Source organism: Streptomyces sp. NPDC036984 (genome assembly GCF_055607665.1).
Map to the genome: position 1 here is coordinate 1 of NZ_JBVJRL010000011.1, position 46624 is coordinate 46624.

The following is a 46624-nucleotide window of genomic DNA, read 5'->3' on the forward strand; positions in this document are numbered from 1 at the left end:
TTGGCACGCTGTTGAGTTCTCAAGGAACGGTCGCTTCCTTTGTACTCACCCTCTCGGGCTTTCCTCCGGGCGCTTCCCTTCGGTCTTGCGTTTCCCAGTCTATCAGATCTTTTCTCGATCCGATTTCCTCGGTGCCTTCCTGGTTCCCGCTCTCGCGTTTCCCTTTCCGGCGGTTCCGACTCTATCAGATCCTTTCGGCGTCTGACTCCCAGTCAGGGGGGCTTGTCTTCCCGGCCGTTGGGCCGTTCCGACGTCTCAAACCTTAGCGGATCCGTCCGGCGATTCCCAATCGGGCCGCCGAGTCCCTATTCGAATTGAATTCGGGCACACCGAAATCAACCCGTTGGGGAGATCGTGCTGTGGAGTGAGGGTGCCGCTCGGGGCGGCTGAGGTGCTGTCGAAGAACCGTTACGTCTCTCCGGCAACCCGAAGAACTCTACGGATCCGCCAGGGCGGTGTCAACACCCTCTGTCAAGATCTTTTATGTCGGCTGCCGCGCGCGGCTTCAGTCCAGGTCACTGAGCCGGCCGCCGGCGTCCGGCTGGGCGTGCTCCACCCTGCGCAGGAGCCGGGTCAGCACCTCGCCGAGCGCCGCGCGCTCCGCGGGGGTGAGGTCCTGAAGCAGGTCCTCTTCGAAGACCGTGGCCAGGCGCATGGCCTCCAGCCATTTCTCGCGGCCCTCCGGGGTCAGCTCCACGATGACACGGACCCGGTTGGACTCGTCCCGCTCCCGGGTGACCAGTCCCTCGGCGACCATGCGGTCGATCCGGTGGGTCATGGCGGCCGGGGTGAGGCCGAGCCGCTTGGCCAGGTCGCTGGGGCCCATCCGGTAGGGGGCGCCGGAGAGGACCAGCGCCTTGAGGACCTCCCACTCGGCGTTGCTGATGCCGAGGGCGGCGGTCTGGCGGCCGTAGGCGACGTTCATCCGGCGGTTGAGCCGGGACAGCGCCGAGACGATCTTCTCGACCTGCGGATCGAGGTCGCGGAACTCGCGCTGGTACGCGGCGATCTGTTCTTCGAGTGTCGGCTCTGTGATGCCGGGGGTCTCGGCCATGGGCGCAGTATCGCACGCGGGCCCTTTGCCTTGAAGTCCTTCACTGTGTACTCTTTAGCTTCGAACTTTAGCTTTGAAGTCTTCAGATCTAACTAGTGAGAGAGGTGAACGTGACCAGGGCGATGGGCGCAGCGATGCGCCGGATCCACGTGGGCAACGCACTCAGCGCGTTCGGGCTCGGCTTCACCGTCCCCTACCTGTACGTCTATGTGGCGCAGGTGCGGGGCCTGGGAGCCATGACGGCGGGACTCGTGCTCGCCGTCTTCGCCGTGGCCGCGCTGATCGTGCTGCCGTTCGCCGGAAGGGCGATCGTGCGGCGCGGCCCGCTGCCGGTCCTGGTAGCCGCCCTGGTGACCGCCGCTCTGGGCGCGCTGAGCCTCGGCCTGGCGGGCGGTGCCGCGAGCGTGCTGCTGTCCGCGGCGGCGCTCGGTGCCGGGCAGGCCGTGATGCAGCCGGCGCTGGCGACGATGATCGTGGACTGCTCCACGGCGGACACGCGCTCGCGTGCGTTCGCGATGCAGTTCTTCCTCCAGAACCTGGGCCTCGGTGTCGGTGGCCTCATAGGCGGCCACCTCGTCGACACCACGCGCGTGTCCTCGTTCACGCTGCTGTTCGCGATCGAGGCGGCGATGTTCCTGCTGCTGGTCGGCGTGATGGCGACCGTGCGGATGCCGCACTCGCCGCGGCTGGAGGACGCGCCCGCACAGTCGGCGAAGGGCAGCTGGCGGCAGCTGCTCGGGAACCGGGCGATGGTGCAGCTGTGCGTGCTGGGCTTCGTGCTCTTCTTCGCCTGCTACGGGCAGTTCGAGTCGGGGCTGAGCGCGTACGGCGTGGAGGCCGCCGGCATATCCACCTCCGCGCTGGGCACCGCCCTGGCCGCGAACACGCTGATGATCGTGGTCGCCCAGTTCGCCGTGCTGAAGTTCGTGGAGCGGCGCAGGCGCTCGCGGGTGATCGCCGCGGTGGGCCTCATCTGGGCCGTGGCCTGGCTGGCCGCCGGGTACGCGGGGCTGGGGCACGGCAGCCAGGAGATGGCCACGGCCGCGTTCGTGTCGACGTACGCGCTGTTCGGGCTGGGTGAGGCGATGCTGTCGCCGACGGTGGCGCCGCTGGTCGCCGATCTGGCGCCGGAGGGCATGGCCGGGCAGTACAACTCGGCGTTCGCGCTGGTCAAGCAGCTGGCGCTGGCGGTCGGTCCGGCGGTGGGCGGTCCCCTCGGTGCGTCGCTCCACGGGCCGTACGTGGTGACCTTCCTGCTGTTCTCGCTGGGGATCACCTACCTGGCGCTGCGGCTGGGCCGGCAGCTCACCGCCGTACAGGACCGGCCGTGGCTGGCGCGGGGGAGCCGGGTGGTCTCGCGGGGTGGTGCGCCCGCGGAGTCGATGGCCGCGTAACCGCTCCGCCGGGAGCACCGCGACAGGCCGCCGTACGTCTGTCGCGGCGGCGTGGCTGGGCGCGTGGTCCCCCGCGCACCCTCGAGCACTGCATGCGGGGCGCGTCCGTCAGCGGACCGCGCTGACCAGAGCCGCGGTGAAGGGCACGGTCGCCGTGCCGTCGGGGGCGAGGTGGTCGGCGAGCTGGTCGCGGACCAGCCGGGCCGCCCGGGTGAGGGCCTCCTCGCCGCCGGCTTCCCTGATCAGGCCGCCCCACAGGGCGGACAGATGGGCGTGGGCGTACTCGTCCAGCGGGGGCAGGGCGATGCCGAAGGTGACGTCGCGGCGGACGGTGTCGCGGTAGCCGGCCGTGCCGAGGGCGGCGGTGAGTTGCTCGGCGGGGAGCGAGAAGACGCGCGCGAAGTGCCGGGCCGCCTCGGGGCCGCCGTACTCCTCGACGGCCCGCTGCTGGGCGAGGAAGTAGGGCTGGCGGTCGACGGGGGCCCAGACGGTCGCCGCGAAGCGGCCTTCGGGGCGGGTGACGCGCGCCGCCTCGGCGAGGCCGGTGCCGAGGTCGAGGAACTGGGCGCCCTGCTGGCAGACGACCGCGTCGAAGGTGGCGTCGGGGTAGGGCAGCCGGTCGGCGGGGGCCACCGTGAACTCGATGTCCGGGTAGAGCCGGGGGTGGCGGTCCCGGGCCACCCGGATCATGTCCGCGTCGATGTCGCAGCCGAAGACCCGGCCGGCGGGGCCGACCAGGGCGGCGGCCGCGTGGGCGGTGAAGCCCGTGCCGCAGGCGAGGTCCAGGACGGTGACGCCGGGGCGCAGGTCCACGGCGTCCAGCAGCGCGCCGACGAAGGGCGCCATGATCGGGGCGGAGCAGGCGTCGTAGCCCTCGGCTCCCTCGGGTGCCTCGGGCCGTGGGGCGGGTGTGTCTGCCATGGTCTGCTTCTAGCACCGGGCGCGGGCGTGGCCAACGTGCCGCGCTGCCGGGGCGGCGCCGGGTCAGTACCACCGGTCAGTACTTCCCCTTCGGCAGGACGAACTCGCACCAGACCGCCTTGCCGCCGCCGGGGGTGCGGCGGCAGCCCCAGCTTGAGGCGATGGTCGCCACGATCGCGATGCCCCGGCCCGACTCGTCGCCGGGCTCGGCGCGGCGGCGCCTCGGCAGGTGGTCGTCGCCGTCGGTGACCTCGACGATGAGACGGCGGTCGGTGCGGCGGAGTCTGAGCCGCATGGGCGGGGTGCCGTGCTGGAGGCTGTTGGCCACCAGTTCGCTGGTGGCGAGGACTCCGAGGTCGTGCAGTTCGGCGGGAAAGCGCCAGCTGGTGAGGACGCCGGAGGCGAAGGCACGCGCGCGCGGGGCCGCCTCGACGCCGCCGAGGAGTTCCAGGGCCGCGTTGCGGAAGAGGTCGCCGTCGGGGCCCGTACGGGCCGGGTGCTGGAGGACGAGGACGGCCACGTCGTCGTCGTGGTCGGCGGTGACGCCGGCCGAGCGGACCAGGCGGTCGCAGACGACCTGCGGGCTGCCGGTCGCGCCGGCGAGCGCGGCCGCGAGCGCGGCGATGCCCTCGTCCAGGTCCGCGTCGCGGCGCTCGACCAGACCGTCGGTGTACAGGACGGCCGTGGCGCCGGGGCCGAGGGCGATGGAGCCGGAGGCGTGCATCCAGCCGCCGGTGCCGAGCGGCGGGCCGGTGGGCTCGTCGGCGCGGGAGACCGTGCCGTTCTCGTCGCGGACGAGGATCGGCAGGTGGCCCGCCGAGGCGTACACCAGGCGGCCCTCGTTCGGGTCGTGTACGGCGTAGACGCAGGTGGCGATCTGGTTGGCGTCGATCTCGCCGGCGAGGCCGTCGAGGAGCTGGAGCACCTCGTGCGGGGGCAGGTCGAGGCGGGCGTAGGCGCGGACGGCCGTGCGGAGCTGGCCCATGACGGCCGCGGCCCGCACCCCGCGGCCCATGACGTCGCCGATGACCAGGGCCGTGCGGCCGCCGCCGAGGGTGATCACGTCGTACCAGTCGCCGCCGACCGCGGCCTCGGTGCCGCCGGGCTGGTAGGTGGCGGCGATGCGCAGGTCGTCGGGCTGTTCCAGCTCCTGCGGGAGCAGGGAGCGCTGGAGGGTGACGGCCGTTTCGCGCTGGCGGCGCTCACTGGCGCGCAGGCGCTCGGCGGCCTCGGCGTGGTCGGTGACGTCCGTGGCGAATACGAGAACCGCACCGCCGCCCTCGCGGTCGCCGTCCTCGGCGACGGGGGTGCAGGTGAAGGTGTACGAGCGGCCGTCGACGGCCTTGCGGGACTTCAGGATGCGTGGCTTGCCGCTGCGCAGCACCTGGTCGAGCAGCGGGAGCAGGCCCAGTTCGGCGAGTTCGGGCAGCACCTCGCGGGCGGGGGCGCCGGTGGGGCGGGCGCCGAAGGCCGCCGTGTAGGCGTCGTTGACGTAGGCGATGCGGTGGTCGGGGCCGTGGACGAGGGCGACGAGGGCCGGGACGCGGTCCAGGACGTCACGCACGGGCAGTTCGTCGACGACGGGCACGGTGGGTGTCTCGTCGGCGGGCGGTTCGGCGCGGGCCGCGGGCACGGAGCCTTCCCCCCGCCGGTCCGGGGAGACCGGGGTCTCGGTCCGCGCGGCGGCGCGGCGCTGTGTTCCGGGGAGCCGGGCGCTCCAGCGCGTGAAGTTCACTGTGGGGAAAGCCTCGTGGGTGCGGTGGGCGGGCGGGTGGCCCGTCCGAGGACGTGGGGCAGTCTGGCAGGGAGCGGGCCGCAGCGACATCCGTCAGACGCCTCGGCGGTCCGTGGAGTTCCTGGGTCCGGTCAGGACGACCCCTTCGGGTCGTCGGAGGGGCTGTGAGGAGGCTTTCCACCGGCCGCCAGTTCGAACTCCGCTCGAGGATGTTCGAGCGAACCGAGCGAGACGATCTCCCGTTTGAAGAGTCCGGCGAGGGTCCATTCGGCGAGCACCCGGGCTTTGCGGTTGAAGGTGGGCACCCTGCTGAGGTGGTACACGCGGTGCATGAACCAGGCAGGGTAGCCCTTCAGCTTGCGTCCGTAGACCTGGGCGACGCCTTTGTGCAGTCCGAGGGAGGCGACCGAGCCGACGTAACGGTGCGCGTACGTCTCGAGGGGCTCGCCGCGCAGGGCGTGGACGATGTTGTCGCCGAGGACCTTGGCCTGGCGGAGCGCGTGCTGGGCGTTGGGGGCGGTCTCGGTGCCGGGTTCGGCGGCCGTGACGTCGGGCACGGCGGCTGCGTCGCCCGCCGCCCAGGCGTGCTCCGTGCCGTCGACGGTCAGCTCGGCGGTGCACTTCAGGCGGCCGCGGTCGTTGCGGGGCAGGTCGGTGGCTGCGAGCAGCGGGTGCGGTTTGACGCCGGCGGTCCACACGACCGTACGGGTCGGGAAACGCTGGCCGTCGCTGAGGACGGCCACGCGGTCGGCGCAGGAGTCCAGGCGGGTGTTCAGCAGCACCTGGATGTTGCGGCGGCGCAGCTGGGTGACGGTGTAGCGGCCCATCTCCGGGCCGACCTCCGGAAGGATGCGGTCGCTGGCCTCCACGAGGATCCACTTCATGTCCTCGGGGCGGAGGTTGTGGTAGTACCGCGCGGTGTACCGGGCCATGTCCTCCAGTTCGCCGAGGGCCTCGACGCCCGCGTAGCCGCCGCCGACGAAGACGAAGGTGAGGGCGGCGTCGCGGATCGCGGGGTCGCGGGTGGAGGAGGCGATGTCCATCTGTTCGATGACGTGGTTGCGCAGGCCGATGGCCTCCTCGACGGTCTTGAAGCCGATGCCGTACTCAGCGAGGCCGGGGATGGGCAGCGTGCGGGAGACCGAGCCGGGGGCGAGGACGAGTTCGTCGTAGCCGAGGAGTTCGGTGGGCTTGCCCTCGGCGGTGGCGAGCGTGGTGACGGCGGCGGTGCGGGTCGCGTGGTCGATGGACGTCACCTCGCCGATGACGACGTGGCACCGGTCGAGGACGCGGCGCAGCGGTACGACGACATGGCGCGGGGAGATCGAGCCCGCGGCGGCCTCGGGAAGGAACGGCTGGTATGTCATGTACGGGTCGGGAGTGACGACAGTGATGTCGATCTCACCCCGCTTGAGTTCGCCCTTCAGCTTCCGCTGGAGACGCAGGGCCGTGTACATCCCGACGTAGCCGCCGCCGACAACCAGAATGCGCGCACGTTCCTTCACCATCCCATGACGCACCCGGCGCAGGTGTTTGTCCACAGCCCCGGCAATTTGTGTGACCGGCGACCGGGTGTGCGCGAGGCCGGCGGCGCTGTTCGTGCAGGACGAAAGGGGGCAGGTCAGCAGGGACGGACGACAGGGTGCGAAGGACGGCAATCGGGACGTACACGCCCCGTACTCCGATCGGGGGGCGCACTGTGCGGAACCTGCCCCTTCTGAATTGACTGGCTCTCAACTATGTTCGTGTGTCGACGGGGTGTGGGGAATGTGGTCGAACGGGTCCGCGACGGGCGGTTCCGCTCAGGACCGATGCCACTTCGCGCACTTCGCGTTCAGAGGCGGGGAGAGTCTCCGGGGGGAGACGTCATTACCGGGGGAACACATGCATGTTCAGGACACGCATTGGGCATCCGCAGCGGCCATCGCGGCCGGTGGCGGGGCGATGAGCGCGGCGACGGGCAACGGACGCGCGGACGGGGCGCGTGCGACTCCGCTGCGGGTGGACGCACAGCGCAATCTGGAGCACGTGCTGCGTGCGGCGCGTGAGGTCTTCGGCGAGCTGGGGTACGGCGCGCCGATGGAGGACGTGGCGCGGCGCGCCCGGGTCGGGGTCGGCACCGTGTACCGGCGCTTTCCCAGCAAGGACGTGCTGGTCCGGCGGATCGCGGAGGAGGAGACCGCGCGGCTGACCGAGCAGGCTCGGGCCGCGCTCGGTCAGGAGGACGAGCCGTGGTCGGCGCTGTCGCGGTTCCTGCGGACGTCCGTGGCGTCGGGGGCGGGGCGGTTGCTGCCGCCGCAGATCATGCGGGTCGGCTCCGCCGGTTCCGCCGACGAGGGCTCCGCCGGTTCCGCCGAGGAGGCTCGGGTGCCTCAGCAGCGGGTGCAGCCGGGCGGTGCCGAGCTGCGGCTGGTGGCGGAGGCGGCCTCGGTGGCCGATGACGCCGGGGCCGGGGCGCTGCTCGATGTGGTCGGGCAGTTGGTCGAGCGGGCTCGGGCCGCCGGTGAGCTGCGGGCGGATGTGTCCGTGGCCGACGTGCTGTTGGTGATCGCCACGGCGGCGCCGTCGTTGCCGGATGCGGCGCAGCAGGCGGCCGCGTCGGCGCGGTTGCTGGACATTCTGCTGGAGGGGCTGCGGTCTCGGCCGGCGTAGTTCGTCCGTGTGTCCCCGCCTTGGCTTCGCCTTCGGCGGGATCGGATTCCCACCCGCACCAACCGGGCGGCCGTCGCGGTCGGGTGCGGGTGGCCCTTGTGGGGCGCGTCCGCCGTTGGCGGGTGCGGGTGGCCCCCAAAGACCCGCCCGCGCCGTAAGGGCGCCCGGTGTCGGTGCGTCGGGCGCGGGGAGTCGGCCGCCAGGTGCCCCGGGTGGGCCCGGTTCGGTGGGGAGGTCGGTCCCTGGAAGGCGGCACCGGCCGACTCAGAGCCGCCCGTATCCACGCGGACGTCGGCCGCGAGGAGCGCGGTCCCGCGTTGCTCACGTGGTCCCCTCTCGGTGTGGGCGTCGGCTGGGTTGTTCGACGGTGTTCGGGGGCGGGGCGGGTAAGTGCGCTCGGATGAGTGGATGGGGGCGCGTGGGCGCCCTTGGGTCGAAGGCGTTGTGGCAGTCTGACCGGTGACGGGTTGGGCTGGGCCGGTGCCGGGGGCTTTCCGCGATGGGCGTTGACGGGTGGGACGAGTCGCGCGGTGACGAGAGGAACGCGGAGGCTCGCGGGCTGACCTCCCCCCGCGTACCCCACCAGGGCGGGCGCCCGGCTTCCTCCGGCAGGAGCGGTGACGAGAGCGTGCCGGCGCAGCGCGAGGGAAGTGTGCTGCCGCCGCCCCGGGAGATGCCGCCCGCCGACGGCGAGCTGATCGAGCGGATGCGCGGCGGCGACGACTCCGCCTACGAGGAGCTGTACCGGCGCCATGCCGACGCCGTACGGCGGTACGCGCGCACCTGCTGCCGGGACGGGCACACGGCCGACGACCTCACCGCCGAGGTGTTCGCCCGCATGCTGCAGGCGGTGCGCGGCGGGTCCGGGCCGGAGCACGCCGTGCGGGCCTATCTGCTGACCTCCGTACGACGCGTCGCCGCGCACTGGACCAGGTCCGCCCGCCGCGAGCAGCTCGTCGACGACTTCGCCCTCTTCGCCCAGCAGGCCGCACGGGCCACCGAGGTGTCCGGCGACGACCCCCTCGGCCTGGGCGCCGACGTGCGCGCCCTGCACGAGGCCGAGCAGTCCATGGCCATGCGGGCCTTCCGGTCACTGCCCGAGCGCTGGCAGGCCGTGCTGTGGCACACCGAGGTGGAGGACGAGTCCCCCAGCGAGGTGGCCGTGCTGTTCGGGCTGGACGCCAACGGCACCCGGGTGCTCGCCAGCCGCGCCCGCGAAGGGCTGAAGCAGGCCTACCTCCAGGCGCACGTCAGCGCCACCCTCGCGCACGACGAGGAGTGCGCCCGCTACGCCGACCAGCTGGGCACGTACGCCCGCCGCAAGCTGCGCATCCGCGCCGAGCGGGGCCTGCGCAAGCACCTGGAGGAGTGCGCCAAGTGCCGGCTGGCGGCGGCGCAGATCGAAGAGGTCGCGAGCGGCATCCCCGGTGTCGTCCCGGTCGCGGTCATCGGCTGGTTCGGGGCCGCTGGGTACGCCAAGGCGCTCGGCATCGTGGCCGGCAGCGCCGGGGCCGCCGGTGCCGCCGCCGCGGCCACCGGGTCGTCCGGCGGGGCGGGCGGCGCGGGCGGGGCCGCGGCCTCCGAGGGGCTCGGGGCGCCGGTGAAGGCCGGCATCGCGGCCGGTGTGGTCGCGGTGGCCACCACCGTGGTCGCGCTGGCGCTGGTGAACGACGGCCGTCCGGCGAAGGAGGTCGCCGAGCCGTCGCCGTCCGCGCCGACCGTGCGGCCCGAGCCGCCGTCGCCCTCACCGTCGAAGCCCAGCCTCCAGCCGAAGCCGTCGCCGAAGCCCGTGGTCCTCGCCCCCACGCCCACGCCGACCGCCGCACCGATCCCCACGCCCACGCCGACCCCGACACCCACACCCACACCCACCCCGAAGCCGAAGCCGAAGCCCACGCCCACCTCGAAGCCGAAGCCCACGCCCACGCCGACCCCGACGCCCACTCCGCCGCCGACGCCCACTCCGCCGCCGACGCCCACTCCGCCGCCGGCGCCCGCCGTCTACGAGCTGAGCGAGCTCCGCTTCGACGTCGACGGCGACGGCACCCGGCCCGAGATCGCACTCGGCGAGAGCAGCTGGGTGTGGCAGCGGTACGGCATGTCGATCGGCGGCAAGCAGTACGCGCGGGGGGCCACCGTCCACGGCGGGTCCTCCGTCACCATCGCCCTCAACCGCCAGTGCACCACGTACGACGCACTGGCCGGCGTGGACGACATGACTCTCGGCCTCGGCAAGGTCTCCTTCTCCGTCTACGCCGACGGGGTCCGGCTGTGGCGGTCCGGCATGGTCAAGGGCCGCGACCAGGCGATCCCCGTCCATGTGGACCTCACCGGCCGCACGACCGTACGGCTCGTGGCGGAACCGCACAGCAACGCCGTGGACCGGGTGGCGCTGGCGGACTGGGCGGAATCCCGGTTCACCTGCCGTTAGACCGGTCCTGGCGTTCCGTGGCGGCCGCCGCCGCGGCGCCCAGCTCCCGCAGGACGTCCGCCACGCCGAGGGACGCGCCCCGGGCGCACTCGGCGGCGTAGCGCTCGGCCGTGAGGGCCGCGCGGGCGCCGGCGTGCACGCGGGCGGCCTCGCTGCGCTCCGGCTCGGGCCGGCGGCGGCCGTCGCGCCAGTGGTCCGCGGCGGCGAACAACCGGAGCGCGCGCGGCAGGTCGCCGAGCCGGGCCAGCAGAGCGGCCGCCACGTCCACCAGCCCCGCCGTGATCGCCTCGGCACAGTGGTGGGCCACGGCCTCACGCAGGGCGTCCGCCATGATCGGCACCCCGTGCGCCGGGCCCGCCTCGGCGGCCGCGAGCAGCGCCTCGACCGTCCGCTGGGCCGCCGCGAGCTGCGGGGGCGGGGTACTGTCCCCCATCACCGCGCGGGTCGCCCCGTACAGCTCGCGGGCGCGGACCGGCTGTCCGCCCCACAGGGCGATGTGGGCGCGCAGCAGCAGCACGAAGGCCCGTGACTCGTGCACCGCGTACCGGTCGGCGGCCGTCTCCGCCTCGTCCAGGGCGGCCAGCGCGGCCTCCCGGTCGCCGCAGCGGTAGGAGATCTCGGCGAGCCTCGCCATCAGGAACGGCGACTCGGCGTACGCGCCCACCTCGTAGGCGAGCCGCAGCGCTTCCTCGTACTCGCCGCGCGCCTCTTCGAACCGGCCCCGGGCCAGGGCCGCCTCACCGGCGGCGCTGCACACCTGCGCCCGCATCCAGCGGTCGCCGACGCGCCGGCTGAGGATCCGCAGTTCGGCCAGGTCCTCGTCCACGCCGCGCAGGTTGCCCGGTGAGTCGACGCTCACGTGGGTGCGGTACATCAGGGCGACGGCGACCTCCCAGTCACCGCCGTACCTGCGGGCGTTGGTGACCGCCGCCGTCAAATGCGGGCGGACGTCCACCGGACCGCCCAGGTAGTAGGCGGTCAGCGGCCAGACGATGCCCGGGATGCGGGCGGCCGCGGGGCCGCCGCACTCGAAGGCCGCCCGCACGCGCGCGATGTACTCCGGGGCCCGCTCGTCGGCCGCGAGCTCCGGCGTGCCGGTCTCGGAGGTCAGGAACAGGTCGAACATGCGCAGGTCCAGCCGCAGCTCGCGCAGCGGATGGCCGGCCTCGCCGTCGGGCGCGGCGAGGAAGGCGCCCACCGGGTCGGCGGACTCCACCAGCGCCGCCAGATCGCCGGCCGGGGCGCCCGCGGGCAGGGTGTCCAGGGCGGCACCGAGGCGGAGCACCAGCTGCACCCAGGCCACCGCCTCCTGGCGGTGGTTGCGCAGCCACCAGAACCAGCCGAGCGCCAGCACGAGGGCGCCCGCCTGCGCTTCGTCGCCCGCGCGCACCGCGCGGTCCAGGGCCGCGCGGATGTTGTCCAGCTCGCTCTCCAGGCGGGAGATCCAGGGGAGCTGGGCCGCCGACCGCAGCTGCGGGTCGGCCTCCTCCACCAGCGCGCGCACCCACGCGCGGTGGCGTCGCTCGGCCGCCGCGCGCAGGGCGGGGACCTCGGCGGCGCGCTCGGTGGCGTACTCGTGGATGGTCTCCAGCATGCGGTAGCGCATGCCGGTCGCGGAGCCGGTGCCGTCCGGGTCGTGCGGGGCGGCGACCACCAGGGACTTGTCGACGAGCGCGCCGATCAGGTCCGCCGCCGGGCCGGTGCACACGGCCTCGGCCGCGGCGAGGTCCCAGCCGCCGGCGAACACCGACACCTCACGCAGCACCGTCCGCTCCCGCTCGTCCAGCAGCTCCCAGGACCAGTCGACGACCGCGCGCAGGGTCTGCTGGCGGGGCAAAACCGTGCGGCTGCCGGAGGTGAGAAGGCGGAAGCGGTCGTCCAGCCGGTCGGCGATCTGCCGCGGGGTCAGCAGCCTGAGCCGGGCCGCGGCCAGCTCGATGGCGAGCGGCAGCCCGTCCAGGCGGCGGCAGATCTCCGCCACGGCCGCGGTGTCGCCGAGCACGGCGTCGGCGTCGGGACGGACGGTCTTGGCGCGTTCGGCGAAGAGGCGGTGCGCCTGCTCCGGGACGAGGGGCTCGACCGGGCGCACCGACTCACCGGGGACGCCCAGGGGTTCACGGCTGGTCGCGAGGATCGTGAGCTTCGGGCAGCGGGTGAGGAGGGTCTCGGCGAGGGCGGCTGCCGCGCCGATGACGTGCTCGCAGTTGTCAAGGATCAGGAGCTGGCTGCGTGGGGCGCAGTGCTCGATCAGCAGGGCCGTGGGGTCGGCCTGCGGGCTCGCCAGGTCGGTGGTCAGGAGCAGGGTCTCGCGCAGACCGAGCGCGCTGACCACGGCGCCGGGCACCGCCTCCGGATGGTCCAGCGGGGCCAGCTCGACCAGCCAGGCCGAGGGGAACGCCGTGGCGGCCTCCTCGGCGAGGCGGGTCTTTCCCGAGCCGCCCGGTCCGGTGAGCGTGACCAGGCGGGTCCTGTGCAAGTCCGAACGAATGCCCTCGAGTTCTGGTTCCCGCCCGACGAAGGACGTCAGACGGGGACGGAGGTTCCCGGTCCGCTCGCGGGGCTGGGCAGGGGGCTGCGGCGGCGCCGGGGACACGGCCTGCGCCGGGGACACGGGGTTCTCCTGTGTCAGCAACGACGTGTGCAGGGCCTTGAGTTCCGGGCCGGGGTCGGTGCCGAGGGTGTCGGCGAGGGTCCGGCGGGCGGACTCGTAGGCGGCGAGGGCGTCGGCCGGGCGGCCCGTGTCGCGCAGGGCGCGGATGAGGAGGACGTGCAGGGGCTCGTCGTACGGGTGGGCTGCGGTCAGTTCCGTCAGCTCAGGTACGGCCTCCTGGGCGCGGCCCAGGGCGAGCGCCGCGGCGGCGCGGGCGCGGGCCGCCGTCAGCCGCAGGGCCTCCGGGCGGGCGGCGGCGGTGCGGTCGGGGAGGTCGGCGAGGGGCGGGCCGTACCAGAGGGCGAGAGCCTCGGTGAGGGTGCGGTGGGCGGTGGCCGGGTCGCCTGCGGTGAGGGCTGCGGTGCCGCTGTGGGTAAGCCGTTCGAAGACGTGGAGGTCCACGTCCTCCTCGGTCGCGTCGAGGCGGTAGCCGCCCGGGGTGGAGGCGATGGCGTGCCGGCCGAGGGTTCGGCGGAGCCGGCCGACGAGGGCCTGGAGGGCGGCGAGGGCGTCCTGGGGCGGGTCGCCCGCCCAGATCTCGTCGATGAGGGTGCCGGGGGTGGTGGTGCGGCCGGGGCGGAGAGCGAGGGCGGCGAGGAGGGTACGGAGGCGTGGGCCGCCGATGGGTACGGGGGTGCCCTGGTCGTCTGCTGCTTGGGTTACGCCCAGGATTCTGTACCGCACGTGGTCATTGTGGCGGGGGGTCGAGGGGTGGGTCACGGCGGTTTTGGCTCCGGGGCCCTGGTGACCGGGCGTGTGGGTACGGGTGAACTGCCCGCGGGTAGGCGGCGGCAGCTCTCCGGTGGCGCGGCGAACCGCGCGCCCAGCCCGCCACGGCCCGCGGACGAAACGACAGCCACGCCCACGCCCCCGGCCCCGGTACCGCTGAACCGAACGACGGCCCCGGTACCGCTGAACCGGGTCCCGGCCGGCCGCCGCTGAACCGCTGAACGGCCGGAGGCTCACGCCCCCGGCGTGAGCGCGCTTCTTCTCGGCTGGATCCCGGACGGCACCGCCCGCGAGCGGGTGGGGGTGCCCGTCCAGCAGGTGCCTCGGCGGGAGAGGAGGCGGCGGAGCCAGAGTTCGAGGGAGATGAGGTCGGCCAGGCCGTCCAGGGGGAGGGGCTCGCCGGCGGAGGCGGCGCGGACGGCCTTGCGGATGACTCGGGCCTCGACCAGGCCGGCGTCGGCCAGGAGGGGGGTGGCGAAGAGGTCCAGGAGCGGGTCGGCCGCCACCCGCAGGCCCGCGCGCGCGGCCGCCGCCGACGAGGCGTGGGAGGGAGCGCCCCAACCGGGCGGGAGGTCGGTGACACCGGCGCCCTCCAGGACCGTACGGAGGGTGGCGGCCCGGGCGCCGGGCTGGACGCGCAGCGCTTCGGGGAGGTCACGGCAGGCGCGGACGACCTGGTTGTCGAGGAAGGGGGCGTGCAGGCGCTGGGAGCGGATCTCCGCGGCCTGTTCCAGGACGCGGAGGTCGGCGGCGTACCGGGCGAGTGCCGCACGCGCGCGATAGTCGCCGGGTCGCTGCGCGCCGGTTCCGGAGCGGTCGGCCTCCGCTTGGAGCAGAACCGATACTTCAGCCAGCGCCTCACCCGTCAGCCACCGGGCGGCCGGCCCCGGTCCGGCCCAGGTCAGGGCGGCGAGGGACGCCCCGACCGCCCCCTTGGGCTCGTCGAAGCGGCGCCGCATCAGCCGCTCGGCCAGCGCCTCCAGGCCCGACCGGTAGGGCGTGCGGGCGAGGCGCCGGGCCGCGCCGTACACGCGCGCGGGGACCATCACCGAGCCGTCGGCGCGGGCGAGCGCGGCGACCGGCCGGACCAGGTGGCGCCGCCGGCGGTCCATCAGGAGGTCGGCGAGCCGGGCGGGGTGGGCGTCCAGGACCTGGCGGGCGCCGTGGCCGGTGAAGTGGTCGGCGCTGCCTGCGGCGAGCCGCGCGCGGTGCCGCGCCGCCAGGACCAGGGAGGGTCCCGGCTCATCGGTCAGCGGGCCGTCGAGGTCGGCGTACGGCAGGGTCTCCTCGCCGCCGGTGACCACCACGTGGTGCAGGCGGGGGCCCGCGGCCAGGACACCGGCGCGTTCCAGTTCGGCCTCGCGGCCGGCCACGGCCAGGTCGTTGAAGGTGACCGCGAGGAGGCGTTCGCCGGCGCCGGTGCCGTGGCCGAGGAGGGTGCCGGGTCTGCCGGGCAGTCCGGCGGCCAGCAGCGCGAGGGTGCCGGAGGCGGGGCCGCCGGACAGGTCGGCGCCGATGCCGGGGACCGGCATGCCGCGCGCGGCCCGCCGCTCGGCCGGGCCCATGCCGGGCACCGGTCCGGGGTCCAGGTCGGGCACGTGCCGGGGCGCCGCCAGCCGGGTGCGGACCGCCTCCACGAGGGCGTCCCGTACGGCGTCCACCGCGCGGTCGGGGTCGGCCGGGGCCGCGGCCACGGCGAGGGAGGCGACCTGTTCGTACCCCACGATCTCGCGTGCTCCGGCGCGCAGCACCAGGGCATGCCCGGGCGGAATGCGCCGTACGCCGTCGTACGGGGTGGTGTCCCGCAGCGCTGCCGGTACGTCCGGGGCGGCGAGCAGTGCGGCGAGGTGGGTGAAGTCGAGGTTGGCCTCGACCAGGTCGGCGAGGGGCAGTGCGGCGGTGGCGTAGGCCGTGCCGCCGGCCCAGGGGGTGTGGAACACCGGCCGGGCGCCCGCGAGATCACCGCAGACGGTGATGCGGCGGCCGGCCTGGACGACGGCCGTGTAGCTGCCGGGCCAGGTGGTCAGATGGCGCAGTGCGCCCCCGCGCGCGGTGACCAGGCCGCGCCGCAGTTCTTCGTCGCTGGCGCCGCAGATGCCGAGGACGGCGATGCGGTGCTGGGCGTCGGCGCGCACCACGCGCACCTCGTCCGGTCGCCAGTCGCCGACGGCCCACAGCGGATCCGGGTCGCCCCACAGGAGTTGGGAACCGACCGGCTGCAGGGTTTCGCCGTCGTATCCGATGGCGCCCGCGGAACCGATCCCGGCGGCGCCCGCGGCGGTGCTGCTCCAACCCACCAACCACCGCATCGAAGCCTCCACAGGCTGTGGACAACCAGTGCACCTAGGAACCGGTCCCCCATGCTGCCATGAAGAACGCGCCGCAGAGGGGCGGTGGCACCGCCTTAGATCGAGTGAAGTTCCCGGGACACGACACGGAAGTTGACGGGCGGCCGGTGACCGCGTGACGGTCCCGCCCAGGTGGGACAACCTAGGAGTACGGCGCGAATGCGCCCCCAATGCGCTCCCCCAAGACGCCGTTCGCGCCCTCAAGTTGCGTGGTCGGAGCGGAAATCCCGCACAGCGAAGGGGGACTGTTTTCGGCCAAATAAACTGACGAGCGCCGAACATGAGCACGCTCCGTACAGGACTGCGAAGCACATGGCGGCGCGCGCACGCGCACAGTCCGGGAGGCGGGCATCGCCTCCCGGACCGGTCCGCCACCCGCGGGGATGAAGGTGGCGGTGTCCCCCAGCCCACTGGATCCAGTACAGCGGGCCGACCCACGCAGTAGCCATGGAACCGCTCCCCCGATGGCCGGAGAAGAGCGCACGGACGGGCGCACGGCCACACGGGCGGGGGCACGCGGCGACAGACCGTGCACGGTGCGTACAGGGCCGTACTCCCGCACGGACCACAATCCCGCCAACCGGAACAATGCCCCTTAACGCTTGGGATGCGGCGAACTACGCTGGGTTTACGAATGCCGCATGGTTATGCCAGCGCGGCAGCCGTCTGTGTCGAGGGGTGGCGCATGTCCAGGGAGCAACGCGGGCCGAACGAAAAGCTCGGCGCCGTTCTCGCCCTCGCGGGAATCAGCAACGCGGGACTCGCCCGCCGCGTCAACGACCTTGGCGCCCAACGCGGGTTGACGCTTCGCTACGACAAGACGTCCGTGGCGCGCTGGGTGTCGAAGGGCATGGTGCCGCAGGGTGCGGCGCCGCACCTCATCGCCGCCGCCATCGGCCAGAAGCTGGGCCGTCCGGTGCCGCTCCACGAGATCGGCCTGGCGGACGCGGACCCCGCGCCCGAAGTGGGCCTCGCCTTCCCCAGAGACGTCGGGCAGGCGGTGAAGTCGGCGACCGAGCTGTACCGTCTGGACCTCGCCGGCCGCCGGGCCGGGACCGGTGGCATCTGGCAGTCCCTGGCCGGGTCGTTCGCAGTGAGCGCATACGCAACGCCCGCATCACGGTGGCTGATAACCCCCGCCGACAGCTCGGTCGCGCGGGAGGCGGGCTCCGTCGAGGGGTCCGGTGCACCGATCAAAGTCGGCCACAGCGATGTGCAGAAGCTGCGGGAGGCCGCCGAGGACGCCAGGCGGTGGGACTCCAAGTACGGGGGCGGGGACTGGCGTTCCTCGATGGTGCCGGAGTGCCTGCGGGTGGAGGCGGCACCGCTGCTGCTCGGCTCCTACTCCGACGAGGTCGGCCGCGCCCTGTTCGGGGCCTCCGCGGAACTGACCCGGCTCGCCGGATGGATGGCCTTCGACACCGGGCAGCAGGAAGCCGCGCAGCGGTACTACATCCAGGCGCTGCGGCTCGCCCGCGCGGCGGCGGACGTCCCGCTGGGGGGCTACGTCCTCGCCTCCATGTCGCTTCAGGCGACGTACCGGGGTTTCGGCGACGAGGGCGTCGACCTGGCGCAGGCCGCGCTGGAGCGGAACCGGGGACTGGCGACCGCGCGGACGATGAGTTTCTTCCGGCTGGTCGAGGCGCGGGCGCACGCGCGCGCGGGAGACGCCCAGGCGGCCGGCACGGCGCTGAAGGCGGCCGAGGGCTGGCTGGAGCGGTCCCGCGAGGGGGACAACGACCCCTCCTGGCTGGGTTTCTACTCGTACGACCGGTTCGCCGCCGACGCGGCCGAGTGCTACCGGGACCTGAAGGCACCACGGCAGGTCCGGCGGTTCACCGAGCAGGCCCTGTCGAAGCCGACGGAGGAGTTCGTGCGGTCGCACGGGCTGCGGCTGGTGGTCTCGGCCGTCGCCGAGCTGGAGTCCGGAAACCTCGATGCCGCATGTGAGCAGGGGGTGCGGGCCGTGGAGGTGGCCGGGCGGATCTCGTCCGCTCGTACCACCGAGTATGTGAAGGATCTTCTGCACCGGCTGGAGCCGTACGGGGACGAGCCGCGGGTGGTGGAGCTGCGGGAGCGGGCCCGGCCGCTGCTGATGGCTCCGGCGTAGCGGGCGCTTCAGCGTCTGCCGGGCTGCTGCGATCACGCGACTGCGGGTGGTCAGTGGCTTGTCGCGCGGTTCCCCGCGCCGCTGAGCGGTGCTGCCGTTCCCCGTGTTTGAAGGCACTGTCAGTGGCGCAGTGCACTATCGGAGGCGGAGGTGGTGCAGGTGCGGGCCGGGGCGTACGACTGTGATGTGCTCGTGGTCGGTGGGGGAATCGTCGGGCTCTCGACGGCGTATGCGATCACCCGGGCGGCGCCGGGCACGCGTGTGACCTTGCTGGAGAAGGAGCCCGGGCCGGCCCGGCACCAGACGGGGCGCAACAGCGGGGTCATCCACAGCGGGATCTACTACCGCCCGGGCTCGCTCAAGGCGCGGTACGCGGTGCGGGGCGCCGCCGAGATGGTGAAGTTCTGCGCCGAGTACGGCATCGCGCACGCCGTCACCGGCAAGCTGATCGTCGCCACCGAGCGGGAGGAGCTGCCCCGGCTGCACACGCTCGTGCAGCGCGGCCGGGAGAACGGCATCCCGGTGCGGGAACTGGGCCCCGCCCAGATCGCGGGCTACGAGCCGGAGGTGCGCGGCCTGGCCGCCATACACGTCGGTACGACCGGGGTGTGCGACTTCGTGGGCGTCGCCCGGGAACTGGCGCGGGCCTCCGGGGCGGAGATCCGGTACGGCGCCCGGGTCGTCCGGGTGGACCGGCGCGCGGACCGGGGCGTGGCCGTGCTCACCGCGGCCGGAGACGTGGTCCGCGGGCGGGTGCTGGTGAACTGCGCGGGGCTGTACTGCGACGAGGTGGCCCGGCTGACCGGCGACGAGCCCGAGGTGCGGATCGTGCCGTTCCGCGGGGAGTACTACGAGCTGGCGCGGCCGGAGCTGGTGCGCGGGCTGGTGTATCCGGTGCCGGACCCGGCGTTCCCGTTCCTCGGGGTGCATCTGACCCGGGGCATCGACGGGGGCGTCCACATCGGCCCCAACGCGGTGCCGGCGCTGGCCCGGGAGGGGTACGGCTGGGGGGTCGTACGGCCCCGGGAGCTGGCCGGGACGCTGGCGTGGCCGGGGTCGTGGGCGATCGCCCGGCGGCACTGGCGGTACGGGGCGGGTGAGCTGCACCGCTCGGTGTCCAAGGGGGCGTTCCTGGAGGCCGTGCGCAGGCTGCTGCCCGGTGTGGAGGCCGGGGATCTGGTGCCGGCCCCTGCCGGGGTGCGGGCGCAGGCGGTGTTGCGGGACGGGACGCTGGTGGACGACTTTCTGATCCGGGAGGGGGCGCGGGCGGTGCACGTGCTCAACGCGCCCTCGCCTGCCGCGACTGCCTCGTTGCCGATCGGGCGGGAGGTCGGGCGCCGGGTGCTTGCCCTGCTCGGCTCGCTGTAGTCGCCGTACCAGGGGGCTCCGCCCCCTGGACCCCCGCTTCGCCCATCCGCCCACCCGCCCGCACCCGAAGGGCAGCGCTCCGTCCGCCTGTCAGTGACCGTCCGCCTGTCGGTGAGCGCCGTAAAATCTGTCTTACTGTGTCTGACTTTCTCAATGCCCCCGAAGCCCCCTCCCCGGCCCCCCACACCCCCGGAGCCTCCATCCGGCACACCCGGGCCAAGGGGGAGCCGCGGTTCCCGGACGGGCCCAAGGCCGATCCGGCCGGCTCGCACTTCGAGCGGCGGATCCGGAGTTTCCAGCCGCGGCGGAGCCGGGTGACGGCCGGGCAGGCCGACGCGCTCCAGCGGCTGTGGCCCAAGTGGGGGCTGGACATCGACGGGCAGCGGGTGATCGATCTCGGCGAGCTGTTCGGGAACGACCGTCCCGTGGTCCTGGAGATCGGGTTCGGGATGGGCGAGGCCACCGCGCAGATGGCCGCGGGCGACCCGGACACCAACATCCTGGCCGTCGACGTGCACACCCCCGGCCAGGGGAACCTGCTGGGCCTGGCCGACCGGAACGGCCTGTCCAACATCCGCGTGGGCAACGGGGACGCGATCATCCTGCTGCGGGAGATGCTCCGCCCGGACTCCCTGGACGGGCTGCGCGTCTACTTCCCCGACCCGTGGCCCAAGAAGCGGCACCACAAGCGGCGGCTCATCCAGCCCGAGTTCCTCTCGCTCGCCGCCACCCGGCTGAAGCCCGGCGCGATCGTGCACTGCGCGACCGACTGGGAGCCGTACGCCGAGCAGATGCTGGAGGTGCTCACCGCGCACCCCGACTTCGAGAACACCCGGGCAGAGGGCGGCTTCGCGGCACGCCCGGAGTTCCGGCCGCTGACCCGTTTCGAGGGACAGGGACTGGACAAGGGTCATGTGGTGCACGATCTGCTGTTCCGGCGCGTCCCGCACCGGACCGCTGAGCAGGACCGATAAACCGCTCCAGCCCCTCGTCCCGCCACCGTTAGGGTCGATGCCGTGGCCACCAGTCCTCCGTTCCCGACGTATCCGCCGAGCCCAGAGGGCGGTGTGCTCCGCCACCCGCACTGGTGGCAGCGCAGATGGGTGCGGTACGGGGCACTGAGCACGCTGCTGGTGCTGTCCGGCCTGGTCATCCTCGCGCTCGTCCGGCGGCAGACCGGCACGGAGGGCTTCCTCGTCGGGCTCGGTCTTGCCGTGCTGCCCGTGCCCTGGCTGATAGCCGCCTTCCGGTGGCTGGACCGGGTGGAGCCGGGCCCCTGGCGGAACCTGGTCTTCTCCTTCGCCTGGGGAGCGTGTGCGGCGGCGCTGATAGCCATCGTGGCCAACAGCTTCGCGACCCGGTGGATAGCCACCTCGGTCGCGGACCCGGTCAGCGCCGACACCCTCGGTGCCACCGTGATAGCGCCGATCGTGGAGGAGTCCGCCAAGGCCGCCGCCGTACTGCTGGTCTTCCTCTTCCGCCGACGCGACTTCACCGGGATCGTGGACGGGGTGGTGATAGCCGGGGTCACCGCCACCGGGTTCGCCTTCACCGAGAACATCCTCTACCTCGGCACGGCCTTCGGGACCGACCAGCTCACCGGCGACCGCGGCATCGCCTCCGTCACCGCCGCCACCTTCTTCGTGCGCATCGTGATGTCCCCGTTCGCGCACCCCCTGTTCACCGTCCTCACCGGCATCGGCTTCGGGATCGCCGCGCTGTCCGCCGAGCGGCAGCACGCGCGGCGCGTCCTGCTCCCCCTGTGCGGACTGCTGCTCGCGATGAGCATGCACGCCTTCTGGAACGGCTCCTCCACCTTCGGCGAGTACGGCTTCTTCGCCGTCTACGGCGCCTTCATGGTGCCCGCCTTCGGGGTGCTGACCTGGCTCGCGATCTGGATCCGGCAGCGGGAGCTGGGGACCGTGCGGGCGGAGCTGCCGGCGTATGTGCCGGCCGGCTGGCTGGGGCCGGCCGAGCCGTTCGCGCTGGGCTCGATGCGGGCCCGGCGGATGGCCAGGGACTACGCCCGGCACCACCACGGGCGCCCGGCGGCACGGGCCGTGGCGCAGTACGAGCGGGACGCCACGTCGCTCGCGTTCCTGCGGCACCGGGGGCGCACCGGCAAGGCCGGGGCCGACTTCGTCGTCCGGGAGCGGGAGCTGCTGGAAGAGCTGTGGAGACGCAGGTACGTGGCGCGGCCGGCGCTGGACTACGCGGCGCGAGCGGCCGCGCCGGCTCGGCCGGTGTACGCGGGACCGGTGCCGATGCCGTACTGGCCGGCGTACGGCGGTCCGGCGGTGCCGTACCCCGGGTACAACCCGTATCGGTCGTAGCCCCGCGGGGTCACGGTGGGTTCGGCACCGCCGGAACGCGCCGTCGCGGCCGATCACCCTCGCGGCGGAACGGGAAGGCCGAGGAGGGGGGCCGTCCTCCAGGGGGCTCGGCCACGACGGTGGGTTCGGCACCGCCGGAACGCGCCGCGGCGTCTCGGTGGTCTCCACAGCCTTGGCCTCGTCGGCCTCCTCGACCGCGTGGCCGATCGCCGTCGCCGCGGAACGTGACGGCCGAGAAGGGTGGCCGCGAAGGGTCGCCGCCCGCCAGGGGTGCTCAGGCCGATGCTTCGGTCAGCCTGGCGAGTTCCTCCTCCGTCAGGCGCAGCTCCGCCACCCCGAGCAGCGCCGGAAGCTGGTCCGCCGTGCGGGCCGAGGCGATCGGGGCCGTGATCGTCGGCTGGGCGGCCAGCCAGGCCAGCGCGACCGTGGCGACCGGGGCCCCGTGGGCGGCGGCGATCTCGTCCAGGGCCGCCAGGACCCGCCGGCCGCGTGCGGAGTCGGCGTGCGCCGCGGCACTGCCGGCGCGGGCGCTGTCGACGGTCGTGCCGGGGCGGTACTTGCCGGTCAGGAAGCCCGAGGCGAGGGAGAAGTACGGGACGGCGGACAGGCCCTCGCGGGCGACGAGGTCCTGGAGCGGGCCCTCGTAGGTGTCGCGGGAGACCAGGTTGTAGTGCGGCTGGAGGGCGACGTAGCGGGCGAGGCCCTCGCGGTCGGAGAAGTCCAGGGAGGCCTGCAGGCGCTCGGGGGTGATGTTGGAGGCGGCGATGTGCCGGACCTTGCCGGCCTTCACCAGCTCGTCCAGCGTGCCGATGATCTCCTCGACCGGCACCTCGGGCTTGTCGAAGTGGGTGTAGTAGAGGTCGATGTAGTCGGTGCCCAGGCGGCGCAGGGAGGCGTCGGCGGCGGCCTTGATGGTGGCGGCGGACAGCCCCTGGTACTCGGGGTGCTGGCTGACCTTCGTGGCGATGACGACGTCGGCGCGGTTGCCGCGCGCCTCGAGCCACTTGCCGATGATCGTCTCGGACTCGCCGCCCTTGTTGCCCTCGACCCAGGCGGAGTAGGCGTCGGCGGTGTCGATGAAGTTGCCGCCGGCCGCCGTGTAGGCGTCCAGGACGGCGAAGGAGGTGTCCTCGTCGGCGGTCCAGCCGAAGACGTTGCCGCCGAGGGAGAGCGGGAAGACCTCGAGGTCGGAGGAGCCGAGTTTACGTAGTGACGTCATACGTCATGTCAACGCCGGTGGCGGGTCGTCGCATCCCGCCACCGGCGCCAAGTTCGGGCAGAGGGCCGCTCAGGGGTTGAGGCCCTTGTCGCGCAGCCACGCCATCGGGTCGATGCCGGTGGCCTGGCCGCCGGGGTGGACCTCCAGGTGCAGGTGCGGGCCGGTGACGTTGCCGGTGGCGCCGACGCGGCCGATGACGTCGCCGGTGCTGACCTTCTGGCCGACCGAGACGCTGATCGAGGACTGGTGGCAGAACCACAGCTCGGTGCCGTCGTCCAGGGTGAGGACCGTGCGGTAGCCGTAGGCGCCGGCCCAGCCCGCCTGGGTGATCGTGCCGCTGTGGACGGCCTTGATGAGGGTGCCGGTGGGGGCGGCGAAGTCGAGGCCGGTGTGGTAGCCGGAGGACCACATCGAGCCGGCCTGGCCGAACGTCGAGGTGATCGTGTACGAGGAGGTCGGCAGCGCGTACTGCTTGGCCAGCTCGGCCAGCCGCTTCTCCTCGGCCGCCTTCTCCGCGGCGGCCTCCGCCTTCTCGGCGTCGGCCTCGGCCTTCTCCTTGGCCGCGGCGGCCTTGGCGGCGGCTTCCTTCTCGGCCTTGGCGGCGGCCTCGGCGCTCTGCTTCTCGACGGCGGCGAGCGCGGCGGCGGTGGCCTTGCTCTCGGCCTGGCCCTGCTGCTGCTCGGCCTGGGCCATGATCCGGTTGCGCAGGGCCTCGCCCGCGTCGGTGCCGTCCTCGGCGTCGGCCGAGGTCACGCCGACGCCGCTGAGCGCGGTGGCGGTGGTCTCGGACGTCTGGGAGTCGGCGGAGCCGTCGTCGAAGAGGGAGCCGACGGAGGGCATGTCGGGCAGGGAGATGGAGACCGGCGGCTTGCCGGTGTGGGCGCTGGCCATGCCGCCCGCGCCGACCGCGGCCATCACGCCGACGCCGAGGACGGTGGAGCTGCGCGCGAAGCCGCCGCGCTGCTTGGCGACGCGGTGCCGGCCACGGACCGGGGCGACGGATTCCTCGGTGGGGTTCCACTCCTCCCAGGGGCCCTCTTCGGCGCGGTAGGCGCCGTAGCCGAAGGTCTCGGTGGGGGCTTCCGCGGGTATGAACGGGGCTTCTGGGGCAGGGCGGTTGGACGCCACGCGGGCGTGCTCCTTTCCTTCCTCCGCCTACCGGGTTAGCTGACGGGTTCGGAGCAGGAAGGTCTCCTACGCGCGTATACCGGTCGTGAACTCAAGTCCACGGCGGCATTCGCGTGATTCACCCCAGGGTGGTGGTTCCCCGGTTCCCTTGCGGGATTCGGCGCGTGCGCACGGAGCCGTCTCTTGTGACGGCTGGGACGACCGCGCTGCGTTATCGAACGTTAATAGACCTGCCAGTCACTTTCCAACCCGTTCGACTTGATCATTAAGCTTTTTCGGCGGCGGACTTATCGGCCAGGACCCCCGCAGAACGGGCGAGTTGACCCGGGTACAGCAGTCATCTGCGGTTTTGATGGTGACTCAGATGTCATACGCATGGCACCCACCCGATCACTTTCCGTGATGATCGCCGAGCGTGTGGAAAGCGATGTGCATCGGGCCCTGAACATGGCGTATGCTGATGACACAACGACGCGGGGTGGAGCAGCTCGGTAGCTCGCTGGGCTCATAACCCAGAGGTCGCAGGTTCAAATCCTGTCCCCGCTACTGAAGACTCAGGGCCGGAATCCATTGGATTCCGGCCCTGAGTGCTGTCAGGCGAGCAGATGGGCGTTCGGCGCCTTGGCGAGAGCCTCCAGCTCCGGCAGGACGACGACCTGCGCACCCGCGGTGAACAGCATTCCCGCCCCGTCGGCCCCCGCCACGAACGTGTCCGGCTCCCGCCACGCGGTGACCACGCGGCGCACGCCCGCGGCGAGGATCAGCTCGGCGCAGGGCGCCGGGCGCGAGGCGCGGCGGGCGCAGGGCTCCAGGCTGCTGTAGACGGTGGCGCCGGGCAGCCGCGGATCGGCCGGGCCGACCTTCGCGAGGGCCGCCTCCTCCGCGTGGACCACGGGGTCGGCGCCCTCGCGCGAGTGGCCGCGGGCCAGCTCCGTACCGTCGGCGGCGACCACGACCGCGCCGACGCTGAACGCCGTCTCCGAGGGCGGGCACAGCGCGGCGAGCTCGCAGGCGGTGCGCAGCCAGTGGCGGTCGGCGGCGGTGGCGGCCGGACCGGTGCCGGGGGCCGTGGGCTCGTACCGCATGAGGACGACGTCCTCGATCCGGCGGGTGTCGAGCAGGCGCAGACGACCGTCCTGGTAGCCGCCGGGCCCGAACAGGCGCGGGGCCGCGGGGTCGCCGACGAAGAGCGGGGCGAGCACCAGCTGGAGTTCGTCGGCGAGGCCCTGGGTCAGCAGCTGGGTGTGGACCGTGCCGCCGCCCTCCACCATCAGGCGCCCGACTCCGCGCACGTCGTTCAGGTGCTCCAGCAGGGCCCGCCAGTCGAGGGCCGGGCCGAGCGGGACGACGTCGGCGGTGCGCCCGAGCAGGCGGGCGGCCCGCTCGGCGCCCTGGTCGGTGGTGTAGACGAGTTTCGCGCCGCCGGTGTGCCAGAAGTTGGCGCCGGGGTCGAGGTCGCCGGAGGCGGTGACGGTGACCTTGAGCGGGTACTCCGGCCTGCCCGCCGCGATGCGCGCCGCGCGCCGCTCGGCGGAGTTGACCAGCAGCCGCGGGTTGTCGGCTCGGATGGTGCCGGCGCCGATGAGGATGGCGTCGACGGAGGCCCGCACCTCGTCGACCCGGTCGAAGTCGGCCGGGCTGGAGAGCAGGAGCCGCTCGGGACCGGTGTCGTCCAGATAGCCGTCGAGGGAGACGGCGGCGGACAGCAGCACGTACGGCAGGGGCATCGGCGCCCTCTCTTCGGAGGCGGACGGTCACTGGGCGGACGGTCGGCGGACGGACAGCTTGGTTCAAGTTTGAAACAAACTTACACTGGCGGCATGACGACCCGCTGGCTCACCCCCGAGGAGCAGCGCGCCTGGCGCGCCTACATCGCCGCCTCCCGCCTCCTGGAGGACGCGATCGACCGGCAGCTCCAGCAGGAGGGCGGCATGCCGCACCTGTTCTACTCGGTGCTGGCCAACCTCTCCGACGCCCCCGACCGGCGGCTGCGCATGACCGATCTCGCCGAGACGCTGAAGATCACGCGCAGCCGGCTGACGTACGCGGTGACCCGGCTGGAGCGCGACGGCCTGGTGCGGCGGGAGAACTGCCGCTGGGACAAGCGCAGTTCGTTCGCGGTGCTGACGGACGAGGGGATGACCGTACTGGAGCGTACGGCACCCGGGCACGTCGAGACGGTACGTGCCGCACTGTTCGACCGGCTCACCCCGGAGCAGGTGGGGCAGTTGGAGGAGATCTGCACGGGGATCGCGCGGGGGCTTCAGGGCGCGGACGACGAGGCGGGGTCCGCGACGGAGGACGTGCCGTGGCGCCGGCGGTCGTCGCCCTGCTCCGGCGCCTCACCCGAGTGACGCATTGATTCAACTTTGAAGCATGCGGTAAGGTCCCTGCGAACCACTGCTTCAAAGCTGAAGCAATGCCCCGGAGGGACTGCATGCCCGACATCCCCGCCGCCACCCCGCGCGCCCGCGTCCGGGTACCGCTGCGCTTCGCCGACGGCTACACCGCCGACGCGGAACTCGTCACCTTCCACGGTCTGGCCGACGGCCAGGAGCACCTCGCCGTCGTCCTCGGCGACCCCGGCCCCACCCCGCTGGTGCGCCTGCACTCCGAGTGCCTGACCGGCGACGTCTTCGGCTCGGCCCGCTGCGACTGCGGCCCCCAGCTGCGCGAGGCGGTCGAGCGCATCGCCGACCGCGGTGGCGTCCTGCTCTACCTCCGCCAGGAGGGCCGGGGCATCGGCCTCTACAACAAGCTCGACGCCTACGCCCTCCAGGACGAGGGGCTCGACACCTACGCGGCCAACGCCGCCCTCGGCCTGCCGGAGGACGCCCGCGACTACACGGCCGCCGCGCAGATGCTCGCCGCCCTCGGCGTCAACGAGCTGGACCTGCTCTCCAACAACCCCGACAAGGCGGCGCAGTTGCGCACGCTGGGAGTCGCCGTACGGGACCGGGTGCCGACCGGCGTCTTCACCACGGCCCACAACGTCCGCTACCTGCGGGCCAAGGTGCTCCAGACCCAGCACACGCTGCCGCTGGCCGAACTGACGGAGCTGCCGGAGCTGACGGAGCTGACGGCGGGCTAGCGGGCGCTCAGCCCTGGCGCCGGGCCGGGAGCCGGAGGGCCGACAGGACGCCGAGGGCGAGCAGTGCCGCCGCCACGGCGTAGGCGAGCCGGAAACCGGCCGGGTCCGGGCCCGTCGCGCCCAGCACCACCGACAGCAGGGCCGTACCCACGGACGCGGCCAGCTGGGCGTTGATGCTCAGCGCGGTGCTCGCCGCGGCCAGCCGGTCCGGGGGCAGGGCACGGGTCGCGGTGGTCATCGTCGGCATCAGGGTCATCCCGGCGCCGACGCCCATGACCATGCCCGCGACGACGATCCGCCAGGGCGCCACCCCCGGTACACCCGTCTGCCAGGCCAGCAGGCCCATGCCGAGGGCGGCGACCGCGCACCCCGCGGCGACCAGCCGGCGCGGTACCGCCTGATCGATCCGGCGGGCCGCGATCTGCATGGTCGTACCGACCACCAGCCCGACCGGCGCCCCGAGCAGTCCGGCCGCCGTCGCGCTCAGCCCCCGCTCCTGCTGCCAGTACAGCGGCCCGAGCAGCATCGACCCGAAGTAGCCGCAGGTGAACGGGGCGAGGGTGCCGATGCCGGCGGCGAAGGTGCGGTCCCGCAGCAGTCGCAGGTCCAGCAGGGGCGCGCGGACGGCGAGCGCCCGCCGGACGAAGGCCGCCGCGAGCACGGCACCGGCGAGCACCGGTACCAGGGCGCCGGGCGCGGTGAAGTCGCCGCGCCCGCCGCCGCGCGAGAGCCCGTACAGCAGCAGGGCCAGGCCGGGCGAGAGCATCAGCAGGCCGGGGACGTCCAGCCGCTGCAGGTCCCGGCCGCGGGCGTCCGGGGCGTCCTTCGGCAGCAGGCGGGCCGCGAGGAACAGGGCCAGGGCACCGACGGGCACATTGATCAGGAAGATCCACTGCCAGGAGGCGGCGTCGACCAGCCAGCCGCCGAGCACCGGGCCGGCCACCGGGCCGACCAGGATGGGCAGCCCCAGCAGGGCCATCGCCCGGCCGAGCCGGGCCCGGCCGGCGGCGCGCATGCCCATCGTCATGCCGACCGGTTGAAGCAGCCCGCCGCCCAGCCCCTGCACCGCCCGGAAGGCGATCAGACTGCCCGCGTCCCAGGCGCAGGCGGCGAGCACCGAGCCCAGTGTGAACAGGGCCAGCGCGATCACGTACGTCCGCTTGGCGCCGATCCGGCCCATCGCCCAGGCGGCGGCCGGGATGACCGCGGCGAGGGCGAGCGTGTACGCGGTCGCGGTCCACTGGATGGTCTCCAGCGGCGCGCCGAAGGACTCCGAGAGGCGGCGCATCGCGACGTTGACGATCGTCATGTCGAGCACGGCCATGACGGTGCCGAGGACGACGACGGTGACGACGCGGTAGAGCGCGGTGGGGGGCGTGTCCGGGGCCGGCGGGGCCGGCGCGGACCGCGTGGTGCGGAAGGTACTCATCGCGCGCCGCCCCTCAGGCGCCGTAGGGGCGCTCGGCGCGTGCGGTGCGCAGCGCCCGGCCCCACCACGTGAGCTGGCCGAGCATGCCCTTGGCGGCGCCCGTGCACACGTCGGCGTCGCGCGGGACGCCGTCCTCGCCGAGCCCGGACCAGGGGCCGTGCAGGCTGACCGAGTCGCGCACGGTCACCGCGTGCAGTTCGGCGAAGACCAGCCGGAGCTGCTCGACCGCGCGCAGACCGCCGCCGAGACCGCCGTACGACACGAAACCGACCGGCTTGGCCTGCCACTCGCGCAGGTGCCAGTCGAGGAGGTTCTTCAGGACCGCCGGGAAGCTGTGGTTGTACTCCGGCGTGACGACCACGAACGCGTCTGCGGCGGCGAGCCGCGGCGAGACCTCCCGCAGCGCGGCGACGGCCTCGGGGCTCGGCGTGCCGCCCCAGCCGGGCATCACCAGCGGCAGGTCCACGTCGGCGAGGTCGATGACGTCGAACTCGAGCCCCGGATCGGCGGCGGCGGTGGCGAGGAACCAGTCGGCGACGGCCCGCCCCAGGCGTCCCTCGCGCACGCTGCCGACGATCACGGCGACGCGGAGCGGAGGCTCCTGGGCGGCACGGGCACCGGTGGCGGAATCGGTGGCGGGCTCGGTGATGGCGGCGGTGATGGACACAGCTCTCCCCCTCTAGGGCGTCCGATGACGGCGGCCGGTTCGGCGACCGCCCTCCCGCAAGGTACAACGATCGTTGTAGCAATTACAACGTCCGTTGTAACTCGGATAGGGTGGGCTGGTCACCAAGGAGGCAGGCGTGGGCGAAACGAACGAGTCCCGGCTGGAACAGGCACGGCGCGAGGTCTCACCGCGCAAGCTGCAGAAACAGATGGCCATCGCGAGCGCGGCCTGCACGGTCTTCGGCCGCGAGGGCTACGCGCGCGCGGCCGTCGACGCGCTCGCCGCCGCGGCCGACGTCTCCACGCGCACGCTGTACAACCACTTCCCCGGCGGCAAGGCCCAGCTCTTCCAGACCGTCGTCACCTGGACGTCGAGCGAGGTCCGGGACGCCCAACTCGCCCGCCTGCGCGCCGTACTGGACCCGGAGCGGCCGCCGCACCCCGACGACCTGGAACGCGACCTGGTCGCCCTGGCCCGCGCCTTCAACGGGCTCATGACCGACTACGCCAACCACTTCGCGCTGGTCCGGCACATCCACGCGGAGGCCGACCACGTACCGCCCGAGGTCCTCAGGGCCTGGCACGAGGCGGGCCCGGAACCGGTCGGCCGGGCCCTCACCGAGGCGATGGCCCGCCTGGAGGACGCCGGCCTGCTGAACCTGCACGGCGACGCGGCCCTGGCGGCCGGCCACTTCACGGCCCTGATCTCCCACCGGATCATCCAGACGACGCACTACGGCGTCCTGCCGTTGCCGGCGGCGGAGACCGACCGGCTGCTCCGGGCGGGAGTGGGCGCGTTCCTGCGGGCGTACGGCGCCCAGCGCTGACATGAGCCTTTCGAGCGGCCCGCGCACGCCCCGGAAACGACGTCGGCACCCGAGCCGACCGAAGCCGGCTCGGGCGCCGTCCCGCAGGTCGGAGGAGTGATCCTCCGCCCCGCATCCGTAGGCCCTGTGGGACTCGAACCCACAACCAATGGATTAAAAGTCCACTGCTCTGCCAATTGAGCTAAGGGCCCAGGCGATGTTGCCTGTCCGAGCATAGCCGGACGAGGCCGTGTCTCCGATCGGGTATCGGGGACACGGCCGCGTCGGAGGGGGCCCGAGTGGGTGGAAGGTTACTTTTCGGCCGGTACCGAAGCGGCGGTCGGGATCCGTCTGAGGAACCAGTGGCGGGCCGAGACCAGCCACCAGGTCGTCGCGAAGCCGAGGACGACCAGGACGGCCACCGGGGCGTAGTTGAAGGTCTTCCAGGTGACCGGGGAGACCTGCGGGAGCATGAAGAGGACCGTGATCGCCGCGACCCACACCACCGAGACGACGCCGATCACGCCCGACCAGCGGCCCAGGTGCCACGGCCCGCGGTCGAAGGCGGCGCCCTTGCGGACCCGGAGGAGGGTCGGGATGACGTACGCGATGTAGAGGCCGATCACCGCGATCGACGTCACCGCCGCGTAGGCCGTCGAGTTGATGAGGTAGGGCAGGCCCAGGGCGAGGGCCGCGAGCGCGGCGAGCCAGACCGCTGCCACGGGGGTGCGGGTGCGCGGGCTGACCGTGTACCAGACGCGGGAGAAGGGCAGCGCGCCGTCCCGCGAAAAGGCGTAGATCATGCGGCTGTTGGCGGTGACGGAGGCCATGCCGCAGAAGAGCTGGGCGCCGATCACCACCAGCAGCAGGAGTTTGCCGGCCGTGGCGCCCAAGGCGTCCAGGAGGATCTGGGCGGGTGGGGCACCCGTGGGGGAGGCCAGCTCCTCGTCGTACGACTGGATGGCGAAGGTGAAGCCGAGGAGGAGGACGAAGCCGGCGATCCAGGACGTCCAGATGGAGCGGACGATGCCCTTCGGGCCGGCCGTGGCGGCGTCGTGGGTCTCCTCGGTCATGTGGGCCGAGGCGTCGTAGCCGGTGAAGGTGTACTGGGCCATCAGGAGGCCGAGGACGACGACGTACGGGGTGCTGCCCCAGCCCGTACGGTTCACGAACTCGGTGAAGACGAACGTCGCCGGCTGATGGTGGTCGGGGACCAGCGCCAGCGCGCCGGCGATCACCGCGACCCCCAGGACGTGCCACCACACGCTGACGCTGTTGAGGAACGCGACGATCCCGACGCCGAAGGTGTTCAGCAGACCGTGCAGCAGCAGGATCGCCGCGAACAGCAGCACCGTGCGGCCCGGGGTCACCTCGAAGCCGAACTGGAGGTTCAGGTAGGCGCCCAGGAAAGAGGCCGCGCCGAAGTCGATGCCCGCGGTCACCGCCACCTGGCCGAGCACGTTGAACCAGCCCGTGAACCACGCCCAGGCCGCCGCCGACCGCGGGGGCGCCAGCCGGTGGGCCCAGAAGTACAGGCCGGCCGACGTCGGGTAGGCGGAGCAGATCTCGGCCATCGACAGGCCGACGAACAGGGTCATCAGGCCCACCGCCACCCAGCCCCAGGTGATCACAGCGGGGCCGCCGGTGGTCATGCCGAAGAGGTAGAGGGTCAGGCAGCCGGAGAGGACCGAGATGATCGTGAAGGAGACGGCGTAGTTCGAGAACGCCGACATCTGGCGGGCGAGGACCTGGGTGTAGCCGAGCTGGGCCAGCCGTTCCTCGTCCGACGGGCCGGCCGCCCCCCGCGCGCTCGCTCTCTCATCGTCTGTCATGCCCCCAGCAATTCCCTCACCGGGGGCGTGACATGCGTCACTCGGGGCGCGGAGTGGCCGGAAGGAGTGGCTAGAAGATGCCCTTGTAGCCCTGCCAGCCGGTCGCGATCTTCACCCGCGCGGCGAACGAACCCCTGCCGTCACCGGTCTGCCGGTACAGGTTGCCCGCACTGTCCCGCGCCACCAGGTCGTTCCTGCCGTCCCCGGTGATGTCCCCGACCCCGACGACCGCGTTGTACGACGCCCCCCAGTCGGAGAAGACCTTCACCCGCTCCTCGACCTGGCCCGAGCCGGTGCCGTCGTAGCGCCACAGCGTGCCGGCCTTGTCCAGCGCCAGCACGTCCCCGAAGCCGTCGCCGTTCAGATCGCCGGCACCGACGATCTTCTTGTACGCCGACCAGGTGCGGATCTTGACGCCCGGCTTGAGTTTCCCGGCACCGTCGTTCGCGAAAAGGTAGACGTCCCCGGTCGACGCCTTGCGCGCCAGCAGGTCGGTACGGCCGTCACCGGTCAGGTCACCGGGGGCGGTCAGGACGTTGTACGCGTTCCAGCCGGTGCCGAGGGAGGTGTGGCTGTTCGACGGGGCGTACGACTCACCGCACCGGCCCGCGTAGCGGCGCAGTTCGCCGTTCGGCATGCGGGCCAGCAACTCGGCGCACCGGTCCGTGCCCATGTCGCCGAACGGCACGGCCACCGTCCCGGCCGGCCAGCCGGACGCGGTCTTCTTGAAGTCGAACGTGCCCTTGCCCGTGGTGTGGTGCAGGGTCAGCGCGCCCGAGGAGTTGAGCGTGGCCGGCTCGCCGTAGCTGTAATAGCCCTGGTCGTGGAAGCCCTGGAGGCCGCCGTTGTAGCCCAGCGGGCCGCCGGTCGTGTAACTGCCGCCGCCGTCCTCGGCGGCGGCCTTCAGGCTCCAGGTCTTGGGGCCGTTGGTGAGGTAGGCACCCTTGTCCGACTTCAGGTCCCAGTTCACCTCGACGTGCGCGCCCCGGCCCGTGAGGGTGCGCTCGGTGCGGCCCTGCGCGTCCTTCACGGTGAAGGTCCACTTCGCGGGCTTGTTCAGCTGCCAGATGCTGTCCCAGTAGTCGACGCCGGTGCGGCCCTTCACGTCGACCGCGTCGCCGGCCACGTCCGACTCGATCTTCGCCAGCGACTGCGTCGGCACCCCGCTCTGCACGATCCGGACCGTGTTGTCGGGGCCGACGTACGCGACGTCGCCGCCGAACTTGTCCACCGCCCAGGTCAGCCGCCGCTGGTCGGCGGTGGTCCCGGCCGGCAGGTCGGCGATCGCGCGCGGGGCGGCGGCCGTACCGGTGTGGTAGTCCGTCAGCATCAGCTTCCCGGCCGTCCGGTCGTGCCGGACCAGGTAGCCGTCACCGACCAGAGCGGCACCGGAGTCCACCTTGATCTGCTTCTTCGCCGTACGGTCGTACACGCCCGCGGCACCCGTCGGCCCGCAGTTCCAGTAGATCCAGCGGCCGACGACCTGGAGTTCCTTGACCGTGCAGGGAGCGCCGGTGGAGACGGTCGCGACCGTCTTCCTGGTCTCCAGGTCGTAGGCGGTGACGGTCCCGTTGCCGGCGCCCGGGGTCCACAGTGCCGAACCCCAGACGGAAGCGGCCGTGGAGGACCGGGTCAGCCGCACGTCGTCGCTGCGGTAGGGCTCCACCGCGTCGACGTACTGCTTGCCGGTCGAGGCCGCCTGGTAGACGTAGTAGCGGCCGGTGGCGTCGACGAAACGGCCGCCGGTGACGGTCGGCTCCGCCGTGCCGCTGCGCGAGTTCTCGGTCAGATGGATCTGGGCCGTCTGCTTGCCCGTCTCGTCGTCCATGAAGTAGCCGACGTAGGTGTTGCCGAAGGAGCGCATCGGTACGCAGCCCTGCGGGCCGGTGTCGCACGGCACCCGGTGCACGTGCCAGCCGCCCGCCAACGCGTCGGCGTAACCGCGATACGTCTGGGCCAGCACGGCCGAACCGTCGGCGGAGATCTGCCGGCCGACCACCCACTGGTAGCCGCTCGGCCGGTACTCCACGGTGGTCAGGAAACCGCCCGCGTAGTCGATGCCCCAGACGCCGTCCGTCGCGATCGGCGTGGGGGTGGTGTCCGCGGCCGCCGGGCCCGCGGTGGTCAGGGAGCCGGCGCCGAGGGCGGCCAGGCTGACGAGTGTGAGAGCGATCCGGGCATGCCGGGTCAAAGGGTCCCTCCCCAGGGAAGTCAGAAGAGGCGCGGCGGCAGGCCGTGTCGTAACCCCCTGGGCCACACTCCGCCACGCGAGCGAAGGGATGCTAGCAACCGCAACACCGGTTCCGACAGGGAGTTCCGGACGCGCCGAAAGCCATTTCTGCGCCGCCGCCCCGGCCGGCCCTCCGCCACCGCCCGGGCCGCCCCCAAAAAACGCCGGAAGGGCCCGTACGACCGGAGTCGTACGGGCCCTTCCTCAGCTCACTCGCCGTCAGCCGTTGCGCTTCCAGCGCGGCTTGTCCTCGCGGCGGCCGAAGGAGCCGGTGCCGCGGTGGTCGTCACGACGGCCGTTGGGGCGGTCGTGGCCGCCGGAGCGGAAGCCCGGACGGTCGTCGCGGCGGTCGCGGTTGAACGGCCGGTCGCTGCCCCGGTGTCCGCCGCGCTCGTCCCGGCGGAAGCCGCCGCGGTCGTCACGGCGCTCGAAGGAACGGCCGCCCCGGTCGCGGTCGAAGGGACGGCGCTCGCCCCGGTCACCGCCCCGGTCGTCACGGCGCTCGAAGGTACGGCCGCCACGGTCGTCACGGCGCTCGAAACCACGGCCGCCACGGTCGTCACGGCGGTCGTCACGGCGCTCGAAGCCACGGTCACGGTCGCGGTCGAACGGGCGCCGGTCGTCGCGACGCTCGAAGGTACGGCCGCCACGGTCGTCACGGCGGTCGTCACGGCGCTCGAAGCCACGGTCACGGTCGAACGGACGGCGGTCGCCGCCCCGGTCGCCGCCACGGTCGTCACGGCGCTCGAAACCACGGCCGCCACGGTCGTCACGGCGCTCGAAACCGCGGTCACGGTCGAAGGTCCGCCGATCCCGGCGCTCGTACGGCGCCGAAGCCGCCGGGCGCTCCTCGCGCTCGGTCTCGCGCTCCGCCGGCTCCTCGGCCACGGCAAGCTCCTCCGCGGCCGTCGCCTGGGCCTCGGCCACCGCCGCCTCCGGGTCCTCGCCGCGCTCGCGGGCGACCCGGGCGACCAGCCGGTCGGCCTCCTCGCGCAGCTCGGTCGCGCGGCGCTGGGCGCGCTCCAGCTGCTTGGTGAGCTGGGCGACCTCGCGCTCGGCCTGCTGGGCGGCGTTGGCGGCGGACTCGGCCTGGACCTCGGTCATCGAGCGGGCGCCGGTGATCTCGGCGACCTCCGGGTCGAAGGCGCCGGCGCCCTGGATGATGTGGCGGGCCGCGTCGACGCCGGCGTCCTCCATGAGGCGGAAGATCTGGCGCCGCTGGTGCGGCAGCGAGAGGGAGACGACCGTACCGGTGCGGCCGGCGCGGGCCGTGCGGCCGGCGCGGTGCAGGTAGTCCTTGTGGTCGCCGGCCGGGTCCACGTTCAGGACCAGGTCGATGCCGTCGACGTGGATACCGCGGGCGGCGACGTCGGTGGCGACCAGGACGTTGACGTAGCCGTCCTTGAAGTCGGCCAGGGTGCGGGTACGGGCGCCCTGGGTCATGCCGCCGTGCAGCGCGTCGGCCTTCACGCCGGCGTCGCGCAGCTGCTCGGCGACGCGGTCGGCGCCCAGCTGGGTGCGGACGAAGATGATCGTGCGGCCCTTGCGGGAGGCGATCGCGGCGGTGACCGGCGCCTTGTCCTTGGGCTTCACGATGAGGATGTGGTGCGACATGGTCGTCACCGCGCCCTGGGCCGCGTCCACCTCGTGGGAGGCGGGGCTGTTCAGGTAGCGGTCGACCAGGGTCTGGATCTCGTTCTCCATCGTGGCGGAGAACAGCATCCGCTGGCCGCCGGCCGGGACCTGGTCGAGCAGCTCGGTGACCTCGGGCAGGAAGCCCAGGTCGGACATCTGGTCGGCCTCGTCGAGGACGGTGATCTGCACGTCCTCCAGGGAGCAGGCGCCGCGGTTGATGATGTCGCGCAGCCGGCCCGGGGTGGCGACGAGGACGTCGACGCCGCGCTCCAGGGCGTAGATCTGGTTGCCCATGGAGGTGCCGCCGCAGACGACCTTCATCTTCAGGCCGAGGACGTCGCCGTAGGGCTGGAGGGCGTCGGCGACCTGCATGGCCAGCTCGCGGGTCGGGGTGAGGATGACGGCGCGGGGCCGCTTCTTCTCGGTGCGGCCGCCGGCCAGCTGGGCCAGGGTCGGCAGACCGAAGGAGAGGGTCTTGCCGGAGCCGGTGCGGCCACGGCCGAGGATGTCCTTGCCGGCCAGGGCGTCCGGGATGGTCGCGGCCTGGATCGGGAAGGGGGTCGTCACGCCGTTCTGCGCGAGCTTGCGCACGATGCCCTCGGGGAGGCCGAGGTCGGCGAAGGTGGTCTGGGGGGTGGTGTCAGCGGCCTCGGGGGCCTCGGTGACCTCGGTCGTCACGTCGACAAGTTCGTTGTCGATCTCGTTCTCGGACACGACGATCTGGTCAGTACTGGACACGGACATGCGAATGCGAAACCTTCCGGAGTCTCTTCGGCACGCGCCCGTCAACTCCGTGATTCGCTCACGACCGCCTCAATGCGGTCCGCCACGGCAAAGGAGAGTACGCGCCACACGGCGCGCTCTGTGGTGGCGCCGGGCAAATGGGATCAAACGATCTACCACCATACGCACCTACCACCCTCGAAGGCAAACCGAGCCTCATCGTCGCTGGTCGGCCGGGGACTGCTCCGTCGCAGCGGCGCTCCGCCACGACAGCCGAAGCCGGCGGTGCCGGCCCCACCGCACCACCGGACACACACCCCTCACCGGCACCGGAACCGTCAGGCCGCCACGCCCGCCGCGGGCGCCGGTTCCCGCTGCACCAGCTGCGGCCCCGTCTCCTCGTGCGCCGAGGACGACGGCTCGGCCGACGGCGGCTCCGACACGGGCGGCGGCGGGGGCGAGGCCGGCGGCTCGGGCGGGGCGGAGCTGGCCGGGGGCGTCGGCGGCACCTTGGTCGGCGCCGGCCCACCGGGCTTGACGGTCTTCCCCGGCTTCGGCGGTGCCGCCGACGCGCTGCCCGGGCCCGACGGGGTGGCCGACGCCGAGGCCGACTCCCCCCGCTTCGCCTTGCCGCCGTGCCCGTGCTTGCCGTCACCGGCGGCCTCCCCGCGGACGGGACGGCCCGCGTCGTCCACCGGGCCGCCGTCGGGCACCTCGCCGCCCCGCTGCCCCGCCGAGTGGGAGGGCCGGACCCGGCCCGCGCCGTCGCCCACGTTCACACAGCCGGCGACGGTGGTGACGGCCAGTACCGTGACGGCGAGACGGACGGGTACGTACAAGGGGCGCACGGGGGCCACCTCCGAGGGCAAGGAAAGGAGTCAACGTCCCCAACTCCCGCCGCCCGCAGGAGGACACGCGCCCGGCGCGCATCGGCGCTCAGCCGTAGCCGAGGGCGTGCAACCGGGCGTCGTCGATGCCGAAATGGTGGGCGATCTCGTGCACCACGGTCACCTCGGTCTCCGCGATGACGTCCTCGCGGCTGTCGCACATCCTGAGCGTGGGCCCGCGGTAGATCGTGATCCGGTCCGGCAGGACACCTGCGTACCACTCACCCCGGTCGGTGAGCGGAGTGCCCTCGTAGAGCCCGAGCAGCTCCGGGTCGTCGGCGGGCGGTTCGTCCTCCACGAACACCGCCACGTTGTCCATGAGCCGCGTCAGCTCCGGCGGAATCCGGTCCAGCGCCTCGGCGACCAGTTCCTCGAACTCCTCGCGCGTCATCTCCAGCACAGGGTCATTGTCCGGTACGGAAGGCCCGTACGAGCGTGCGGAACCGTCGCATATCCGCGCGGGCACATGGGCATACGGGACCAATGGCCCGCGTCCCCGTCGCAGCCCTGAGCATCATGCCGAACCGGACCTCCGACCGCCGCCGCCCTGCCCACCCGCTCCCCGCACTGGAACTCGCCGCCCGCCCCCGCCCCTGGCTGAGCGCCCTCGGCCTGACCGCGGTCGTCCTCGTCGGCGCCTGGCTGGGCCTCCTGGTCGTCGGCAACGTCCGGGCCCCGGTCGGCCCGATGGACACGACGATGGCGCTGCGCCCCTCCCTCTCCGGCGGCACGAAGATCAACCTCTCCCCGCTGGGCGCGCTCACCCTGGACAGCCATGTGGCGCCGGTCCGTCTGGACGTGAACGTCGACCAACTGGACCCGCTGCGCTCCCAGGCGCTGGTGGACCACCCGGAGCGGCTCTCCGGGCTCCAGGACGAGGTCGCCCGGGACGTCGAGCACGGCACGCTGGACCTGGCCGTACGCTCCGGCGCCGCCGTGGTCTCGGGGGCCACGGCCCTCGGCCTCGCCGTCTACCGCCGCCCGCGCCGCGCCCTGGCCGCCGGCGGACTGGCGCTGGCCCTGCTGGCCGCCTCGGGCGCGGCGGCGTACGCCACCTGGAACCCGAAGTCGGTCCTGGAGCCGCGGTTCTCCGGGCTGCTCAGCTCGGCACCGTCGGTGGTCGGCAACGCGCGCAGCATCGTCACGGAGTTCGACGTCTACCAGAAGGAGCTGGCGCGCCTGGTGACGAACGTGACGAAGCTCTACGACGTCACGTCCACCCTCCCGGCCTACCAGCCGGACCCGTCCGCCATCCGGGTCCTGCACGTGTCGGACATCCACCTCAACCCGGCGAGCTGGAAGATCATCGGCTCGCTGGTGGAGCAGTACAAGGTGAACGTGATCGTCGACTCCGGCGACACCATGGATCACGGCACGGCGGCGGAGAACGGCTTCCTGGACCCGGTCCGGGACCTGGGCGCGCCGTACGTCTGGGTGCGCGGCAACCACGACTCCCGGACCACCCAGCGCTACCTGGAGCGCATGAGGAACGTGCACGTCCTGGACGACGGCCGGGCCGAGACGGTCGCGGGCCTGCGGTTCGCGGGCACCGGCGATCCGCAGTTCACCCCCGACCGCTCGGCGGCACCGGGCGGCGACGCGGCCGAGCAACTGGCGGGCGACCGCCTGGCCAGCGCCCTGCGCGATCAGCGGGCGGCCGGCACGCCGGTGGACGTGGCGATCGCCCACGAGCCGTCCGCGGCTCGCGAGACGGACGGCGTGGTGCCGCTGGTGCTCTGCGGCCACCTGCACCACGAGGGGACCGAGATGCTGCCGTACGGCACCCGGCTGCGCATGGAGGGTTCGACCGGCGGCAGCGGGCTGCGCGCCGTGGAGCGCACGTACCCGGCCCCGATCGAGGCGTCGATCCTCTACTTCGACCGTGGCAGTCACCGGCTGCGGGCCTGGGACGCGATCAAGCTGGGGGGTCTCGGCCTGGCGACTGCCGAGGTCAGCCGCCACCTGGCGGACGAGAACCAGTCCGGCGCCACCGGCGCCTCCCCCTCCCCCTCCGCCACCTCGCCGTAAACGGTTTTGGCGATACACCCCGGCATCCCATATGCTTCTCACGTCCCCGACGCGCTGAGAAGCGCCCAGGCGGGCCGATAGCCCTCATCGTCTAGCGGCCTAGGACGCCGCCCTTTCAAGGCGGTAGCACGGGTTCGAATCCCGTTGGGGGCACGCAAGAACGTGTGCGACACTGTTGCACGCACGCTTGGTCCTGTGGAGCAGTTTGGAGTGCTCGCCACCCTGTCAAGGTGGAGGCCGCGGGTTCAAATCCCGTCAGGACCGCTGGTGTTTCACGTGAAACACCGTGGCTGGGTAGCTCAGTTGGTACGAGCGTCCGCCTGAAAAGCGGAAGGTCGCCGGTTCGACCCCGGCCCCAGCCACAGCCGCCCTCATCGGGCATTCGGCCCCATCGAAGATCTTTCGGTGGGGCCGATTTCGTATCCACCGCTCCCGCACTCGGCACGGCCGGGCAACCCTGACGATCAGGTCGCCCGACCACTGGTCCCGGGTCCCCGGCCACCAGTAGGATCTGGCCACGCCAGGGCGGGACGTGGCCTGAAAGCGCACGGCCACCGACTCGGCCCCGGCCCCCAGTCACGAGCACGGAAACCCCCCTCCCGCACAGCCGGAGGGGGGTTTCGTCGTAAGGGAAGACCCTGAGGGGGGTTCTTGAGACAGACAGCCAGAGGGCTGGTGACGGCCGGCGCCGTACTTGTCGCCGCACTCGCCCTGCCCGGCACCGCTCATGCCGCCGGACCGTACGTCAAGGACGCGCACAGCGACCAGGCCGACTGGTCGGTCCTCGACGTGCGCCTCAACTTCAGCGGCGATATCGACAAGATCACCGCGAAGCTCCGCCCGGCCGGCAGCAGCGACACGGCCGAGCCGGTGGCCACGATCACCGACTTCACCAAGCGGTACGAGTACAGCTCGTGGGACGCCGTATGGACCTCCCAGCCGATCCACCTGGACGCCCTCGGCGACTACACGGTCGACGTCGAGGCGACGGACGGCTCCGGGGAGACCACCGTCCAGCAGAACGCGGGCACCCTGCACTACCAGAAACAGCCCGTCTTCAGCGGCTTCTCGGTCACACCGACCGAGCCGGACATCGAGCACAAGACGGTCACGGCCGCCGGCGACATGGTGGTCCGCGACCCCAGCACCCGGGAGACGGTGCCACTGCCCGGCGCCACCGTGAACCTCTCCTTCGACGGGGGGAGCAAGGAGGCGACCGCCGTCACGGACGAGGCGGGCCACTTCGCCGCCTCCCATGAGCCGACGGGGGCCGGCTGGACCTCCGCCGACTACAACGGCGGCCTGGGCTTCGCCGCCGCCTCCCCGATCCAGGTCTGGCCGACGGCCGCGCCGACCCGGATGGTCCTCGACAAGAACGACTTCCACGTCACCACCGGTGAGAAGATCAACGTCACCGGCACGCTCCAGTACCAGTACGGCGCGGAGTGGAAGCCGCTGTCCGGCATCCCGCTGGAGATGGACTACAAGGAGTGCAGCACGTGCAGCCCGGTCGACACGACGACCGACGCGAACGGCCGCTTCTCCTTCGTGCGGACCCCGTACGGCAGCAAGAGCGTCTACGAGATCGCCTTCACGTCGTACACCCCCTTCGCGCAGCACAGCACGGCGGATGTCACCGTGGCGGTCACCGCGACGACGAAGTTCTCCGGCTTCACCGCGACGCTGGACAAGTACGCGCAAGCGAAGGTCACCGGCACCCTCGATCTGATCGGCCGTGACGTCAACGACCAGGCGAACGTGGACATCCAGTACTCGCCGGACGGCAAGACCGGCTGGACCACGAAGAAGACCGTGAAGGTCGCTTTCGGCTCCCAGTTCACCGCCGACAAGGTGCCCGGCTACACGGACGGCTACTGGCGCCTGCGCTACGCCGGCTCCACCACGAAGGACATCAAGGGCAGCACCAGCAACAGCCTGCGCCGCAACCGCGCCCTCACCCGGGTCAAGGACGCCAACGCGTCCCCGGAGCCGGTGACCAAGGGCCGGACGATCACCGTCAAGGGCGTGCTCCAGGAGCGCGCGGTCGGCTCCTCGACGTGGAAGGCGTACGGCGCCAAGAAGGTGCAGATCCTCTTCCGGCCCAAGGGCGCGACGACCTGGTACCTGATGTCCACGGTCACCACCCAGAGCAACGGTTCCTTCAGCAAGGGCTTCACGGCCCGGCAGGACGGCACCTGGGTGCCCGTCTTCCTCTACCCGGACAGCAAGCACTTCGTGGGCAGCGGCACGGAGGACTACGTCGACGTGCGCTGACCTTGGCACCACGCTCGCTCGGCGCTACGTTCAGGCTGGCCGAGCGTGGTGTTCGGCGGTGGGGGGAGACATGAGCCGGGACGAGGCCAGAGCCATTCGGGACACCGACCTGGAGAAGGACCGGGCCCGGTACGGGCTGCTCGCGGTCGTCATCAGCAATCTCGCGATCGCCTCGGTCGCGGTCTTCGGCGTGTGGCGGCTCGACGGGGACAAAGCGGTGATCGTCGGCATCCTCACCGCCGCCTTCACCGCCGTCAGCAGCATGACCACCGCCTACCTCGGCATCAAGGCGGTCTCCAACACCGCGAGGTCCATCGCGCTCGGAGACATCCCCTCCCGCAGGCACGCGGAAGCGGTCCCGCCGGCCCCGCCCGCCCAGCGCACCCCCTAGTCCGCGTCGTCCGGCCGGGCCGGCCGGCCGCCCGGGTGCCGGTGCCGCCGGATCAGGAAGACCGCGCAGGAGACGACCGCCCAGCCGGCCAGCACCAGGAACGGGAACGCGTGCTGGTGCCCCCGGAAGTACACCGCGGTGTGCTGGGCGTTCACCGAGGCACCGGGCGGCAGCCAGCGGCCGATCGCGCCGAGCGGGGACGGCAGCAGCGGCCAGGAGACGGCACCGCCGGACGACGGGTTGCCGAGCAGCACCATCAGGCCCCAGGCCGGCAGCATGGCCCAGCGTCCGACCAGGGTGTGGAACGACAGACCCGCGCCCCTTCAGGGGTACCGGCCCCGCCGCCGTTCAAATCGTTCGCCTGTCTTTCGGGGGAGGTGAGATCCTGGACCGCGTATGTCTACGCATCCCGCCCCCGCCCTCGGCACCCTCGCCCCCCGTCTGACCGAGCTGTCACTGCGCGACGCGCAACGGCTCGGCCGGCGGCTGGAGGGCGCGCGCAAGATCCGCAAGCCGGAGGCGCGCGCCGCCGTCCTCGCCGAGATCGAGACCGAGATCGCCCGCGCCGCGGACCGGATGGCCGAGCGGCGCTCCCGCGTGCCGGCCGTCACCTACCCCGAGCAGCTGCCGGTCAGCCAGAAGAAGGACGAGATCGCGGCGGCCATCCGCGATCACCAGGTCGTGATCGTGGCCGGTGAGACCGGCTCCGGCAAGACCACGCAGATCCCGAAGATCTGTATGGAGCTGGGCCGGGGCGTGCGCGGCATGATCGGGCACACCCAGCCCCGCCGGATCGCCGCCCGGACCGTCGCCGAGCGCGTGGCGGAGGAGTTGAAGACCCCGCTCGGCGAGGCCGTCGGCTGGAAGGTCCGGTTCACCGACCAGGTGAACCCGGACGCCACTTTCGTCAAGCTGATGACGGACGGCATCCTGCTCGCCGAGATCCAGACCGACCGCGAGCTGCGCGCCTACGACACGATCATCATCGACGAGGCCCACGAGCGGTCCCTCAACATCGACTTCCTGCTGGGCTACCTCGCCCAGCTGCTGCCCAGGCGCCCGGACCTGAAGGTCGTCATCACCTCGGCGACCATCGACCCCGAGCGCTTCTCCCGGCACTTCGGCGACGCCCCGATCATCGAGGTCAGTGGCCGGACGTACCCGGTGGAGGTCCGTTACCGGCCCCTCCTGGAGGAGTACGCCGAGGACGCTGCGGACGCCGACCGGGACCAGATCACCGCCATCACCGACGCCGTCGAGGAGCTGATGGCGGAGGGCCGGGGCGACATCCTCGTCTTCCTCTCCGGCGAGCGGGAGATCCGCGACACCGCCGACGCGCTGGAGAAGAAGAAGTACAGATTCACCGAGGTACTCCCCCTCTACGCCCGGCTCTCGCACGCCGAGCAGCACCGCGTCTTCCAGCCGCACACCGGGCGCAGGATCGTTCTGGCGACCAACGTCGCCGAGACCTCCCTCACGGTCCCCGGGATCAAGTACGTCATCGACCCCGGCTTCGCCCGGATCAGCCGCTACAGCCACCGCACCAAGGTCCAGCGGCTGCCGATCGAACCGATCTCGCAGGCCAGCGCCAATCAGCGCAAGGGCCGCTGCGGCCGTACCTCCGACGGCATCTGCATCCGCCTGTACTCCGAGGACGACTTCCTCGCCCGTCCGGAGTTCACGGACGCGGAGATCCTCCGTACGAACCTGGCGAGCGTCATCCTCCAGATGACCGCCGCCGGCCTCGGCGACATCGAGAAGTTCCCCTTCATCGACCCGCCGGACCACCGCAACATCCGCGACGGCGTGCAGCTCCTCCAGGAGCTGGGCGCGCTGGACCCGGCCCAGAAGGACCCGCGCAAGCGGCTCACGGACACCGGCCGCAAGCTGGCCCAGCTGCCCGTCGACCCGCGCCTGGCCCGCATGGTCCTGGAGGCGGACCGGAACGACTGTGTCCGCGAGGTCATGGTCATCGCCGCCGCGCTGTCCATCCAGGACCCGCGCGAGCGCCCCGCCGAGAAGCAGGCGCAGGCCGACCAGCAACACGCCCGCTTCAAGGACGAGACCAGCGACTTCCTCGCCTACCTGAACCTGTGGCGGTACATCCGCGAACAGCAGAAGGAGCGGGGCTCCAGCTCCTTCCGCCGGATGTGCAAGCAGGAGTACCTGAACTTCCTGCGCATTCGCGAATGGCAGGACATCTACACCCAGCTGCGCACGGTCGCCAAGCAGATGGGCCTGCACGTCAAGGAGCCTTCGGCGGGCACGGACGCTTCCGCCGACCGCGTCCATGTCTCCCTCCTCGCCGGCCTCCTCTCCCACATCGGGATGAAGGACGTGAAGGACGGCAACAAGAACGAGTACCTGGGCGCCCGCAACGCCAAGTTCGCGATCTTCCCGGGCTCGGCACTGTTCAAGAAGCAGCCGAAGTTCGTGATGTCGGCCGAGCTGGTGGAGACCAGTCGCCTCTGGGCGCGGGTCAACGCGAAGATCGAGCCCGAGTGGGTCGAACCGCTCGCCGAGCATTTGCTGAAGCGGACGTACAGCGAACCGCACTGGGAGAAGGACCAGGCGGCCGTGATGGCGTACGAGAAGGTCACGCTGTACGGCGTCCCGATCGTCGCCCAGCGCAAGGTGAACTACGGCCGGATCGACCCCGAGGTCTCCCGCGAGCTGTTCATCCGCAACGCGCTCGTGGAGGGCGACTGGCGCACGCACCACAAGTTCTTCGCGGACAACCGCAAACTGCTCAGCGAGGTCGAGGAGTTGGAGCACCGCGCCCGGCGCCGGGACATCGTCGTGGACGACGACACCCTGTTCGACTTCTACGACCAGCGGGTGCCCGAACACGTCGTCTCCGGCGCCCACTTCGACTCATGGTGGAAGCGGAAGCGGCACGAGCAGCCGGACTTCCTGGACTTCGAGCGGGAGATGCTCATCCGGGAGTCGGCGGAGGCGGTCACCAAGGCCGACTACCCGGACACCTGGCGGCAGGGGCCGCTCAAGTTCCGGGTGACGTACCAGTTCGAGCCGGGCGCGGACGCCGACGGCGTGACGGTCCACATCCCGCTCCAGGTCCTCAACCAGGTCACGGACGAGGGCTTCGACTGGCAGATCCCGGGCCTGCGCGAGGAAGTGGTGACGGAGCTGATCCGCTCCCTGCCGAAGCCGGTCCGCCGCCACTACGTGCCGGCGCCGAATTACGCGAAGGCGTTCCTGGAGAAGGCGGTGCCCCTCCAGGAGCCGCTGACCGTCACGATGGCCCGCGAGCTGAAGCGGATGGTCGGCGTCCCCTTCGAGGCGGACGACTTCGACTGGGCCAAGGTCCCCGACCACCTGAAGATCACTTTCCGGATCGTCGACGAGCGGCGCCGGAAGCTGGCCGAGGACAAGGACCTGGAGCCGCTGAAGCTGCGCCTGAAGCCGAAGGCGCGCCAGGCCCTGTCCCAGGCCGCGGCGGCAACCGCGTCCCGCGAGGGCGGCGAGTCCCTGGAGCGCAAGGGGCTGACGGACTGGACGATCGGGACCCTCACCCGGGTCTTCGAGACGCGCCGGGCCGGGCAGCCGGTCAAGGCGTACCCGGCGCTGGTGGACGACGGCGACACGGTCTCCGTCCGGCTCTTCGACACGGAGGCCGAGCAGGCGGAGGCCATGTGGAAGGGCACCCGCCGGCTGATCCTGCGCAACATCCCGGTGAACCCGGCGAAGTTCGCCTCGGAGAAGCTGACGAACGCCCAGAAGCTGGCCCTGTCCGCCAACCCCCACGGCTCGATCCAGGCCCTGTTCGACGACTGCGCGATGGCCGCGGCGGACAAGCTCATCGGGGACTTCGGCGGGCCCGCGTGGGACGAGGAGTCGTACCGGAAGCTGTACGACAAGGTGCGGGCGGAGATCGTGGACACCACGGTCCGTACGGTCGCCCAGGTGCAGCAGGTCCTCGCGGCCTGGCAGGCCTGTGAACGCCGCCTGAAGGCCGTCGGCAGCCCTGCCCTGCTCGCGAACCTCACGGACGTCCGCAAGCAGCTGGACGCCCTCGTGAAGCCCGGCTTCGTGACGTGGGCGGGCATACGCCGGCTCCCCGACCTCATGCGCTATCTCGTGGCCGTCGACCGGCGCCTCCAGCAGATGCCGACGAACGTCCAGCGGGACACCACGCGCATGGAGAAGGTCCACGAGATGCAGGACGAGTACGCCTGGCTCCTGGAGCAGCTCCCCAAGGGCCGCCCGGTGCCGGCCTCGGTCCTGGACATCCGCTGGATGCTGGAGGAGCTCCGGGTCAGCTATTTCGCCCACGCGCTCGGCACGGCGTACCCGATCTCCGACAAGCGGATCGTGAAGGCGATCGACGCGGCGGCCCCGTGATCAACTCGGCACGGAGGGTGAGTTCGACCAGGACCCGCACCCTCCTGTAGAGTCTCTTCTCGCAGCGCAACGCACAAAGCAAGCGCCGCGAAGCCAGGTCCTGTGGAGCAGTTTGGAGTGCTCGCCACCCTGTCAAGGTGGAGGCCGCGGGTTCAAATCCCGTCAGGACCGCATGAAGAGTGAGGCCCCGCCCCGACA

30 protein-coding genes, 6 tRNA genes, 1 pseudogene and 1 riboswitch are annotated in these 46624 nt (G+C 72.5%); of the genes and pseudogenes, 19 read left to right on the forward strand and 18 right to left on the reverse strand.

Annotation, left to right across the window (positions count from 1 at the left end; all coding sequences use genetic code 11):
* Positions 1-505: 505 nt before the first annotated feature.
* Positions 506-1054, reverse strand: coding sequence for a MarR family winged helix-turn-helix transcriptional regulator (locus tag ACZ7DL_RS20790; protein ID WP_470775792.1), 549 nt, complete (start codon positions 1052-1054; stop codon positions 506-508).
* Positions 1055-1164: 110 nt separating this feature from the next.
* Between ACZ7DL_RS20790 and ACZ7DL_RS20795 the strand changes: the two genes are divergently transcribed.
* The gene (locus ACZ7DL_RS20795; protein WP_470775794.1) at positions 1165-2448 is read left to right on the forward strand and encodes an MFS transporter; all 1284 of its coding nucleotides are present in this window, start codon (positions 1165-1167) and stop codon (positions 2446-2448) included.
* Between the two features lie 108 nt (positions 2449-2556).
* Here the strand turns inward: ACZ7DL_RS20795 and ACZ7DL_RS20800 are convergent, their stop codons facing one another.
* The 3 genes from ACZ7DL_RS20800 to ACZ7DL_RS20810 all read right to left on the reverse strand — a co-directional run bounded on the left by ACZ7DL_RS20800 (position 2557) and on the right by ACZ7DL_RS20810 (position 6612).
* Positions 2557-3369, reverse strand: a complete 813-nt coding sequence (locus ACZ7DL_RS20800; protein ID WP_470775795.1) for a class I SAM-dependent methyltransferase — start codon at positions 3367-3369, stop codon at positions 2557-2559.
* A gap of 76 nt (positions 3370-3445) precedes the next feature.
* A complete protein-coding gene (locus ACZ7DL_RS20805) occupies positions 3446-5104 on the reverse strand; it encodes an ATP-binding SpoIIE family protein phosphatase (protein ID WP_470775797.1) in 1659 nt (552 codons plus the stop codon).
* 131 nt (positions 5105-5235) lie between these two features.
* The gene (locus ACZ7DL_RS20810; RefSeq protein WP_470775799.1) at positions 5236-6612 is read right to left on the reverse strand and encodes an NAD(P)/FAD-dependent oxidoreductase; all 1377 of its coding nucleotides are present in this window, start codon (positions 6610-6612) and stop codon (positions 5236-5238) included.
* Between the two features lie 376 nt (positions 6613-6988).
* Here ACZ7DL_RS20810 and ACZ7DL_RS20815 point away from each other — a divergent pair, with 376 nt between their 5' ends.
* Together ACZ7DL_RS20815 and ACZ7DL_RS20820 are read left to right on the forward strand one after the other, a co-directional pair.
* The gene (locus tag ACZ7DL_RS20815; protein WP_470775800.1) at positions 6989-7756 is read left to right on the forward strand and encodes a TetR/AcrR family transcriptional regulator; all 768 of its coding nucleotides are present in this window, start codon (positions 6989-6991) and stop codon (positions 7754-7756) included.
* 499 nt (positions 7757-8255) lie between these two features.
* A complete protein-coding gene (locus ACZ7DL_RS20820; protein ID WP_470775802.1) occupies positions 8256-10187 on the forward strand; it encodes a sigma-70 family RNA polymerase sigma factor in 1932 nt (643 codons plus the stop codon).
* Here the strand turns inward: ACZ7DL_RS20820 and ACZ7DL_RS20825 are convergent.
* Both ACZ7DL_RS20825 and ACZ7DL_RS20830 read right to left on the reverse strand, forming a co-directional pair.
* Positions 10174-13521 carry an ATP-binding protein gene (locus tag ACZ7DL_RS20825; protein ID WP_470775804.1) on the reverse strand — a complete coding sequence of 1116 codons (3348 nt, stop codon included), beginning with the start codon at positions 13519-13521 and terminating at the stop codon, positions 10174-10176. The genes ACZ7DL_RS20820 and ACZ7DL_RS20825 overlap by 14 nt on opposite strands.
* A gap of 278 nt (positions 13522-13799) precedes the next feature.
* A complete protein-coding gene (locus ACZ7DL_RS20830) occupies positions 13800-15875 on the reverse strand; it encodes an asparagine synthase-related protein (RefSeq protein ID WP_470775806.1) in 2076 nt (691 codons plus the stop codon).
* 724 nt (positions 15876-16599) lie between these two features.
* Between ACZ7DL_RS20830 and ACZ7DL_RS20835 the strand changes: the two genes are divergently transcribed.
* From ACZ7DL_RS20835 to ACZ7DL_RS20850, 4 genes are all read left to right on the forward strand, one after another.
* The gene (locus tag ACZ7DL_RS20835) at positions 16600-18024 is read left to right on the forward strand and encodes an MFS transporter (protein ID WP_470775807.1); all 1425 of its coding nucleotides are present in this window, start codon (positions 16600-16602) and stop codon (positions 18022-18024) included.
* Between the two features lie 150 nt (positions 18025-18174).
* Complete coding sequence (lhgO, locus tag ACZ7DL_RS20840) at positions 18175-19392, forward strand: L-2-hydroxyglutarate oxidase (RefSeq protein ID WP_470775809.1); 1218 nt, start codon at positions 18175-18177, stop codon at positions 19390-19392.
* Between the two features lie 137 nt (positions 19393-19529).
* Positions 19530-20366 (forward strand): tRNA (guanosine(46)-N7)-methyltransferase TrmB, encoded by an 837-nt coding sequence (gene trmB, locus ACZ7DL_RS20845; RefSeq protein WP_470775811.1) that lies wholly within the window; start codon positions 19530-19532, stop codon positions 20364-20366.
* Positions 20367-20408: 42 nt separating this feature from the next.
* The gene (locus ACZ7DL_RS20850) at positions 20409-21725 is read left to right on the forward strand and encodes a PrsW family intramembrane metalloprotease (protein ID WP_470775813.1); all 1317 of its coding nucleotides are present in this window, start codon (positions 20409-20411) and stop codon (positions 21723-21725) included.
* Between the two features lie 274 nt (positions 21726-21999).
* Here ACZ7DL_RS20850 and ACZ7DL_RS20855 read toward each other — a convergent pair whose 3' ends face one another.
* Both ACZ7DL_RS20855 and ACZ7DL_RS20860 read right to left on the reverse strand, forming a co-directional pair.
* On the reverse strand, positions 22000-22944 hold the full coding sequence (locus tag ACZ7DL_RS20855; RefSeq protein ID WP_470775815.1) for an aldo/keto reductase: 945 nt from the start codon (positions 22942-22944) through the stop codon (positions 22000-22002).
* Between the two features lie 69 nt (positions 22945-23013).
* Positions 23014-24072 carry a M23 family metallopeptidase gene (locus ACZ7DL_RS20860; protein WP_470775817.1) on the reverse strand — a complete coding sequence of 353 codons (1059 nt, stop codon included), beginning with the start codon at positions 24070-24072 and terminating at the stop codon, positions 23014-23016.
* A gap of 9 nt (positions 24073-24081) precedes the next feature.
* Positions 24082-24245: riboswitch (cyclic di-AMP (ydaO/yuaA leader) on the reverse strand.
* A 299-nt stretch (positions 24246-24544) separates the two neighbouring features.
* On the opposite strand from ACZ7DL_RS20860, the gene ACZ7DL_RS20865 reads away from it, so the two are divergent.
* A tRNA-Met gene (locus ACZ7DL_RS20865) sits at positions 24545-24618 on the forward strand.
* A 47-nt stretch (positions 24619-24665) separates the two neighbouring features.
* On the opposite strand, the gene ACZ7DL_RS20870 is transcribed toward ACZ7DL_RS20865, so the two are convergent.
* Positions 24666-25799, reverse strand: a complete 1134-nt coding sequence (locus ACZ7DL_RS20870; protein ID WP_470775818.1) for a dihydrofolate reductase family protein — start codon at positions 25797-25799, stop codon at positions 24666-24668.
* 93 nt (positions 25800-25892) lie between these two features.
* On the opposite strand from ACZ7DL_RS20870, the gene ACZ7DL_RS20875 reads away from it, so the two are divergent.
* Together ACZ7DL_RS20875 and ACZ7DL_RS20880 are read left to right on the forward strand one after the other, a co-directional pair.
* Positions 25893-26426, forward strand: a complete 534-nt coding sequence (locus ACZ7DL_RS20875; protein WP_470775820.1) for a MarR family winged helix-turn-helix transcriptional regulator — start codon at positions 25893-25895, stop codon at positions 26424-26426.
* Between the two features lie 83 nt (positions 26427-26509).
* The gene (locus ACZ7DL_RS20880) at positions 26510-27163 is read left to right on the forward strand and encodes a GTP cyclohydrolase II (RefSeq protein WP_470775822.1); all 654 of its coding nucleotides are present in this window, start codon (positions 26510-26512) and stop codon (positions 27161-27163) included.
* Positions 27164-27170: 7 nt separating this feature from the next.
* Here ACZ7DL_RS20880 and ACZ7DL_RS20885 read toward each other — a convergent pair whose 3' ends face one another.
* On the reverse strand, positions 27171-28592 hold the full coding sequence (locus ACZ7DL_RS20885) for a DHA2 family efflux MFS transporter permease subunit (RefSeq protein WP_470775824.1): 1422 nt from the start codon (positions 28590-28592) through the stop codon (positions 27171-27173).
* Between the two features lie 13 nt (positions 28593-28605).
* Positions 28606-29241 (reverse strand): NADPH-dependent FMN reductase, encoded by a 636-nt coding sequence (locus tag ACZ7DL_RS20890; protein WP_470776126.1) that lies wholly within the window; start codon positions 29239-29241, stop codon positions 28606-28608.
* Between the two features lie 154 nt (positions 29242-29395).
* Between ACZ7DL_RS20890 and ACZ7DL_RS20895 the strand changes: the two genes are divergently transcribed.
* Positions 29396-30085 (forward strand): TetR/AcrR family transcriptional regulator C-terminal domain-containing protein, encoded by a 690-nt coding sequence (locus ACZ7DL_RS20895; protein ID WP_470775826.1) that lies wholly within the window; start codon positions 29396-29398, stop codon positions 30083-30085.
* Between the two features lie 118 nt (positions 30086-30203).
* Here the strand turns inward: ACZ7DL_RS20895 and ACZ7DL_RS20900 are convergent.
* The 6 genes from ACZ7DL_RS20900 to ACZ7DL_RS20925 form a co-directional block, all read right to left on the reverse strand.
* Positions 30204-30276: transfer RNA gene (locus ACZ7DL_RS20900), tRNA-Lys, on the reverse strand.
* Positions 30277-30375: 99 nt separating this feature from the next.
* Entirely contained in the window at positions 30376-31896 is a 1521-nt protein-coding gene (locus ACZ7DL_RS20905; protein ID WP_470775828.1) for an amino acid permease, read from the reverse strand.
* Positions 31897-31966: 70 nt separating this feature from the next.
* Positions 31967-34087: an FG-GAP repeat domain-containing protein gene (locus ACZ7DL_RS20910; protein WP_470775830.1), complete on the reverse strand. Its 2121-nt coding sequence runs from the start codon at positions 34085-34087 to the stop codon at positions 31967-31969.
* A gap of 258 nt (positions 34088-34345) precedes the next feature.
* Positions 34346-36505, reverse strand: a complete 2160-nt coding sequence (locus ACZ7DL_RS20915) for a DEAD/DEAH box helicase (RefSeq protein WP_470775832.1) — start codon at positions 36503-36505, stop codon at positions 34346-34348.
* Positions 36506-36822: 317 nt separating this feature from the next.
* Positions 36823-37332 (reverse strand): hypothetical protein, encoded by a 510-nt coding sequence (locus tag ACZ7DL_RS20920; RefSeq protein WP_470775833.1) that lies wholly within the window; start codon positions 37330-37332, stop codon positions 36823-36825.
* 88 nt (positions 37333-37420) lie between these two features.
* Positions 37421-37771, reverse strand: a complete 351-nt coding sequence (locus ACZ7DL_RS20925) for a metallopeptidase family protein (protein WP_470775835.1) — start codon at positions 37769-37771, stop codon at positions 37421-37423.
* 83 nt (positions 37772-37854) lie between these two features.
* On the opposite strand from ACZ7DL_RS20925, the gene ACZ7DL_RS20930 reads away from it, so the two are divergent.
* From ACZ7DL_RS20930 to ACZ7DL_RS20955, 6 genes are all read left to right on the forward strand, one after another.
* Complete coding sequence (locus tag ACZ7DL_RS20930) at positions 37855-39399, forward strand: metallophosphoesterase family protein (RefSeq protein WP_470775837.1); 1545 nt, start codon at positions 37855-37857, stop codon at positions 39397-39399.
* A gap of 80 nt (positions 39400-39479) precedes the next feature.
* Positions 39480-39552: transfer RNA gene (locus ACZ7DL_RS20935), tRNA-Glu, on the forward strand.
* Positions 39553-39588: 36 nt separating this feature from the next.
* Positions 39589-39663, forward strand: a tRNA-Asp gene (locus ACZ7DL_RS20940).
* A gap of 24 nt (positions 39664-39687) precedes the next feature.
* Positions 39688-39761 (forward strand) — tRNA-Phe (locus ACZ7DL_RS20945).
* 289 nt (positions 39762-40050) lie between these two features.
* On the forward strand, positions 40051-41673 hold the full coding sequence (locus tag ACZ7DL_RS20950; RefSeq protein WP_470775838.1) for a hypothetical protein: 1623 nt from the start codon (positions 40051-40053) through the stop codon (positions 41671-41673).
* A 70-nt stretch (positions 41674-41743) separates the two neighbouring features.
* Positions 41744-42064 (forward strand): hypothetical protein, encoded by a 321-nt coding sequence (locus ACZ7DL_RS20955; RefSeq protein ID WP_470775840.1) that lies wholly within the window; start codon positions 41744-41746, stop codon positions 42062-42064.
* Here the strand turns inward: ACZ7DL_RS20955 and ACZ7DL_RS20960 are convergent.
* Positions 42061-42369, reverse strand: a pseudogene (locus ACZ7DL_RS20960) (ABC-2 transporter permease); the annotation flags it as partial. The gene ACZ7DL_RS20955 and the pseudogene ACZ7DL_RS20960 sit on opposite strands and share 4 nt — an antisense overlap.
* Before the next feature lie 91 nt (positions 42370-42460).
* Here ACZ7DL_RS20960 and hrpA point away from each other — a divergent pair.
* Positions 42461-46426: an ATP-dependent RNA helicase HrpA gene (hrpA, locus tag ACZ7DL_RS20965; RefSeq protein ID WP_470775841.1), complete on the forward strand. Its 3966-nt coding sequence runs from the start codon at positions 42461-42463 to the stop codon at positions 46424-46426.
* Positions 46427-46522: 96 nt separating this feature from the next.
* Positions 46523-46597 (forward strand) — tRNA-Asp (locus ACZ7DL_RS20970).
* Positions 46598-46624: the final 27 nt, after the last annotated feature.

Coding starts and splice junctions, on each gene's coding strand:
- ACZ7DL_RS20885 (WP_470775824.1), bottom strand. CDS start 28,592: ATGAGTACCTTCCGCACCACGCGGTCCGCGCCGGCCCCGCCGGCCCCG.
- hrpA (WP_470775841.1), top strand. CDS start 42,461: ATGTCTACGCATCCCGCCCCCGCCCTCGGCACCCTCGCCCCCCGTCTG.
- ACZ7DL_RS20870 (WP_470775818.1), bottom strand. CDS start 25,799: ATGCCCCTGCCGTACGTGCTGCTGTCCGCCGCCGTCTCCCTCGACGGC.
- ACZ7DL_RS20880 (WP_470775822.1), top strand. CDS start 26,510: ATGCCCGACATCCCCGCCGCCACCCCGCGCGCCCGCGTCCGGGTACCG.
- ACZ7DL_RS20810 (WP_470775799.1), bottom strand. CDS start 6,612: ATGGTGAAGGAACGTGCGCGCATTCTGGTTGTCGGCGGCGGCTACGTC.
- ACZ7DL_RS20820 (WP_470775802.1), top strand. CDS start 8,256: ATGGGCGTTGACGGGTGGGACGAGTCGCGCGGTGACGAGAGGAACGCG.
- ACZ7DL_RS20800 (WP_470775795.1), bottom strand. CDS start 3,369: ATGGCAGACACACCCGCCCCACGGCCCGAGGCACCCGAGGGAGCCGAG.
- ACZ7DL_RS20955 (WP_470775840.1), top strand. CDS start 41,744: ATGAGCCGGGACGAGGCCAGAGCCATTCGGGACACCGACCTGGAGAAG.
- ACZ7DL_RS20875 (WP_470775820.1), top strand. CDS start 25,893: ATGACGACCCGCTGGCTCACCCCCGAGGAGCAGCGCGCCTGGCGCGCC.
- ACZ7DL_RS20835 (WP_470775807.1), top strand. CDS start 16,600: ATGTCCAGGGAGCAACGCGGGCCGAACGAAAAGCTCGGCGCCGTTCTC.
- ACZ7DL_RS20930 (WP_470775837.1), top strand. CDS start 37,855: ATGGCCCGCGTCCCCGTCGCAGCCCTGAGCATCATGCCGAACCGGACC.
- ACZ7DL_RS20855 (WP_470775815.1), bottom strand. CDS start 22,944: ATGACGTCACTACGTAAACTCGGCTCCTCCGACCTCGAGGTCTTCCCG.
- ACZ7DL_RS20905 (WP_470775828.1), bottom strand. CDS start 31,896: ATGACAGACGATGAGAGAGCGAGCGCGCGGGGGGCGGCCGGCCCGTCG.
- ACZ7DL_RS20830 (WP_470775806.1), bottom strand. CDS start 15,875: ATGCGGTGGTTGGTGGGTTGGAGCAGCACCGCCGCGGGCGCCGCCGGG.
- ACZ7DL_RS20790 (WP_470775792.1), bottom strand. CDS start 1,054: ATGGCCGAGACCCCCGGCATCACAGAGCCGACACTCGAAGAACAGATC.
- ACZ7DL_RS20915 (WP_470775832.1), bottom strand. CDS start 36,505: ATGTCCGTGTCCAGTACTGACCAGATCGTCGTGTCCGAGAACGAGATC.
- ACZ7DL_RS20815 (WP_470775800.1), top strand. CDS start 6,989: ATGCATGTTCAGGACACGCATTGGGCATCCGCAGCGGCCATCGCGGCC.